The sequence below is a fragment of the Agrobacterium sp. 16-2014-1-2a genome, assembly GCF_053522705.1.
In genome coordinates this window covers 1-57,671 of sequence record NZ_JBNWBX010000005.1, presented here as the reverse complement: position 1 = coordinate 57,671, position 57,671 = coordinate 1, and the positions used below count along the sequence as shown (strand labels likewise).

At 58.5% G+C, this 57,671-nt stretch carries 48 protein-coding genes and 1 riboswitch (1 of these 49 running past the window's edge); of the genes, 18 read left to right on the top strand and 30 right to left on the bottom strand.

Annotated elements, in window-relative coordinates:
• The 5 genes from ACQZ45_RS16290 to ACQZ45_RS16270 form a co-directional block, all read left to right on the top strand.
• Positions 1-228, top strand: partial view of an SDR family oxidoreductase gene (locus ACQZ45_RS16290; RefSeq protein ID WP_003516784.1) — the final stretch only. The gene continues 555 nt to the left of window position 1, outside the view; only the last 228 of its 783 coding nucleotides appear in the window; the start codon falls outside the window, past its left edge; the stop codon is at positions 226-228.
• A gap of 42 nt (positions 229-270) precedes the next feature.
• Positions 271-2,190: a beta-N-acetylhexosaminidase gene (locus tag ACQZ45_RS16285; RefSeq protein ID WP_113291860.1), complete on the top strand. Its 1,920-nt coding sequence runs from the start codon at positions 271-273 to the stop codon at positions 2,188-2,190.
• A 12-nt stretch (positions 2,191-2,202) separates the two neighbouring features.
• A complete protein-coding gene (locus ACQZ45_RS16280) occupies positions 2,203-3,636 on the top strand; it encodes a M81 family metallopeptidase (RefSeq protein ID WP_113291861.1) in 1,434 nt (477 codons plus the stop codon).
• A 63-nt stretch (positions 3,637-3,699) separates the two neighbouring features.
• Positions 3,700-4,905, top strand: coding sequence for an MFS transporter (locus ACQZ45_RS16275; protein ID WP_003516790.1), 1,206 nt, complete (start codon positions 3,700-3,702; stop codon positions 4,903-4,905).
• Between the two features lie 79 nt (positions 4,906-4,984).
• A complete protein-coding gene (locus ACQZ45_RS16270) occupies positions 4,985-5,725 on the top strand; it encodes a copper homeostasis protein CutC (protein ID WP_003516792.1) in 741 nt (246 codons plus the stop codon).
• On the opposite strand, the gene ACQZ45_RS16265 is transcribed toward ACQZ45_RS16270, so the two are convergent.
• The 7 genes from ACQZ45_RS16265 to ACQZ45_RS16235 form a co-directional block, all read right to left on the bottom strand.
• Positions 5,691-6,842, bottom strand: coding sequence for a glycosyltransferase family protein (locus ACQZ45_RS16265; protein ID WP_003516793.1), 1,152 nt, complete (start codon positions 6,840-6,842; stop codon positions 5,691-5,693). The genes ACQZ45_RS16270 and ACQZ45_RS16265 overlap by 35 nt on opposite strands.
• Positions 6,839-8,086 (bottom strand): glycosyltransferase family 4 protein, encoded by a 1,248-nt coding sequence (locus ACQZ45_RS16260; protein ID WP_003516794.1) that lies wholly within the window; start codon positions 8,084-8,086, stop codon positions 6,839-6,841. Before ACQZ45_RS16260 ends, ACQZ45_RS16265 begins: the two co-directional genes overlap by 4 nt.
• A 43-nt stretch (positions 8,087-8,129) precedes the next feature.
• Positions 8,130-9,338 carry a glycosyltransferase family protein gene (locus ACQZ45_RS16255; RefSeq protein WP_003516795.1) on the bottom strand — a complete coding sequence of 403 codons (1,209 nt, stop codon included), beginning with the start codon at positions 9,336-9,338 and terminating at the stop codon, positions 8,130-8,132.
• 72 nt (positions 9,339-9,410) lie between these two features.
• A complete protein-coding gene (locus ACQZ45_RS16250; RefSeq protein ID WP_003516796.1) occupies positions 9,411-10,586 on the bottom strand; it encodes an ABC transporter permease in 1,176 nt (391 codons plus the stop codon).
• Positions 10,583-11,581 carry an ABC transporter permease gene (locus ACQZ45_RS16245; RefSeq protein WP_003516797.1) on the bottom strand — a complete coding sequence of 333 codons (999 nt, stop codon included), beginning with the start codon at positions 11,579-11,581 and terminating at the stop codon, positions 10,583-10,585. The genes ACQZ45_RS16250 and ACQZ45_RS16245 overlap by 4 nt, the downstream gene beginning before the upstream one ends.
• Before the next feature lies 1 nt (position 11,582).
• Positions 11,583-13,484 (bottom strand): ABC transporter substrate-binding protein, encoded by a 1,902-nt coding sequence (locus tag ACQZ45_RS16240; RefSeq protein ID WP_113291862.1) that lies wholly within the window; start codon positions 13,482-13,484, stop codon positions 11,583-11,585.
• Positions 13,481-15,373 carry an ABC transporter ATP-binding protein gene (locus ACQZ45_RS16235; protein WP_113291863.1) on the bottom strand — a complete coding sequence of 631 codons (1,893 nt, stop codon included), beginning with the start codon at positions 15,371-15,373 and terminating at the stop codon, positions 13,481-13,483. The genes ACQZ45_RS16240 and ACQZ45_RS16235 overlap by 4 nt, the downstream gene beginning before the upstream one ends.
• Before the next feature lie 213 nt (positions 15,374-15,586).
• Here ACQZ45_RS16235 and ACQZ45_RS16230 point away from each other — a divergent pair, with 213 nt between their 5' ends.
• Complete coding sequence (locus ACQZ45_RS16230; protein WP_162736205.1) at positions 15,587-16,549, top strand: glycosyltransferase; 963 nt, start codon at positions 15,587-15,589, stop codon at positions 16,547-16,549.
• Here ACQZ45_RS16230 and ACQZ45_RS16225 read toward each other — a convergent pair.
• Together ACQZ45_RS16225 and ACQZ45_RS16220 are read right to left on the bottom strand one after the other, a co-directional pair.
• A complete protein-coding gene (locus ACQZ45_RS16225) occupies positions 16,541-17,284 on the bottom strand; it encodes a polysaccharide deacetylase family protein (protein ID WP_113291864.1) in 744 nt (247 codons plus the stop codon). The two genes, ACQZ45_RS16230 and ACQZ45_RS16225, sit on opposite strands and share 9 nt — an antisense overlap.
• On the bottom strand, positions 17,281-18,378 hold the full coding sequence (locus ACQZ45_RS16220) for a glycosyltransferase family 4 protein (protein WP_113291865.1): 1,098 nt from the start codon (positions 18,376-18,378) through the stop codon (positions 17,281-17,283). Before ACQZ45_RS16220 ends, ACQZ45_RS16225 begins: the two co-directional genes overlap by 4 nt.
• A 127-nt stretch (positions 18,379-18,505) precedes the next feature.
• On the opposite strand from ACQZ45_RS16220, the gene ACQZ45_RS16215 reads away from it, so the two are divergent.
• Together ACQZ45_RS16215 and ACQZ45_RS16210 are read left to right on the top strand one after the other, a co-directional pair.
• On the top strand, positions 18,506-19,846 hold the full coding sequence (locus ACQZ45_RS16215; protein WP_162736206.1) for a nucleotide sugar dehydrogenase: 1,341 nt from the start codon (positions 18,506-18,508) through the stop codon (positions 19,844-19,846).
• Positions 19,847-19,925: 79 nt separating this feature from the next.
• Entirely contained in the window at positions 19,926-20,408 is a 483-nt protein-coding gene (locus ACQZ45_RS16210; RefSeq protein ID WP_003516804.1) for a class I SAM-dependent methyltransferase, read from the top strand.
• A 37-nt stretch (positions 20,409-20,445) separates the two neighbouring features.
• Here the strand turns inward: ACQZ45_RS16210 and ACQZ45_RS16205 are convergent, their stop codons facing one another.
• The 4 genes from ACQZ45_RS16205 to ACQZ45_RS16190 all read right to left on the bottom strand — a co-directional run bounded on the left by ACQZ45_RS16205 (position 20,446) and on the right by ACQZ45_RS16190 (position 26,615).
• Positions 20,446-22,140, bottom strand: a complete 1,695-nt coding sequence (locus ACQZ45_RS16205; protein ID WP_003516805.1) for an adenylate/guanylate cyclase domain-containing protein — start codon at positions 22,138-22,140, stop codon at positions 20,446-20,448.
• A gap of 209 nt (positions 22,141-22,349) precedes the next feature.
• On the bottom strand, positions 22,350-23,210 hold the full coding sequence (locus tag ACQZ45_RS16200) for an MBL fold metallo-hydrolase (protein WP_013636849.1): 861 nt from the start codon (positions 23,208-23,210) through the stop codon (positions 22,350-22,352).
• A gap of 188 nt (positions 23,211-23,398) precedes the next feature.
• On the bottom strand, positions 23,399-23,854 hold the full coding sequence (locus ACQZ45_RS16195; RefSeq protein ID WP_003516807.1) for a cyclic nucleotide-binding domain-containing protein: 456 nt from the start codon (positions 23,852-23,854) through the stop codon (positions 23,399-23,401).
• 43 nt (positions 23,855-23,897) lie between these two features.
• Positions 23,898-26,615, bottom strand: a complete 2,718-nt coding sequence (locus ACQZ45_RS16190) for an ABC transporter ATP-binding protein (RefSeq protein WP_003516808.1) — start codon at positions 26,613-26,615, stop codon at positions 23,898-23,900.
• Positions 26,616-26,961: 346 nt separating this feature from the next.
• Here ACQZ45_RS16190 and ACQZ45_RS16185 point away from each other — a divergent pair, with 346 nt between their 5' ends.
• On the top strand, positions 26,962-28,779 hold the full coding sequence (locus tag ACQZ45_RS16185; RefSeq protein ID WP_113291866.1) for a serine aminopeptidase domain-containing protein: 1,818 nt from the start codon (positions 26,962-26,964) through the stop codon (positions 28,777-28,779).
• Here ACQZ45_RS16185 and ACQZ45_RS16180 read toward each other — a convergent pair.
• Genes ACQZ45_RS16180 through ACQZ45_RS16160 form a run of 5 tightly spaced genes read right to left on the bottom strand, consistent with a single transcriptional unit; the run spans position 28,750 to position 34,538 of the window.
• Positions 28,750-31,206 (bottom strand): glycosyl hydrolase 2 galactose-binding domain-containing protein, encoded by a 2,457-nt coding sequence (locus ACQZ45_RS16180; protein ID WP_113291867.1) that lies wholly within the window; start codon positions 31,204-31,206, stop codon positions 28,750-28,752. The genes ACQZ45_RS16185 and ACQZ45_RS16180 overlap by 30 nt on opposite strands.
• Positions 31,203-32,186, bottom strand: a complete 984-nt coding sequence (locus ACQZ45_RS16175) for a DUF1839 family protein (RefSeq protein ID WP_003516813.1) — start codon at positions 32,184-32,186, stop codon at positions 31,203-31,205. The genes ACQZ45_RS16180 and ACQZ45_RS16175 overlap by 4 nt, the downstream gene beginning before the upstream one ends.
• Before the next feature lie 6 nt (positions 32,187-32,192).
• Positions 32,193-33,101, bottom strand: a complete 909-nt coding sequence (locus ACQZ45_RS16170; RefSeq protein ID WP_113291868.1) for an amino acid--[acyl-carrier-protein] ligase — start codon at positions 33,099-33,101, stop codon at positions 32,193-32,195.
• A gap of 4 nt (positions 33,102-33,105) precedes the next feature.
• On the bottom strand, positions 33,106-34,287 hold the full coding sequence (locus tag ACQZ45_RS16165; protein WP_113291869.1) for an acyl-CoA dehydrogenase family protein: 1,182 nt from the start codon (positions 34,285-34,287) through the stop codon (positions 33,106-33,108).
• Positions 34,287-34,538 carry an acyl carrier protein gene (locus tag ACQZ45_RS16160; protein WP_003492279.1) on the bottom strand — a complete coding sequence of 84 codons (252 nt, stop codon included), beginning with the start codon at positions 34,536-34,538 and terminating at the stop codon, positions 34,287-34,289. The genes ACQZ45_RS16165 and ACQZ45_RS16160 overlap by 1 nt, the downstream gene beginning before the upstream one ends.
• Positions 34,539-34,718: 180 nt before the next feature.
• Positions 34,719-34,830: riboswitch (TPP riboswitch) on the top strand.
• 94 nt (positions 34,831-34,924) lie between these two features.
• Here ACQZ45_RS16160 and thiC point away from each other — a divergent pair.
• From thiC to ACQZ45_RS16130, 6 genes are all read left to right on the top strand, one after another.
• Positions 34,925-36,748 (top strand): phosphomethylpyrimidine synthase ThiC, encoded by a 1,824-nt coding sequence (gene thiC / locus ACQZ45_RS16155; protein WP_003516819.1) that lies wholly within the window; start codon positions 34,925-34,927, stop codon positions 36,746-36,748.
• Position 36,749: 1 nt separating this feature from the next.
• Entirely contained in the window at positions 36,750-37,754 is a 1,005-nt protein-coding gene (gene thiO / locus ACQZ45_RS16150) for a glycine oxidase ThiO (protein ID WP_019566093.1), read from the top strand.
• Positions 37,723-37,920, top strand: coding sequence for a sulfur carrier protein ThiS (gene thiS / locus ACQZ45_RS16145; protein ID WP_003516823.1), 198 nt, complete (start codon positions 37,723-37,725; stop codon positions 37,918-37,920). Before thiO ends, thiS begins: the two co-directional genes overlap by 32 nt.
• Before the next feature lie 4 nt (positions 37,921-37,924).
• Complete coding sequence (locus tag ACQZ45_RS16140) at positions 37,925-38,698, top strand: thiazole synthase (protein WP_113291870.1); 774 nt, start codon at positions 37,925-37,927, stop codon at positions 38,696-38,698.
• Between the two features lie 61 nt (positions 38,699-38,759).
• The gene (locus ACQZ45_RS16135; RefSeq protein WP_113291871.1) at positions 38,760-39,764 is read left to right on the top strand and encodes a P1 family peptidase; all 1,005 of its coding nucleotides are present in this window, start codon (positions 38,760-38,762) and stop codon (positions 39,762-39,764) included.
• 3 nt (positions 39,765-39,767) lie between these two features.
• Entirely contained in the window at positions 39,768-40,166 is a 399-nt protein-coding gene (locus tag ACQZ45_RS16130; protein WP_113291872.1) for a winged helix-turn-helix domain-containing protein, read from the top strand.
• Here the strand turns inward: ACQZ45_RS16130 and modC are convergent.
• From modC to ACQZ45_RS16110, 4 genes are all read right to left on the bottom strand, one after another.
• Complete coding sequence (modC, locus tag ACQZ45_RS16125) at positions 40,135-41,211, bottom strand: molybdenum ABC transporter ATP-binding protein (RefSeq protein ID WP_113291873.1); 1,077 nt, start codon at positions 41,209-41,211, stop codon at positions 40,135-40,137. The genes ACQZ45_RS16130 and modC overlap by 32 nt on opposite strands.
• Positions 41,208-41,915, bottom strand: a complete 708-nt coding sequence (gene modB / locus ACQZ45_RS16120; protein WP_025594485.1) for a molybdate ABC transporter permease subunit — start codon at positions 41,913-41,915, stop codon at positions 41,208-41,210. Before modB ends, modC begins: the two co-directional genes overlap by 4 nt.
• 56 nt (positions 41,916-41,971) lie before the next feature.
• Entirely contained in the window at positions 41,972-42,763 is a 792-nt protein-coding gene (gene modA, locus ACQZ45_RS16115) for a molybdate ABC transporter substrate-binding protein (protein ID WP_113291874.1), read from the bottom strand.
• Positions 42,764-42,893: 130 nt separating this feature from the next.
• The gene (locus ACQZ45_RS16110; RefSeq protein ID WP_111799098.1) at positions 42,894-44,177 is read right to left on the bottom strand and encodes an NAD(P)/FAD-dependent oxidoreductase; all 1,284 of its coding nucleotides are present in this window, start codon (positions 44,175-44,177) and stop codon (positions 42,894-42,896) included.
• Positions 44,178-44,307: 130 nt separating this feature from the next.
• Here ACQZ45_RS16110 and ACQZ45_RS16105 point away from each other — a divergent pair, with 130 nt between their 5' ends.
• Together ACQZ45_RS16105 and ACQZ45_RS16100 are read left to right on the top strand one after the other, a co-directional pair.
• A complete protein-coding gene (locus ACQZ45_RS16105; RefSeq protein WP_448742379.1) occupies positions 44,308-45,219 on the top strand; it encodes a LysR family transcriptional regulator in 912 nt (303 codons plus the stop codon).
• Between the two features lie 116 nt (positions 45,220-45,335).
• On the top strand, positions 45,336-45,572 hold the full coding sequence (locus tag ACQZ45_RS16100; RefSeq protein WP_003516842.1) for an Lrp/AsnC ligand binding domain-containing protein: 237 nt from the start codon (positions 45,336-45,338) through the stop codon (positions 45,570-45,572).
• A gap of 308 nt (positions 45,573-45,880) precedes the next feature.
• Here the strand turns inward: ACQZ45_RS16100 and ACQZ45_RS16095 are convergent, their stop codons facing one another.
• From ACQZ45_RS16095 to epmA, 3 genes are all read right to left on the bottom strand, one after another.
• Complete coding sequence (locus ACQZ45_RS16095) at positions 45,881-46,069, bottom strand: hypothetical protein (protein WP_003516843.1); 189 nt, start codon at positions 46,067-46,069, stop codon at positions 45,881-45,883.
• A gap of 378 nt (positions 46,070-46,447) precedes the next feature.
• Complete coding sequence (locus ACQZ45_RS16090; protein WP_113291876.1) at positions 46,448-47,512, bottom strand: lysine-2,3-aminomutase-like protein; 1,065 nt, start codon at positions 47,510-47,512, stop codon at positions 46,448-46,450.
• Positions 47,509-48,573 (bottom strand): EF-P lysine aminoacylase EpmA, encoded by a 1,065-nt coding sequence (gene epmA / locus ACQZ45_RS16085; protein WP_113291877.1) that lies wholly within the window; start codon positions 48,571-48,573, stop codon positions 47,509-47,511. Before epmA ends, ACQZ45_RS16090 begins: the two co-directional genes overlap by 4 nt.
• 250 nt (positions 48,574-48,823) lie before the next feature.
• Between epmA and efp the strand changes: the two genes are divergently transcribed.
• On the top strand, positions 48,824-49,393 hold the full coding sequence (efp, locus tag ACQZ45_RS16080; protein ID WP_003516849.1) for an elongation factor P: 570 nt from the start codon (positions 48,824-48,826) through the stop codon (positions 49,391-49,393).
• Positions 49,394-49,504: 111 nt separating this feature from the next.
• Here efp and ACQZ45_RS16075 read toward each other — a convergent pair whose 3' ends face one another.
• The 5 genes from ACQZ45_RS16075 to ACQZ45_RS16055 form a co-directional block, all read right to left on the bottom strand.
• The gene (locus ACQZ45_RS16075) at positions 49,505-50,947 is read right to left on the bottom strand and encodes an efflux transporter outer membrane subunit (RefSeq protein WP_111782618.1); all 1,443 of its coding nucleotides are present in this window, start codon (positions 50,945-50,947) and stop codon (positions 49,505-49,507) included.
• A gap of 149 nt (positions 50,948-51,096) precedes the next feature.
• Entirely contained in the window at positions 51,097-54,186 is a 3,090-nt protein-coding gene (locus tag ACQZ45_RS16070) for an efflux RND transporter permease subunit (protein WP_112673212.1), read from the bottom strand.
• Positions 54,187-54,239: 53 nt separating this feature from the next.
• Positions 54,240-55,442 carry an efflux RND transporter periplasmic adaptor subunit gene (locus ACQZ45_RS16065; protein ID WP_025594474.1) on the bottom strand — a complete coding sequence of 401 codons (1,203 nt, stop codon included), beginning with the start codon at positions 55,440-55,442 and terminating at the stop codon, positions 54,240-54,242.
• A gap of 198 nt (positions 55,443-55,640) precedes the next feature.
• The gene (locus tag ACQZ45_RS16060; protein WP_013636828.1) at positions 55,641-56,300 is read right to left on the bottom strand and encodes a TetR family transcriptional regulator; all 660 of its coding nucleotides are present in this window, start codon (positions 56,298-56,300) and stop codon (positions 55,641-55,643) included.
• A gap of 2 nt (positions 56,301-56,302) precedes the next feature.
• Positions 56,303-57,253 (bottom strand): phosphoribosylaminoimidazolesuccinocarboxamide synthase, encoded by a 951-nt coding sequence (locus ACQZ45_RS16055; protein WP_448742378.1) that lies wholly within the window; start codon positions 57,251-57,253, stop codon positions 56,303-56,305.
• Positions 57,254-57,671: the final 418 nt, after the last annotated feature.

The following is a 57,671-nucleotide window of genomic DNA, read 5'->3' as shown; positions in this document are numbered from 1 at the left end:
CAGGCTTGGGAAGCGCGGGCGGCAGTCAATCCTCAGGTCTTCGAGGAAGCGAAGCACTGGTATCCGTTGCAGCGCATCGTGAGGCCTGAGGATGTCGCCAACGCAGTCGCTTTTCTAGCAGGGCCACAGGCAGCGGCCATCAGCGGCGTGTGCCTGCCGGTGGATTGCGGCCTGACGGCAGGGCAGGCGCCGCTCGCCCGCACTTTCTCACAATCCGAACACTACTGACCGAAGTCCTCTCGGGCTTGAAGCACAATAAAGGGGAGCATCATGGCGCTCGCACAATTTCGTCTCGAAAACTCATGGCATCCGCTCGAAGATTCCGCATCGGGTGGCTTCACCTTCACCCTGTTCAATCTTTCCAGCGAGGCGGTGAAGGATTTCCGGATCGTCTATACGTCGCTGACGCGGACCATCGACAAGCCCGTCTGCGGCAATGCCGTCTATCTGCGCCGCAATGCCAATTTCCATGAATTTGCGCCGCCAACGGGTTTCGTGCTCGAAGCCGGGAAATCGTGGCGTTTTACCGTTGACGGCCTGCTCAGGCCTGCCCGCCATCGCACAGACGGTGCGAAATCCGCCTATATCAGCCTTGCCGACGGCACACATCGCGCGGTTGATGTCGCTGACCTGATGCTTGACGGGCGCCATAGCGAGCCGGCGCCAGCCCTGCTTCCCGAAGGAAAGCTCGATCTGCCCTTCGCCATCCAGCCCTGGCCTGCAGAAATCGATGCCGCGCCGGGCGAAGACTTTCCCGTCGCACTCTTCCCGACGGAAGAGGCAGGCAAGGAAGAAGTGCTTGCGGTGGAAACTGTTTCGTCGCTGTTCCGCAGGCTTTTTGCCGTTGGTCACGTGCCTTTCAGCCTCGCGCCTGTTCATGAGGGCAAGCCGCTTCGTTTCAAGCAACATAGCGGTCTGGAAGCTGAGGGTTATCGCCTGTCTTTCTCTGATGACGCCGTCGTCGTGGAATATTCGGCCACTGCAGGTCTGCAATACGGCCTGACTGTGCTTGCGCAATTGCTGCACGGCGCGCGCACCGATACCAAATTCCGTTTCCCGGTTTCCGGCACCATCGCCGATGCGCCGCGTTACAGCTGGCGCGGTTGCCATCTGGATGTCTCGCGACAATTCTATCCGACCGGTGATGTCGTGCGGCTGATCGACATTCTTGCATGGCTGCGCATGAACCGGTTCCATTGGCACCTGACGGATGACGAGGCTTGGCGTCTCGAAATCAAGGCTTACCCGCTGCTGACGACAGTCGGCGCGACGCGCGGCCCGGATGCGCCGCTTCTGCCGCAGCTCGGCAATGGGGCTGAGCCGGTTTCCGGTTATTACACGCAGGATGATGTTCGCATGGTCGTCGCGCATGCGGCGGCACTGAACATCGAAATCGTGCCGGAGGTCGATATTCCCGGCCACAGCACGGCGGCTCTCGTTGCCTATCCGGAGCTGACGGATGGGCAGGAAGCGCCGGACAGCTATCGCTCCGTACAGGGCTATCCCAACAATGCGCTCAATCCCGCCATCGAGCCAACCTATGAATTCCTTGGCAAGATATTCGACGAGATGGTGGAGCTTTTCCCCTCGCGGCTGATCCATATCGGCGGCGACGAGGTAGCAGATGGCTCCTGGCTTGCCTCGCCGCTTGCCAAGTCGTTGATGGAAAAGGAAGGCCTCGACGGCACCTTCGGTATCCAGTCCTATTTCATGAAACGTATTCAGGGGATGCTGCATGAGCGCGGCCGCCAGCTTGCCGGCTGGGACGAAGTTTCGCACGGCGGCGGCGTCGATCCCTCGGGAACATTGCTGATGGCCTGGCAGAAGCCGGAAGTTGGCCTGGAGCTTGCAAAGCAGGGCTACGACGTGGTGATGACGCCGGGACAGGCCTATTATCTCGACATGGTGCAGGATGAAGCCTGGCAGGAGCCGGGCGCAAGCTGGGCCGGCACCGTTCCGCCGTCGCACACATATGCTTACGAGGCAGTCGGTGAGTTCCCCGAGGAATTGAAGGAGCGGATGAAGGGCGTTCAGGCCTGCATCTGGTCCGAGCATTTCCTCAATCGCGCCTATTTCAACCATCTGGTTTTCCCGAGACTGCCCGCCATTGCCGAGGCGGCGTGGACGCCGAAAGCGCAGAAGGACTGGCTGCGTTTCTCCGCCATCGTCCGCTTGAGCCCGGTCTATTGAGAGGAAGGCGAGATGCGTATTGCCGTTGGTGGAATTCATACCGAATGCAGCACCTATTCGCCGGTGCTGATGCGTCAGGAAGATTTTCGCGTCTTTCGCGGGACGGAGTTGCTGGAAGCCGAATATTTCAATTTCCTCGGCGAAGGCGGGGCGGAGGTGTTGCCGCTTCTGCATGCGCGGGCGGTGCCGGGTGGTCCCGTGTCGCGCACGGCCTATGATGCGTTCAAGCAGGAATTCTTGGAGCGTCTCAAGGCTTGCCTGCCGCTCGACGGGCTTTATCTCGCCATGCATGGCGCGATGAATGTCGAGGGAATGGACGATGCGGAAGGGGACTGGATTTCCAGCGCCCGCGCCGTAGTCGGACCGGATGTTATCATTTCCGCCAGCTACGACCTGCACGGCAATGTCAGCCAGTCGATCATCGACCAATTGGATATTTTCGCCGGCTACCGAACTGCGCCGCATATCGATGTGCGCGAGACGATGGTGCGGGCGTGGACGATGCTCATCAAGGCTCTGAAAACGGGCGAGAAGCCCGGTGTGGCATGGGCGAAAATCCCCGTTCTCCTGCCGGGTGAAAAAACCTCCACGGAAGATGAACCGGCCAAAAGCCTCTATGCCGTCTTGCCGGACTACGACGCGCGGCCCGGCATTTGGGATGCGAATTTCATGATCGGCTACGTCTGGGCCGATGAACCAAGGGCGACGGCCTGCGCTGTCGTGACCGGGACGGACAGGGAGGCCGCGCAGGCGGTCGCCTCGGAGATTGCGCAATCCTACTGGAATGCCCGACAGGATTTCCGTTTCGGTCCCGTGACCGAACCGCTCGAGGTCATCATGGATATTGCGGAAAAAACAACAACCGGGCCGATCATTCTGGCGGATTCCGGCGACAATCCGACCGGCGGCGGGGTGGGCGATCGCGCCGATGTTCTGGCGGCGTTGATTGCGCGCAATTGGCAGGGCGCGTTGATCGGCGGCATCACCGACAGGCCGGCGGTCGAGGCCTGTTTTGCGGCGGGCGAGGGCGCGGCGCTTTCCCTGAAGATCGGCGGCAGTCTCGATCCCGAAAGCCCTTCCATCACCGTCGAAGCCAAGGTCCTGAAACTGGACGATCCAGGTGCTTCCGATCAGCGGCAGGCGGTAGTCGTCATCGATGGCATTACCGTCATTCTGGCTGCAAGGCGCAGGCCCTATCACATGATCGCGGATTTCACCCGTCTGGGCTTCGATCCGAAGGCGGTAAGGCTGCTGGTCGTCAAGTCAGGTTATCTTTCGCCGGAGCTTGCGCCCATCGCCAATCCCAATCTCATGGCGTTGACGGAGGGGGTTATCAATCAGGATATCGAAAACCTCCCCAATCGCCGCCGGGATGGCGATTTTTACCCATGGAAACCGCATTTCAACTATATCCCGAAACCCATCCTTTCGGCCCGCTGGCGATGACAGCGGTTCGATAGCATTTCATTCAGCGATCCGGCGGTGCCGGATCATCTCAGGCGAACCTTCATGCCGTCGGCTCTTTCCATCGTTTTCAACAATCCGTCGATCCGCATCGGGGCGCTCGCCATCCTGTTCTTCGGATTTTCGAATGCCGCCACCGCCCCCTATCAGGCGGTGATCGGCATTCGCGAAATCGGGCTCAGCAACACCGTCTATTCCCTGCTGATGCTGTTTGCCGCCATCATCAATGTCAGCGCCAGCGTGCTGATGGGCATCGTTGCAGACCGGCTCGGCGAATATCGCAAACCCATGCTGCTGATCGCGCTTTTCGGCGTCAGCGGCTATCTGCTGGTTTATCTCGTTGGTAATGCCACCGCCTTCGTGACCGCGAAGCTGCTGCTCCTGCCGATTTTCGGGGCGATGAACTCTCTGATTTTCGCGCATGTGCGCGCCGATGCCCGCAATCTTTCGACGGGCGACATGATCGCCGTTAATTCGATCATGCGGGCCACCATCTCGCTGTCCTGGGTGCTGGTGCCTGGTATCGTCGGTATTTTTCTGGTGAATTCCGGCAATATGCTGCTGGCTTTCCTGTTCTCAGGCATCTGCGCGCTTATCTGCTTTCTGCTTGTGGCCTTTTGCCTGCCGCGCACGGCCACTCCGGCATCGGTGAACACGCAGGCACGCTTCGGTGTCCGCGCTTCACTTGCGGAAATCGGGGAGCGACGGGTGCTGCTGCGGATCATCGCCATCGCGCTCATCTGCTCGATGCTGCATCTCAATGATTCCATCCGCTCGCTCATCATAACGGGTCAGGCAAAGGGAACGGTCGCGGATATCGGTATCGTCGCGGGCATCGTTGCCGCGCTGGAAATCGTCTTCATTCTGCTGTGGGGCTGGATCGAAAAAAAGGTGCCGCAAACGCTGACCCTTGCGGCTGGAGCGGGGCTTTATGCCATCTACCTCATCCTGCAGGGTCTCGCGACGGCACCTTGGCATATCTATGCGCAGACCTTGATCAGCGCGCTCGGCGCAGCCGCCATCATCAGTATCCCGATCACCTATCTACAGGAACTGATTGCGGATCGGCCGGGGCTTGGAAGCTCGCTGATTGCCGTCAACATCTTCCTCGGCGCGGGTTTGGGTGCGCTGATTTTTGCCGTCGGCACGCTCGTCACGAGCTATTCAGGCACTTCAATCCTGGGAGCGGTTGTGGGTCTCGGCGGCGTTTACATGCTCTACGCGCTTGATGGGAAGGGCCGCCGCAGGTAGAGCGTCGGACCGAAAAGTGTGGGCGGTTTTCGGATAAGCCGGCGCGAAAACACGGCACATTCAAAAGAAAGAGGTTACGATGATTCTCGAGATTTGCGTGGACGACGTGGCCGGTCTGGAAGCGGCGGTCAGGGGTGGGGCCGACCGAATAGAACTTTGCGCGGCATTGTCCGGTGGCGGTGTGACGCCGTCTGCGGGTTTCATGCACCGGGCGGCGGCCTACGCCCTGCCTGTGAGCGTGATGATCAGGCCGCGCGCCGGGGATTTCGTGTTCACGCGCGACGAAGCCGATGTGATGAAACGCGATATCGATGCGGCGCGCGCGGCGGGGCTTTCCGGCGTGGTGCTCGGTGCCTCGCTTGGCGATGGCTCGCTTGATATTCCCCTGCTCGAAGAACTGCGCCGCCACGCCGACGGGCTCGATATGACGCTGCACCGGGCGATCGACGTTGTTCCCGACATGGATGAAGCCTTGGAGGCCGCTATCGCGCTGGGCTTCCCGAGAATTCTGACCTCCGGGGGCGCGCGTTCGGCGCTTGAGGGCATCGAGACCTTGGCCCGATTATCCGAGCTTGCCGCCGGGCGGATTGTCATCATGCCGGGGGCCGGGGTGCGTCCACCAGTCGTGCAGACGTTGCTGGACCGCTTTCCCATTACGGAGATCCACGCATCCTGTTCCGCCATTCCGTTTTACGATCCGGAAAGCCGGGTGGCGAAACTCGGTTTCACCGGCGCGGGGCGCAAGGGCACGGATGAGGAGGCCGTTCGAGAGTTAAAGGCGATCCTCACCGCTCATCAAAAAGGCGGCGTAAAGCTCTAGCCGTTCCTGCGGCGCCATCGAGATCGAGGTGGATCACGTCCGGTCCCGGCAGGGCCAATGCCGCCCTGATGGCATCGGCCATGGATTGCGCAGAGATATGCTTCTCTTCCAGCACCTGTGCCAGCCCCAGCCGCGCCAGCCGTTCGGCGCGGGCGCTCTGTTCCGTTTCGCCATCGGCCGCAAACGGGATCAGAAGCGAGCGGCATTTTGCCTGTAGAATATCGCAGACGGTGTTGTAACCGGCCTGCGAAACTGAAAGCCGCGCGCCGGCGAGCAGGCTTGCGAAATCCTTGCGGAAGCGGAAGATGGACACATTTTCGGGCGCCTGCGCCGAGATCGCATCGAAATCTGCCTGCGGCATGTTGGGGCCGGTTATGAGGCACCAGCTTTTGATCTCTTCCAGCAGAGGCGATGCCTCAAGTGCGGCCCGGATAAGGGCTGCACCAACGGCACCTCCGCCAGCGGAAACGACGATATCGAATTCTTCCGCCGGTTCCGGCGATGGCAGCGGCGCGACGAGGCCGGTATAGACAACGCGCTGGCTGATTTCGCCGGCAAGGGGAAAGGTCTCCTCCAGCCGGACGAAATCCGGATCTCCGTGGACCAGCACCGCGTCGAAATGTTTCTTCACCAGCGACACGGTTTCTTCGTCCCGGCCGGGTTTGGTTTTTTCCTGCAGAATATCGCGCAGCGACGTCATGACGAGCGGGCGTGGTTCACTGTCCTCGATCTCGTGCAGAAGCGGCAGCAATTCGAAACGCACCTGCCTGCGGCCGAAGGGGAAGGCCTCTATGATGACGATATCCGGCTTTGCGCCGTGATAAGCGCCGATCAGCATATCCGTTCGAAGCTTCTTGAAGTCGTCATCGACCGGTTTGCCGGAACTATCGACAAGGCCGGAAAAGCTGCCGTCGCTAACGGCGATCGGCGGTAATTCGACATGGCGGATGCCTTCGCCCGGAAAGCCGGGAACCGGGGTGCCACCTGTCACCAGAACGACATCGAAACCATCAGCCTGAAGGGCATTGGCAACGCGGCTGGCGCGGGCGATATGGCCGATGCCCAGAAGGTGCTGGACGTAGAAGAAAACGGAAGGGCGCTTTTCCGTATCGGTCATGGCGTTTTTTCCCACTCGGTTTCGAACAGCGTCGTCAACTCGGCAATGCTGGTGCGGTTGTCGAAGGCGGTTCGCACACGGTTTTCCGCCGCACTACCCAGACGCTCACGCAATTGTGGATCGGTAATCGCCGTGCGCAGAGCCTCGGCGAAGGCAACCGGATTTTCGGGCTCCGTCAGCAGGCCGTTTTCACCATCCACGAAGAATTCCGGAATGCCTGATATATTGGTGGAAATGCAGGTCAGCGCCTGGCTGGCGGCCTCGACCAGCACATTGGGAAGACCGTCGCGGTCACCATCGCTGGTGATGCGGCAGGCAAGGGCGAAGAGGTCGGCCTCGCGGTAATTCTCCAGCACCTGTTTCTGGTCCATGGCGCCGGTCCAGAAGATCCTGTCGGCGATGCCAAGCTCGTCGGCGAGTTTTTTCAACCCGGCAAGTTCGTCGCCGCCACCTATATGGGTGAAACGCCAATGGATGTCCTGTGGAAGCGAGGCCAAAGCCTGCAACAGAATATCGATGCCCTTTTTCTTGACGGCCCGTCCAACACTCAAAATCCTGACCGGATCATGAGCGTCCGATCCATCTCTTTGCGGACGCGGCGTGTCGAAATTCGGGAAGCGGGTGAGATCGAGACCGTGATAGCTCAAATGCACATTCTGCTTGACGCCGGAAAGGGTGCGAAGATGCTGAAAGCCGCTTGCGGTGCAGGTCACGGCCCAGCGGGCGCTTTCCAGCTTTGCGGCAAGGTCCCGGTCGCTGGAGGTCCAGATATCCTTGGCGTGGGCCGAAATCGTCCAGGGCGTGCCGGTGATAAGATGTGTATAGGCGGCGACCGAGGCGGGTGTGTGGATGAAGTGGACATGCAGCCACCCGGCATCTACAGGCCATTCGTGCGCCAGCACGGCCGCCTGCCCGAAACGGCGGAAGCGGTTGCGGCTTAGATCATGCGGCAGATCGCTGAAAAACCGACGCAGCGCCTTGGTGAAGCCTGGCTTTTTGCGGCATGCCCACAGGGCCTTCAGCACGCGGATGGGCTCGTCATGCAGATATTCCGGCAGGTAGGTCACGGGTGCGCGGATTTCATCGTGAACGGGGTGGCGTTTTTTATCCGTCGGGCGGCGCATGGACATGAGTTCCAGCGTAAGGCCAGCCTTTTCAAGCCCCAGAAGTTCCTGGGCAATGAAAGTCTCGGACAGGCGCGGATAGCCCTTGAGGAGCACCACGATTTTTTTTGTGTCGGTCACGTTGCGCGTGTCTCTTTTGAAGCGGTGGTTGTCGGGGAGCCGGTCACGCCGTCAGCGTTATTGGCACCTTGTCGCCCTCGGGCGGCAGCCATTCGGCTATCCGTTTCGAAATGTTTTCCAGACCATCGAGCTTCAGGTCCTGCGAATTGACGGAAGGCGGCGCGCGATTCGGCAGCGCTTTAAGAGCTGCCGCCATTTTCGCCGGATTCTCGGCATCCTCAGGTAAAAGCATGTCGAAAAGGCCGAGCTCCGACGCGCGGCTTGCGCGGATAAGCTGCTCCTCCCTCGGCACCGTGCGCGGCACGACGAGGGCAGGCTTGTCGAACGACAATATCTCGCAGACGGTGTTGTAGCCGCCCATCGACACGACGGCCTGAGCGCCGGCAACGAGGTCTTCCATGCGGTTGTCGAATTCGATGATCTCGATGTACGGAATATCGGCAACACTGCTCATGAATCGCTGGCGCTGGTCTGCCGGCATGTAGGGGCCGAGCACCACGAGCGCCTTGTGCGTCAGTTCGCTATCATGACGGTAGGCGTTGATGACGTCATCGATCAATTCGCTGCCGTCACCGCCGCCGCCAGTGGTGATGAGAAGATAGTCGCCCTCCGGCCGGTGCGCCACGGTTTCCGCCTGCGTTTTGGAGCGTTGCAGGAAGCCGACGAAATCCATCTTGTCGCGAACGGTCTGGGGAACGTCGAGCCCCGTCAAGGGGTCGTGGAAATCCGGTGGGCCATAAATCCAGACGTGGTCATAGAACTTGCCGATCTTGGTCATCACGTCATTGCGCTTCCACTCCGCTTCAAGCAGCTGCGGTGCGTCCATGACGTCACGGAGGCCGATGACAAGCTTGGTTCCCTGTCCCTTGAGATACGCAAGCGTTTCCTCCACCTCGCCACGAAGACCCATGGGCTCCTTGTCGACGATGAAGATATCCGGCTGGAAGCTTTCGGCAGTGTGATAGATGATGGAGCGGCGCATCTTCAGTGTTTCCTGAAGATCGATATGCCGGTCCATGGAGGTGTATTCGCCGTTGCGCAGCTTGATGACGCTCGGGATTTTCACGAAATCGACACGAGCGCGATAATCGAAGGCGCCGGCGATAGTTGCGCCCGAAATGATAAGCACGTTGAGGCCGCGATAATCCTCCACCAGCGCGTGAGCGATCGTGCGACAGCGCCGCAGATGTCCGAGGCCAAAAGAATCGTGGCTGTACATGAGGATGCGTGCGTCGTTCAGACGGGAGGTCATCGGCCACACCTCTTTTTGCCTTTCCCAAAAAAGGCGATGGCGGAAGAGCAGTTTATCAAGGAGTGTTCCATTTTATCTGAAGGGATCCGCAGCATCACGTAGTCCGTCACCGAAGAAATTAAAGGCCAGAATGACGAGAACAACCGGAATCGTCGGGATGAGAAGCCACGGATATAGCGCAATGACGCTGACGCTGCGCGCCTCCGTGAGCAGAATTCCCCAACTTGTGATCGGCGGCCTGAGGCCGAGACCAAGGAAGCTCAGCGCGGTTTCGCCGAGAATCATGCCCGGTATCGTCAGCGTCGCCGAGGCGATCAGATGTGACATGAAGCCGGGGATAAGGTGCCTGCCGATGATGCGCGGTGTGCCGGCGCCCATCAGTTGTGCAGCCAAAACATAGTCTTCCTCGCGCAATGCCAGCAATTTGGAGCGCACGGCGCGCGCCAGTCCCGTCCAGTCCAGCATGCCGAGAATGATGGTGATGCCGAGATAGACGAGGATCGGACTCCAGGTCACCGGCATGATTGCTGCGAGTGCGAGCCACAGCGGAATGCTCGGAATGGATTGCAGGACTTCGATGATACGCTGGACGATGAGATCGAAAGTGCCGCCGCGATAACCTGCAAGTCCGCCGATCACAATGCCGAGAACGAAGCTCATGGCGACACCGAGAAGGCCGATCGTCAGAGAGATGCGCGCGCCGTAGATGATTCGCGACAGCACGTCTCGTCCAAGCCGGTCGGTGCCGAGCAGGAACATTTCACCACCTTCGGCCGGACATACGAGGTGGGTTCTAGCCTCGATCATGCCCCAGAAATGATAGGTATCGCCCTTGCAGAAGAAACGCAGCGGCTGGATATCCGTCGGCACATCCCGGTAGACGCGCCGCAGATTGTCCATGTCGAGCGTCATTTCCCGACCATAGACGAAAGGCCCGACAAATTTTCCGTCATTGAAAAGGTGAATGGCCTGGGGTGGGGCGTAGATATGCTCGATATTGCGGGTGTGAAGATTGTAAGGCGCGAGGAACTCGCTGATCAGGATCGAAAGATAAAGCACCACCAGAAAGGCGCCGGACCAGACGGCGATCTTGTGCTGGCGGAACTGCCACCACATGAGCCGCAGCTGCGACGCCTTGCTGAAGGCCGCCATTCCGGACGTATTGGGTTCGATGAGCGACGGGTCGAACGGCGCCGTCGAAACGTAGTGGGGCAGCGCTTCGCCGGATGTCGGGATGGATGAAGTCATTTGACGTTACCACCTCCGAAGCGGATTCTCGGGTCAAGTATGGCAAGGGCGATATCCGACACAAGAACGCCGATCACCGTGAGGAAAGCAAGGAACATCAGGAAGGAGCCGGCCAGGTACATGTCCTGGCTTTGCAGCGCCCGGATGAGCATCGGACCGGTTGTTTCGAGTGACAGCACGACGGCGGTGATTTCCGCGCCTGATATGATGGCGGGCAGGATCGAGCCGATGTCCGAGATGAAGAAATTCAGCGCCATGCGCAGCGGATATTTGATCAGCACTTTGAAAGGGTGAAGCCCCTTGGCGCGGGCGGTTACGACATATTGTTTCTGCAACTCGTCCAAGAGGTTGGCGCGCAGGCGGCGGATCATGCCGGCCGTGCCCGCCGTTCCGATGATGAGGACGGGTATCCAGATATGTTCGAGAATCGATTTGAACTTTGGCCAGCTCATCGCCTGGTTCAGATATTCCCGATCCATCAGATGGCCGATGGAGATACCGAACCAGATATTGGCGAAATACATCAGGATCAGCGCCAGCATGAAGTTGGGGATGGCGATGCCAAGCAGACCGAGGAAGGTCAGGCCGTAGTCGCCCCAGCTATATTTGTGCGTGGCGGAGTAGATGCCGATCGGGAAGGCAAGAATCCAGGTGACGATGATGGTGACGAAGGACACCAGAACCGTCAACCACAGACGGTCTCCCACAACCTCGTTTACCGGGAGCTGATATTCGAAAGAATAACCGAAATCGCCAACCAGCATGCCGGTTGCCCAGCGGAAGTAACGGATCGGCGCCGGCTGGTCGAAGCCATAGCGGACGCGCAACTCCTCGATTTCGGCAAGGTTTGCGGTCTCGCCCATGGCGCGCAGTTCGGCGACGTAGCTTTCGAAATAATCGCCCGGCGGCAATTCGATGATGGTGAAGACCAGCATCGAGATCAGGATCAGCGTTGGGATCATGACGAGGATGCGCTTGAGAATATACCGCAGCATATCAGGCGTCTCCGTCATACCAGAAGGCATCCGGCATGTAGATGCCGAGATACGATGTGGGTTCAAAGCCGAAAAGCGCCTTTTCCGGCACGTTTCGCATGCGTTTGACATGGACGACGGGTTGCAGCGCGCCGTTGACGATGCCGATGGAAAATACCTGCTGCGTGTAGATACCAAGCATTTCCAGCCAGATTGCCTCGCGCTCTTCCTCGGTGACGCTTCGGCGCCATTTTTTCAGGAGATCGAGCAGATGCGCTGCTTCCGGCAGGTCAGGCTCCTTGCCCTCGCGCCCGCCGGACAGATAGTGGATGCCCCAGACCGGCCATTGCAACTGGTCGTCGCCGGTGGGCGCAAGGCCCGAAGGCAACATGTCGGGGGTCGGCACGCCATTGTCCATGCCCATCCACACCGACATCAGCACCTCGCCGCCCATGGCACGCTTGCGGAAGACATCGCGCTGGGTCGGGCGGACCGAAACCGCAATGCCGATATGCCGCCAGTGGTCCGTGACCAGTTCCATCACGTCCGTTTCGAGCGTGCTTTCGCCTGTGGTCTCGACGATGATATAGGCTGGACGGCCGTCCGGCAGAAGCCGGTAGCCGGCGCTGTCGCGCTTATCGAGACCTGCTTCGTCAAGCAACCTGTTGGCCATCGCCCGGTCGAAGGCACTCCAGGCCTCGGCAAATTCCGGTCGGTAAAGCGGGCTTTCCGGCAAGACGGTGTCGGCGCTTTCCTTGGCCAGCCCGTAAAAGCAGACCATGTTGATTTCGTGCCGGTTTATAGCGAGCGACATTGCGCGGCGCACGCGCACGTCCTGGAAACAGCTCCGCCATACAGGATCGGCGCAGTTCAGATTGGGCAGAAGCGCAATGCGCGACCCTTGAGAGCGTTTGTAGAGGTTCACCTTCAGAGGAAAGCGCTTTTCGGCATCCTTCAGGAAGGTGTAGTCGGCGAAATCGAGGCCGAAATATTGCAGATCGCTGTCACCCGACGCCGTCTTGGCCGAGATGATGTCGGAGGAGGTGACGTTCAGCAGGAACCGGTCGAGATAGGGCAGTTGAAGGCCGTTTTCGTCGACACGGTGATAATAGGGATTGCGTTCGAAAACGAACTGTTCGGCCGGTGGCGAAGTCGTATTGCGCCAGGCGTCCAGCGTCGGCAGAGCGGGATTTTCCGGACGGACCTGCCGCGACATCTTGATATGCAGCCCGCTCCAGTCATCCGCCTTGTTCTTCTTGATGAGCTTGGCGAGGTTTTCCGCGGTCTGATATTTGACGTGGAACTGCTTCATGTAGGCGGCGGGCAGGAAAAGCCGCGCGGGCGATGCTGCTGCGAGCTTTGCCAGAAAATCGGGGTTCGGGCCTTCCCAGGTATAGCGCACCGTCAGCCGGTCGATGACTTCGATCTGGGGGGGATTGTTGTTGACCAGCAGTTCGATTGGCGGGCCGCCCTTGTGAATTTCCTTGTTGAGAGCAACATCCTCCCAGAAATACCGGAAATCCTCGGAGGTTAAATCGCTGCCGTCGGACCATTTGTGGCCTTCGCGTAGCTTGAAGGTGAAGATGCGTTCGTCCTGAACGTCGTAGCTTTCCAGAATGTCGGGATGAAGCTCGAATTTTTCGTCGTAACCGACAAGGCGGGCATAGTTGCTGATGGGCATAAGCCGGATGTCGCGCTGGCCGCCGATCAGCATGCGCACGGAACCACCGTGTTTTCCGGGCTCCCGGCCAAGCGCCTTCATATCGATGACGCGCGGGTTTTTCGGCAAGCGCTTGGCAATATCAGGCAGCTCACCTTTTTCCCGCTTTTCCTTGAAGTAGGCGGGGTCGGTATAGGCAGCGCGCGCATAGGTCGGCAAAAAGACGGAGGCCATCAAGGCAAGGGTGGTGCGGCGCGTAATCACGAGCGAAGCTCCCTGATGTCGGCATTGCCATTTGCGAGAACGAAATGGCCATCGCCAAGATCGGCAGAGATCATTTCGCCGTCACCCTCGTCGCGGAATTGCTTGCCCCAGTCGAACTTGCCCGTCGCGCTGATCTTGCCGATGGTACGGAAATCGAGCGGACGGTCGAGATCGGGAAAAGGCACGGCCGCCAGCAACGATTTTGTATAGGGGTGAACCGGAGAGCGCATCATGATTTCCCGCGGCGCCAGCTCGACGATGCGGCCCTCGCACATCACCGCCACGCGGTCCGCCATGTAATCCACAACTGCCAGATTGTGCGAGATGAAGAGGTAAGTAAGTCCGAGGTCCTTCTGCAAATCCTTGAGCAGGTTGAGGATTTGCGCCTGCACCGAGACATCTAGGGCAGAAACGGGTTCGTCGCAGATCAGCAGTTCGGGACCCAACGCCAGGGCTCTGGCAATGCCGATACGCTGCCTCTGGCCGCCTGAGAAACTGTGCGGATAACGGTTCAGCGCGCTTTCTCCAAGGCCGATGGCCTTGACGAGATTACGGACTTTTTCCGCGCGGTATTTCGCATCGCCCCGTCCATGGATTTCAAGCGGCTCGCTCAAAATATTGCGCACGGTCATGCGCGGTGAAAGCGATGAGATCGGGTCCTGGAAGACCATCTGTATCTTCGACCGCAATTCCTTTAGATCGCCGTCCCTTGCATTGAGGACGTCGATATCGCCCTGCGGCCGGTGAAAGGTCACGGAGCCTTCATCCGGGCGAACGGCGCGCATGAGGATTTTGCTGACGGTTGTCTTGCCGCTGCCGCTTTCGCCGACGAGGCCAAGACATTCTCCTCGGCGGATTTCAAAACTGACGCTGTTCACCGCCTTGGTGGCATTGGCATCGCGGCGGCTGAACCAGCTGGACTTCCGGGTCGTGAAGGTCTTGCTGATATTCTCCACGGTCAAGAGCGGGCCGGGGGTCTTGTTCACTGCGGCGGTCTTCTTGCCGACAAGGCTTTCGTGGTCGACGGTGATCTCACGAAGCGCCTTCAGCCTCTCACCCGGCTTCATGTCGAAATGCGGCACGGCGGCCATCAGGCCCTTGAGATAGGGGTGGCTCGGTGCCTTGAAAATATCGTCGACCGTTCCGGCTTCCATGATCTCGCCCTGATAGATCACGGCAACCTCGTCGGCGATGTTTGCCACCACGCCGAGATCGTGGGTGATGAGCAGCATGCTCATGTTCAGTCGGCTCTGGAGATCGCGCAGTAGTTTGAGGATTTGCGCCTGTATGGTTACATCAAGAGCCGTCGTCGGTTCGTCGGCGATCAGAAGGGCGGGGCGACAGATCAGTGCCATGGCGATCATGGCGCGCTGGCGCATGCCGCCCGACAATTCGAAGGGATACATGTTCACGACCTTCTTCGGGTTGGAAAACCCTACAAGGTCGAGCGTCTCATGCATTTTTTCCGCGCGCTCGGCCGGCGACAGGATGCTGTGGATTCTCAGCGCTTCGTCAATCTGGTTGCCGATCGTATGCAGCGGCGAAAAAGACGTCATGGGTTCCTGAAAAATCAGCCCGATGCGATTTCCGCGTATGGCGCGGATGTCCCGGCCATCCTTCGGCAGTTGCAGCAGATCGACGGGGCCGGCTGCGGCATTTGCGGGATCGGTAAACAGCACGCGGCCGTTCACGCGCGCCGTCTTGGGGTGGATGCCCATGATCGTCTGGCCGATGACGGATTTTCCGGAGCCGGATTCTCCGACAAGCGCGGTCACTTTTCCCGGAAGAATGCGAAGGCTGGCACCCCTCACGGCGTCAATCGTGCCACCCATAAGAGAAAACGAGACCCGCAGATTTTCAATACGGAGCAAATCTGCGCCTGCGCTCATGCTAAAGGGTTCCTTGCCGTCTCTCTTTATCGTTGTCTTGTGACAATTTGCTCAGGAGGGCTTAAAGGCACGTTATCGTAGGGTTTGTTGTCTGTCTATGCCTCTGAAACATCGAATTGTTTAGCAAATTCAAAGCCGGCTTCCAAATTGCAATGGCTTGCCTGATGGCTTGTGTTTGGCGATATGTTAACGAACGTTCCCGGGTGAGGATCCATGTCCGACAAGAAATATTACGATGCCCAGCTGGATAGAGCCCGGCAGTTGCAAAACCAAGGACAATATGCGGAAGCGCATGCGCTTCTCTTATCGCTGGTTGCAGTAAAGGACGGGCACCTGATGGGTGAGCGGACAGTGCTCGGTCTGCCGCGCAGGCTGCATGCGGCACGGCTGCGTCTTGCCAAGGCTGAAGGCGATGTGGTCGCGAGGATCGGCTATCAATATACGCTGGTTCCGCCGCCGCAGGTGCTTGCGAAATATGCGCATTTTTCCCCGGAGGAACACCGCGCTATCAATCTGAAAAGCAGGGAGGACGTGCCGAGGCGCATCCACCAGATTTGGATCGGAGACAAGGCCCCGCCCGTATCGGTCAAGGCCTGGGCCGCCCATGCCGCCTCGCATGGTTACGAATATCGCCTCTGGCGGGAGGCCGATCTTGAGCGGGAAGGCGTGTTTTCGAATGACGTCTTCAGGACGATGCTGGAAGACGGCGATTATCCCGGCGCTGTCGATGTGGCCCGCTATGTCGTGCTGGAGCGTTTTGGTGGCATCTATCTTGATTGCGACTGGTATCCGGCGCGGGATGATGCGAGTTTCGATGCTTTCCTGCCACTGGTAGGGCTGACGGCGTTCGATGAAGAAACGCCGCGCGATACCGGGCAGGGCAGCATGCTTCTTGCCAACTCTTTCATTGCGACACCTGCTGGCCATCCGGTCTTCCGCAGGATGCTGGAGGCGTTTCCGAGGATTCTTGAGGAAATGCCGCGTGCGCCAGCCTGGTGGTCGACGGGTCCGCTGATCTTTACCGTCATCGCTCGGGCTGGGAGCATCAGCCTTGCGCCGGCGGGGTTTGTTGCCGCTTCTCTTGCCGATCGCGCCGCGTTGCAGGAGGTTGAAGCTGTCAGGCGCGAACTTGCCACCAAGACGCGTGGTTTGCTGATTGCCTGGAAGTCATGGTGATATCTGGTTGACGAGTTCTGCCGAGGAGCGCCAGCGCGCGGCAGGATGTTTGCCTGTAATTTCGAACAGCCGTTTCAGAAAACGCCAGACGTTGTCATCATGCACGAGATGATGGGTGAGGATGCCGGTCGTGCCGCCGTGCTCCGCAGTCTGCAGGATGCGGGCGGCGGTCTCGGCGAAAAGGATCTCGTGTTCGCGCCCACCGCGGCTGCCGTGCCAGTCAATCACGTCGACATGGGTGTTCAGGCAAGGTGGCACGGCGTCTTTCTCCGGGCCGAAAACCGAAAGCGCTCGATATCCGAGGTCCGCCAGTCCCTGCACCACATTGGCATCTATGCGGTTCCACGGCGGAACGAGCATAGGCACGAAACGCCTGCCATGCAGATCGTGCAGTTTTTCCAGCCCGGATTGCAACTCGTCGAGAACGATGGACAGATCACGGTGTGATCCGAGTTCCTGTTTCTTTTCTTTCTCGGTGGCATAGTTCGTATGGGACCAGCCATGCACGGCGACATGGGCAATGTCAGTCGTATCCAGGTGCTGCGCGAGCTTGTCCGTCGTCATCTCGGGGATAACCGCAAGCGTGACCGGCGCGGAAAAGCTGCTGCAAAGATCGAGCAGCGTGTCGAGCGCCGGTGTCGGTTCCACCGCATCGTCGTCCCTGAGCCAGAGATCGGCCGTTATGCCGCGTCGTCCACATTCATCCAGTGCCGCTACGAGTGTTTCCAGACTCATGATGTTCGTGCCTTTGCTCGCAACAGGATATCGTTCAGTTCTCTTGCGGCGTTTTCCAGAGATCGTTCATTTTTTACGAACTGGCGGGCTGCCCTTGCCAATTCCTCCCGCCGCTTGTCATCGCCGAGCAGAGTTTCGATTGCTCCAGCATAGGCGGCTGTATCATTTTCCGGTGTCAGTAATCCGGTGGTTCCGGATTTTACCACTTCGGGGACGCCGGCCACCGCTTCGGCGATAACCGGCAGGCCCGCAGCCTGTGCCTCGAGATAGGCGAGACCGTAGGCTTCGCCATGCCCCGGCCAGACGTAAACCGATGCTTTTGAAAGAAGTTCTGCGATTTCGTTTGCGTTTTTTTCTCCGTGCCAGACAAGACGGCGATCGGGGAAAGAGCTGAACATGGCTTGTACGGCAGCGCGTTCCGGCCCGTCGCCGATGATATCCAATGTCCAGTTCAAGTCCTGAGGCAACAGCGCAAGCGCTTCGCGAAGCGCGCGATAGCTGTCGAACTTGTCGCCCGCCCGCATCATGGCGACGGTGATGAGTTTTCCCGGTGTGGGGCGCGGAGCAATTTCAAGAAAATTACTCGCATCGATAAAGGGCGCCAACATCGCCGAGCGGAGTGCGGGAGAGGCGCGGACAAGCCCGTCGCGATCACGCGCGGTGAAGCAGATATTGATGGCGGCAGCGTTCAATGCGGCCAGTAACTCGTCCTGAACCGCCTGCCAGCCCATGCCATTGCGCTTGGGGGAATAGGAGGCCTCGGCGGTGACGTAGGCAATACCGAAACGTCTGCTTATTTCCGGCCCGAGCAAGTCCGGGGCCTTGTAATAGGGGTGATAACAAAACCACAGATCCGGCGCGCCTTCCCGCTGCCAGCGCTCCGTCATGGTCTCGATTTCGTGCGTCGCCACATCGGCAAGCAAGGACCTCGCCGGATCGTCAGCCTGTTTGAGAAAGCTGCGCAGCTCGGAAGCGACGGAAACATCGTGGCCGCCCATCGCCATCGCCTTCATCAGCAGGCGGGCCATCAGCCGGTCTCCGGAGGGAACGGGATGGTTGGGCGATTTGAGCGGTGAATAAAAAGCGATCCTCATCCGGATGGTTGTGCGTCGCCCATGGCTCCGGCGTCAACCGGAATTTGAGAGGGCCGAGCCTTGACAGCCTGACCATTCTTGCCCAACTGAAAGGCATCTTTTGCACATGCGCGGAGCGTGACACGCTTTGACTTCCCCAGTCGTTTCCCAGAACCTGCTTTCCAGCATCGAAAACAAGAGCGCCAAAGCGGCGGTGATCGGCCTTGGCTATGTCGGTCTGCCGCTAGCCATCACGATCGCCAAGGCCGGTTTCAAGGTCGTCGGTTTCGATATCGATCCCGGTAAAATGGTCGCGATCGATGCCGGCCGCAGCTATATCGAGGCGGTTTCGGACGAGGTGCTGGCAAGCGTCAGGCGCGATGATGGCTTCATCGCAACGTCTGATTTTTCCAGACTGGCTGAATGCGATGTGATTGCCATTTGCGTGCCGACGCCCCTGACGAAATATCGCGAGCCGGACCTCTCCTATGTCGAAAAGACCTGCCGGGACATTGCCGCGCATCTGCGCAGGGGGCAGCTTGTGGTGCTGGAATCGACCACCTATCCCGGCACGACCGACGGAGTTGTGAAGACCATTCTGGAAGCTACCGGACTTGTCTCCGGCGTCGACTTCTTCATCGGTTTTTCGCCCGAGCGGGAAGATCCCGGCAATCGCGACTTCGAGACCTCGACCATTCCAAAGGTCGTTGCAGGCGATGGCGAGGCTGCCGGGAAACTGATGGCGGCATTCTACGGCTCAGTGGTCAAGAAGATCGTTCCAGTCTCGACAAACGCCACGGCCGAGGCGGTGAAAATCACCGAAAACGTCTTCCGTGCTGTCAATATCGCGCTCGTCAATGAACTCAAGGTCGTCTACGAGGCCATGGGCATCGACATCTGGGAAGTGATCGACGCGGCGAAAACCAAGCCGTTCGGTTTCATGCCGTTTTATCCCGGCCCGGGTCTTGGTGGCCACTGCATACCGATCGATCCTTTCTATCTCACCTGGAAATCGCGGGAGTACGAGTTGCCGACGAGGTTCATCGAGCTCGCCGGCGAGATCAACACCGGCATGCCGCGTCATGTCATCGGACGGGTTGCGGAAGCCCTCGACCTCCGTTCCGGCAAGGCGCTCAGCCGCTCCAAGGTGCTGGTGGTCGGTCTCGCCTACAAGAAGAATGTGCCCGATATTCGTGAAAGTCCTTCGCTGAAACTCATAGAACTTATTCAGGAGCGCGGCGGCGAAGCGGCCTATTATGATCCGCACGTGGCAGAAATCCCGAAAACCCGGGAATATAGCCACCTGATGGGCATGAAATCCGTGGCTTGGGACAAGCAGACCGTCAGCGCCTTTGACGCTGTTCTGGTCGCGACCGATCACGACAATGTGGACTATGCCGCTCTTTGCGAATGGTCGCCGCTGATTATCGATACGCGAAACGTCTTCGCACGTCGGGATATCGCCGCAAAACACATCATCAAGGCCTGATCGGCTTCTCCCGGACATTTCCAGCAAAATCGCCATAAGCTTTTACTGAAAATGCCCGGAATTCATGAACGGACGGACTATGAGCAGATTGGACAGTTTCATTCGCCGGTTGACCGCGCAGCGCGATATCCTCAACCACGTCAAGGCCGATCTCGATCTGCCTGACGAAGGCGCGATCATGGAAATAGGCCTTGGAAACGGGCGCACGTTCAATCATTTGCGCGAACTGTTTCCGCAACGCCGTATCGTTGCCTTCGACAGGGCCATGGGCGCGCACGCCTCGTCTGTTCCGGCGCAGGAAGATCTCGTCATCGGTGAAATATCGGAAACCGCTCCCGCCTTCATCGGTGTGGAGGCGGCCATGGTGCATGCCGATATCGGCACGGGCTACCCGGAAAAGGATGCCATTACCCTGACATGGCTGCCGGACCTTGCCGCGGGCATGCTGGCAAAAGGCGGCGTTGCGGTCAGCGGTCTGCCTCTGGATCATCCCATGCTGAAGCCTCTGCCGGTGCCGGAAAGCGTGCCGACCGACCGTTATTTTCTCTATCGCAAGATTTGAGGCCGGATGGCCCGTCAGAGAGAGCGCCGGGGTTGCCTTATAGGTAGCGCTCGCTCTCTTCTTTCGAGAGCAGGAAAACTTTCATTTGCGAGTTTCTCCCGCGAATGGCGATTTTTTCGCTTCGCAAATCGGCAATCTCCTGTCCCGCCTGAATGATGGCGGGTTCGGAAACGACAATGGCGGCGCCGAATTCCTTGGCCTTGGATTCCAGCCTGCTCGCCACATTCACGGTGTCGCCGATGGCGGTCAGGGTTTTCGCTGCGCCATAGCCCATGACGCCGACGATCGTCGGGCCGGCGTGGATCCCTACTACCACTTCCAGCCGGACAGCAAATTGTTTTTCCAGTCCCTCATTCAGGATTGAAAGCTCCCGCAATATGATAGCGGCGGCCTTCATGGCGTTGCGGCAGGCATTTTCTGCATCGTCGCCAAGTCCGAAAAGAGCCATGGCGCCATCACCGATGAATTTGTCGAGATGTCCTCCGGCCTGTTCTACGGCCTGCCCGACGATGGTGAAGTAGCGGTTTAGAAGAAACACGACGTCATATGGCAGTTTCGCCTCGGAAAGCGCGGTGAAATTGCGGATATCACAAAAGAGGATGGCGATCTCCTCTTCCTTGCCCGGCCGGGCCGGTTGCGCATCCGCTGGCAGGTCACTCTGTTGGGGCGGCGATACCAGAAGCGCTATTCCAATATCCTGGGTGGGCCGCAACTGGCAGCCGAGCCGCACATCTGAATCGGCATGGATGCGCCTCAAAGTGGTTTGTTCGATATCTCCAGGAGGCGGAAGCGGGCCTTTGCTTTCGACAATCCTGACCCGGCAGGTCGAACAGCGTCCTTTGCCGCCGCATACGGAATAATGCGGTACGCCCGCGAGTCTGCTGGCCTCCAGAATGCTGAGCCCGGCAGGGACGCGCGCTTGCGCGCCATGCTCATAACGGATTTCGATAGCCGTCGATCTCTGTCGCCAGCTGCGCACGCCGCGCAAGACGAACACCAGCATGACCGCGCCGACAAAAATCGCTTCCGTTGCGTCGGTAACGAAACGGATACGCGTCTCCATCTCCCGTTGTAACGGTATGTCGTCTCTTTGAACGGTGGTATCTGCAAGCCCGGGAGGAAGTGAGTATTTTCTGTCCACCTCCTCCAGCCAGCGGCCGGCATCGCTGAAGCCCAGAAGCGCCAACAAAGGCAGCATCACCGCCACAGTCATGAATATCCCGGCAATTTTGGGATACCAGTCCCGGTAACGCAACCAGAAAAACAGGCCGATACACCCGTGGGTCCAGATCACGATCAATGCGAGGCTTTGCCACGCGCCGGCCATGGGGTTGTTGATCCAGAGCCGGCGAACGACCGAGTAATATCCCACGTCGATGTTGTAGATCATGTGCGACACGCGAATATTGACGGCGTGGCTGATGATCAAAAACGGGATCGACAGGCCAAGTATGGCTTGCAGCGCTTCGCGAAGGGGCATGCGCAATGTTCGGCGCTGATAAAGCGAGCGCAGGACAAGACAGACGTGCACCACAACCGACCCATAAAACAGCAGGCTGCTGACGGGATTGAGCCAGATCAGGCTGAACCATTTTCGCGCCCGCTCGGCGGTATCGATGGAGATGAGAGCGAGCGAATGGTTGAAAAGATGGGAAAATACAAAGGCAAAAATTATGAGGCCGGACAAGATCCGGGCGCGTCTCAAATTGGTCTCCGAAAAGAAACGGATCATGCAAATCCCATCATGCGGTCATTTGGCGCAGAATCATCATTAAGTGTGCTCTGGTGTCTTTAATGCAGGGTATCTCGTGGCAATATCGTGGAGCAATGGGCCGGCGATGGTCAATTGTGCGTGTTCGAACGTCTGTTCGCCGCATGATACAAATCAGGCTTCAAAAAAGCGTCAAACGCAGGCCAGCAACACGAGATTTGTGACCGCGATCAGAGGTCGATGATCTGGCCGTCCATTGTCGCGAATGCACCGCTGAACTGGGCTTTTGCCTGTTTTTCGATATCGTCCAGCTCATCGTCGCTGCGGCTTGGGGCGTGGTGGATGAAGCCGACATTTTTTGCGCCTGCCAGTTTGGCAAGGCGGATCGCCTCCTGCCAGGACGAATGGCCATAACCGCGATAAAGGGCCATCTCCTCATCGGTAAACATGGCGTCGTAGAGGAAGAGATCGACGTCCTTGATCAGATCAAGCACGTTCTTGTCGATATTGCCCGGTTCATGTTCGGTATCTGTGATGATGGCGAATGACTTTCCCGCCCAGTCCAGGCGATACCCGATGGCGTTGCCCGGATGATTGAGCATTCCAGTTCGGATCGAGAGGCCCGGATGAACATCCAGGACGTCGCCCGGCATAAAGTCACGGGTTGCCATTTTTGCGCAACAGACTTCCAGCGGTACGGGGAACCATGGCGGGCTCATGAAGTCCTTGAGCATTTCCCGCGTTGTCATGGTGCCGGCAAGATGACCCGACCAGATGGCGACATCGTTGGAGCTATTGTAGAACGGCTTGAAATAGGGAAAGCCGACGATGTGGTCGTAATGGCAGTGAGAAAAGAACAGGTTGACGTCGGTAATACCTTCCGCCCGCAACGCCAGACCAGCAGGGTGTAACCCCGAACCCGCGTCGAACAAAAGAACATGATCTCCGCATCGTACCTCGATGCAGATGGTATTCCCGCCATATTTTCGGAAGTTTTCACCTGAAACAGGAAGCGTTCCCCGCGCACCCCAGATCTTTACCCGAAAATCTTTATTACCTTCCCGACTTACTATGTCGGAATCGAACGCCATGACACACCCCGATTACAACGGAATCTTGCACGCTTCCTCCCATGAAGCCCGTTGTCTCTACAGATTATTGTATCCGCTCTCTTTTGGCGGACGCCCTTACCCTTATTCAGTCAGCATTTCATTTATATTGCAATGGTGCGACATTTATTTTTCCAACATCGCCATCCACGGTAGCAGGAAATTGCGGCTCATGTTCTCGCGTTTGCACGCGCTTTGCTAAGCTCCGTCGTCGTCTGGGTGAGACGTTCGGCAAGAACGCGCATGACCTTGATGGTAATGTCAGGGAAATCGGACATGAGCTTGAAGAACTGTTCCTTGCCGATACGCAGGGCTTCCACGTTGGTGGAGGCGCGCACGGTTGCGGTTCTGACGCTGTCGCAGAGAATGGCGATTTCACCGACGATCGCATTGCCGGTCATTTCGGCCACTTTTAACGTGCCCGACGGAGAATCGACCAGAACATCCACTTTGCCGGTCAAAAGGACGTAGGCCGCATCGCCGACATCTCCCTGCCGGAACAGCATGTCGCCGGTGTGATAGGACACGCGGTCGGATGCGAATGCGAGAAGTTTGAGCTTCGACGGTTCCATTTCCGAAAAAAACGGGACGCGTTTCAGCATTTGAATTTCGTCTTTGAAAAGCATTGCCTTACCCTGTTCTTGTTCCACCTCGGTCACTTTCTTGGATTTATGTTGCGACCATATCCTTGAATGTACCGTTTTCCTGCGCAAGAGTCTCGTAACTTCCATCAGCGCTGATAAGGCCCTGATGGACGACGATGACCCGGTCGAACATGCGCGAGAGCGTCGCATTCGACAGAACCCACACGATCGCCGGGTTATTATTGTTCTGTTTCAGGAATGTGATGACCCGTTCGACAATTTCCTCCTGTTGCCGCGGATCGAGGCCGGGAAGGGGGCGATTGAAGACGTAATAGTCGGACTTGCGGATCAGCGCCCTTGCGAGATTGAGCTTCTGCCGCTGGAGTGGCCCGAGCCGCTTGCCGCCGGCGCCGAGGTTGAAATCCAGACCCACCGCAAGCACACGCTCATAGACGCCCTGCTTGCGCATGACCTCGGCCACGATGTGGGTGATGCGCCGTGATGCGTCGGTATAACGATGGCTGACCTTGCCGAAGAGAATATTGTCCAGAAGGCTGGTGGCACTCATGTATTTCGTCGGATCGTAGATTTCGATCACGTTCTTCAGGCTGTCCGGCAGGTTTTCATGGAACATGTGCCGGACTTCAACGATCCGGTTCATGATTTCCGGTGACAGAAGGCCGAAACGCTGCCGGGGCTCAATGTAGAAGAAGCTCAGCCGCAGCATCGCGCGTCTTTCGCTTTCATTGGCCTCGTCGAAACTCCGGCTCTGAAGACGCTGCAGCATTTGCTGATAGACCGGAACATCGTCGGGCGTCATGAATGTCAGCTGCTGGAAGAAGGGGTGGTCACCCGGCAGGTCGGCGAAGATTTCCACGATGTTTTCGGCAATCGTATACCCCATTTCGAACAGGGTTTTGACGAGGCCGGTTTCGCGCATCAGCGAACGGAAATATTCGCTTTCGATGACGGTCCTGATCGACTGTGATGAGTCGCGCATGGTACCGAATAACAGGTTCTCGCCCACGGTAGCCTCGCTGTTGTAGCTCTCCAGCTCAAACGGAGCGATGAGGCCGCTCAGGTTCTCCTTTTCCAGTTCGGCGCGCAGGACATGTCGCAGTTCCACAATGCGGGCCGCAAGATGCAGGTCGGTCAAAGGGTCGATCGTCGAGCGCAACGCGAATTCCAGAATATCCTGTGAAAGTTCCACGCTGTCGAGCACAGCCAGAACGGCCTGGATGAGGTTTTCCGGCTTGCCGTCACCGGCCGGGCTTGAAGCGTAGTCGATCCATTCGCTGTTGATGTCGATCGTCGGATTGCCCGCAAGCTTGGCTTCGCGGATCTCCCATTTGCGGTGTTCCAGCGCTGCACCTTCGTATTGCTTTTCGACAAGCGGTGCGTGCTTGAGACCGTAAAGCAGATTGTCCTTCAGGCTGGCGTGGAAAAAATAGCTGTCCGAGGACACATAGGAGATGCGCCGGCCCGTCAGCGATTCAGGCAATTCCAATATGTCGACGTCGTTGATGCTCACCTTGCCGGAAGTCGGCCAGAGCGTGCGGCCGATAGCATCCGCGAGCGCCTCTGCTCCCGATCCACCGACGATGGCGATCACCTCGCCTGCCTCGATCTTCAACGATGCCTGTTCCAGAAGCCGGCTGCCGCTATCGTCTTCCAGCGTGAGATTGCTGACGACGATCGGTGCGGCAATTGCCGCGACTGCTCCCGGTGACAGTTTTTGCACCTTGTCATCGATCATGTTCGACGCATCGAACTGCTCGAAGACCTGCTCGTATTTTACCTGAACATCCTGACGCGCCTGATCCCAGTCGATCAGCTCCTTCAGCGGTCCTGGCAGTTCCTTATAAGCGTTGATGACGGCAACCAGCTGCCCGACATCGAGGCTGCCCTTGAGCGTGAGATAACCGCCCAGTGCATAAAAGAAGAAAGGGGTGAGCTGCGCGAGGAAGTTATTGATGAATTTGACCAGAAACTTCCACTGGTAGAGATCGTAGCGGATCCTGAAGATGTCGCCGAGCCGGTGCGAGGCATCGGCACGCTCGAAATTGGAGGTGTCATAGGCGTGGATGGTGCCGATGCCGTCGACCATTTCGCCGATGCGCCCGGCAAGCTGGCGTGCGCTCAGCTGCCGCTGGCGCCCGAGTTCGATGAGGCGACGGCGCATTTTGGGGATGATGCCGACCTGGATGGCGGCCATGAAAGCCGCAATCAGACCCAGCCAGAAATTCTGCACGAGAATGAAGAAGAGTGCCGAGAGCGCCTGACCGCCGAGAAGCGCCGGCTGCACAAAGGCGTCGCCGGTAAATCCGCCCAGCGGCTCGACCTCGTCCTTCACCATGCTGGAGATTTCAGCACCCTTGACCCGCTTGAAATGCGTGGGCGGGAATCGCAGGATCCGATCGATAAGTTCGAAACGGATACGCCTGAGAAGCCGCTCCCCGAGGCGGCCCTTGAAGGTGTTGATATAATATTTGAAAAGCCCGTTGATGACGACAAGCGCAAGGAAGGTGAGGCTGAGCGCCATCAGCATCGACATGCGGTTGAGTTCGAGCCCGGGGAAGAGCGTCACGGTGCCCCAATAGGGAATATCGACCGTGAGATGCATGAAAAGCTGTGTCGCGTTTGCCCCTTCGAAGCCGTCTCCCTGAATGGGCCCGTTGACGATCTGTTTGGGCAGATCGAAGGCGAGGAAATAGGGGATCATGGACAGGGCGACGATCAGCAGAATGAAAAGCTGCTGCCGCTTCGTATGCGACCAGATATAACGCGTAAGGCTTTGTTCCATATAAAACTTCTATGACCTGTCGGGCAGGGCCCGGCGTGTTGGTTTGCGCGGTGTCAAGACGGTCAGGCTGCCGGGTGGCGGGATCCCCTCCTGCAAATAGGTATGTGACTCGCTATTTATCAGTATATTCAAGCGGTTTCGAGCAAAATAGCGCCCGTGCCGAGGCTGGCCCACGATCCCCGATATTTGTTTTTGTAACGTGCATTCCACATTCGATATTGAGACGACTACATTTTTAGACTTCCCTAATGTTATTGGTTTTACTGTAGAACAGGACGTTAGGACGCTCCGGTATAGTTATCCCGCAAATGGTTGAGCCGACAAAGGCGTAGTGATTGCAAGGTCGATGGCGATAGATATTTCAGAGCGTGCAAGCGGTGAACCGTCCCCTGACATGTTGTCGCTCTCGGGCATTGCATCCGATGGGTCGATCGCGCATCCGGTTTCTTTTCAAGGATGCACGGGTGTTTTTCACCCGGCGCGCAAAGAGGTCAAACAGGATCATGCGGTTCTTTTCGTCAGCCCCTGGGGCATGGAGGAACTGTGCACTCGCAAGTTTCAGCGGGTTGTGGCTGAACGGCTGGCGGCGGCCGGCGTCGCCAGCCTGCGATTCGACTATCATGGCGCCGGGGATGCGCTCGATCCGGAGGATGTCGACCGTGCGGCGGATTGGCTTTCCGACACGCGAGCGGCGCTCGATTATCTAAAACGTCTTTCCGGCTGTTCCAGGGTGGTCGTCATCGCTCAGGGTCTCGGCTGTCTGATCGCCATACAGGCGCTCGCCGATGCGGCGGCCGTCGGTTCCATGGCGCTTCTCGCGCCCGTCGTCTCCGGACGGAGCTATCTTCGCGAACTGGCGATGTGGTCGTCCATGATTGACGATGGCCTTGGTCTTCGTCCCGGGCAGCGCATGGCGGAGGCGGGGGCAATTGCAGGCATGGCCATGCCGGTGGGTGTTGCTGATGCTATCAAGAAGGTCAATCTTGCAAAGCTGGATACCGCTCCTGGGCGCAGCATTCTGGTGCTGACGAGACCGGGCCGGGCGAGCGACAGCGATTTTGCCAAACAACTCGCCGCGATTGGTGCCGAGGTGGGGGAGGCGGAATTTGAGGGATATGACGATCTCGTATCCAGTCCTACACTCTCGAAAATACCCGGCGATGTGGTGAAGCGGCTTCGGGATTGGGTCCTGTCCAAGACCCAGACCACGGATGCGGCGGATCCGCAGGAGGACTTCATCGTCAACACTCCGCAGCGCGGTCGCGGTTTTCTGGAACAGCCGGTGCAATTTGGCGAAGCCGGTCGGCTTTTCGGTGTTTTTTGCGAGCCTGACGATCGGCCGGCGGTCTCCTCGGTCCTTCTGCTGGGCGCGGCCTACGACCGGCATGCGGGTTGGGGCAGGCTTTCCGTGCAAACGGCCCGTTTGCTCGCACGGGAGGGTATCGCTTCGCTGCGGTTCGACGCGGCCAATATTGCCGACAGCCCCCCGGTCAAAAACGCGCCCGATCAGGTTCTTTACGATGCGGCGCAGAATGACGACGTGGCCGCTGCGCTCGATTTTCTCAGTCGGCGTGGCAAAGGACCCGTCGTTGCTGCTGGGCGCTGCAGTGGCGCCTACCTCGCCTTCAATGGCGCGCTTGCCGATGACCGGATCAGCGGGGTGGTTGCGGTTAATCCGGTTGTGTTCCACTGGCGGAAAGGCCGCTCGGTCGATGAAGCGCTGCACAAACCGCCACGGTCCTTTGGGGAATACAGCCAGCGTTTTCGCCAGGGCGCTACGTTCAAGCGTCTCGTCAGCGGCGATGTTGATGTGGTGAGCGCCGGTCGCAATATCGCCAAGGCGACGCTCAAGAAGCTTTCGATAAAAACGGCAAGGCTTTCCCGCCGGGGGAGCGAGGAAGGGCGTGCCGTCTACGGTGCTTTCGACAAGCTCAAGACAAGGGATGTGTCCATTAGCCTGCTTTACAGCGACAATGACGACGGGCTTGAGCATTTCCGGTATTATTTCAACGCCGATGGCAGGGGCCTCTCGGCCTACCGGAATGTGTCGCTGACGATTATTCCTGACGCCGACCATAATCTTTCAACGCCTGAGGCCAGAAAAGCCTACATCGATGCGGTGAAGCTGATGGCTCTAAAAGGAAAATCGCCGGCTGGAGCCTAGCGAGACGACATCGCCGGAAGGGGGCGTTTCGGATGTTACTGTCTCCGGCAGGAGGTTGATTTTTCTGGTTTCACCGGGTGCGAGATGGAACCAGCTTTCCGAGGCGCGGTAATCTTGCGCCGTGATATGGACGGATTGCGCCAGCCGGTCCGTGCCGATCTCGAGCGACCAGATGCCGTTCGCCTCGCTCACCCCCACCTGAAGGTTGGCGGCGTGCAGTGCTTTTTTCCGACCGAGAGGAAAATGGAATGCGTCGGCGATGACAGATCCGGTCGCGACATCGCGGAGCCGGGCTACCGTCACATCATGGGAGGGCGGGCCGAAACGATAGGCATAGGTCGTATCGAAAAAGGCGCCGAACAATTCGGTTGCGGCGATGGTCTGGCTCTGTCGCGGCGAGAGCGTGAGCGGCCGTTTGGCATGGACGACGGGTTGCGTGCCATCGCGCAGGCAGGTCAGTTCCAGCATGGCGTTAAGGTTGTCGCCGGTTTCGTTGATGACATGAATGTCCAGCCCGTTGGTACCTTCATCGGAAAGGCTGACCTGGATGGGACGAAACGCTCTTTTCAGCGCATGCCAGACGGATTTTGGTCTGCCGGTGGCATCGATGATACCCCAGCCAGCGCCGGGAACGAGATCCTGCAAGGTCCACACCAGGGCGCCCCGGCAAGAGGACGCGTCGCGACGCCATTCGGCGAAGGTTGCTTCCATGACCTCGGCAGTGACGGCACGAGACATGTCGAGATAGAGGCCGCCATCCTCCCGACGCAGCACGTCCGGCTCAACGTCGTAAAGCAGTTTCAGATAATGGTCGCGAATATCCTCGAAATCCCAGGAAGCGCCGCGATCGCGTGGCGTGCGCGCCTTCCAGCGCGGATCATGCACCGCCAGTGCGGGAAGATGTCTGTCCAGCGTTTCCTGTTCGGGAATATTGGCGAAGGCCAGGCACTCAGCGGCAAAGCGGAGATTGGCCCGGCGGGCATCTTCCAGCGGACGGCAATAGGCGCCCACACCGTAATAATGACCAACCCCGACATTGGGGAAGAAGGGCAAGGCGCCGCCTGAAGGGGAATTCGCCACATAGGCCGCGTCTGGCCGTTTTTCGGCCAGGACGTTGGGCAAAATTGTCTCGGTGAGCGTTCCCTTCCATATCTGTTCCGGCAGACCGAGCATCGCGCCCTGCTGGTACATTTCGCTACCACCGCAAAAAACGATCAGCGAAGGGGAAAGGGCGGTCGCCTCGAGGAACTGCGAGATTTCCGTAACGATATGCTGGCTGAGCGCCTCATCCTTTGCTGGATAATCAAAATTGGCAAGCATGGCGTCCTGCCAAACCATGATGCCGAGTTCATCGCACAGCGTGAAGAACTCCGGCGTTTCATAGGCCATCGTGCCGCCGATGCGGATCATGTTCATACCGGCTTCGGCAGCTTTTCGAAGCCAAGGCTCATAGTCCGGTCTTGTTCCCGGCAGGCGCACGATGTCGGCGGTCGTCCAGACTGCGCCCCGGCAGAAAACGGGGTGCCCGTTTATCTGGATGCCGAAACCGTTTCCGTCTTCGCCGTAATCCACCTCCACGCGCCTGAAGCCGGTGCGCCCGAGCCTGTGTTGCTTACCATCCAGTTCCAGAACGACTTCATGAAGCGCCGGTCTGCCGTGGGTATGCGGCCACCAAGTCTCGACATCGGGTATCCGGAGTTCGCCCAAGAATTCGCCGTTTTCACCTCTGGAAAGATCGGTGCTGTAACCGGCGCAGGTGAGCCGTGCGGATGGAATGTCGTGGTTCGCCTCCAGGGCGATGTTGACCGTTCCCGTCCCGGTTTCGTCGAGCGAGGACCGGACTGTGCAAAGCACGCCTGCCTGTCTTCTAAGGCTGATGGGTCGCCATGGGCCGGCGGCATGGATTTCCGGGCACCAGCCTGGCATATATCCGAGCGCCGTGGTGCGGATCAGCCGCAGACCTTGGGTGTTCATCATCTGCGGACGCCAGCGGGCGCGGGGACCGGTTTTTTCGAGCCTTGGCGAAAGTGCCCGGAAGCAGATCGAAAGTTCGTCCGCGCCCGTCAGTTCAACCGGCACTTCCAGCCTTTCGAACATGCTCTGGCTGGCGGCGATCAGTTCGCCGTTGAGGAAGATTTCTGCAATCGTCGACAGGCCGTCGAAGCGCAGGATCGCCCGCTCCCGCACATCGGAAATCATCGTCAGACGGTACCAGGCATCCCTGTCGTTCAATGGTGTCGGATTGAAACGGTCGAATTTCCCGGCCAGTTCCAGAGCTTGCGCCACTGTTCCGGGAACGGATACGTGAAAGCTTTCAAGAGTTGCGGGAATTTCCGAGGGCGTTTCGCAGGCATTGGCGGACGTCAGTGTCAGCGTCCAGCCTTCACTCAGCAATTTTTCGCTTTCGCGCGGAAGATAAGTCCTCACGCGGCCTCGCTGGTGTTCGACAATTTCGCCGCAAGGGCTTCCATCACACCATCCCATGCTTCCGCAGCCGGATCGAGCACCGAGGCGAGCGCGTCGAATTTACGGCGTGTGACGGCGCGAGCGAGCTGGAACTGCACGGTCTTGGCGACCTCGGATATGCGCAGCGCGTGGTCTCGCGCTTCAGCAAATTCGCTCTTGTCCAGCCATTCGAGGTGGCTCGCCGCCAGTTCGAAATTGGCGCCGAGCTGGCGCAGCGTATTGAAGGCATATTTGTGGAAAAAGCCAAACGGACGGTCTGCCACCTTCTCGACCTGAGCCGGAAACACGGCTGCAAAAGACCTGACCGGATTGTCGGATGGTCGCCGTGAAAAATGAAACTTCAGCAGCCGTTCGGCCGTTTTGCGGATATGCGCCGGCGAAGGGTTGCTGTCTGCAAATTTCGCAAATTCCGTATAGGGCAGGAAGGGCGGCTCGCTCTCTCTCAGATGATGCTGGAACAGGCCGTCGAAATCTTCGCCCGACAGGTGGAAAAAGCCGGCATTATGAAAATAATCGAGTTCCCGGTTTGCAAGGTCCAGCCGGTTGATGGCGATGGTGGTCTTGCCATGTTCCTTCCGGTAACCCACCCCGTGGGTATCGGGCATATAGAAGCTGTCCATCTCGATCAGGCAGATGCGACCGCGCTCCAGCTGCGCTTCGATATGGTTTTCTACCCGGTCGAAGATCGCAAGTTCGGTGGCTCGAACGCCATAAAGTGCTTCCAGATCTTCCAGCGGCACCTTGAAGAAGGTGAACTGGTCGCCTTCGAAATCCTGCGTCAGGGTGAAGCCGAACATGGCCTCAGGCGGCAACCCTTTCGAGGCCAGCACCTCGATCCACAAATCGATGTAGCAATTGGTCTCCGGCCACATTCTTTCCGACGAATGAAGCGAGTGCTGCACATAGTTTTTGGGATCGAGACCGGGGAAAATCTGCCGCATGAATGGTTAGCCCCAGAGTGTTTTCAAGGCCTTTTCGGGCCATGTTTTTACATCCAGTCCGTGATGCGCAAAAAGTGCCAGCGCAATGCGCTCAAGGCCGAAACCGACGCAGGCGGTGTGAGCCACATCACCATTGTCGAGGTTCAATCCCCATTTCTGGCCAAAGGCGTCCTGATGGTAATTGAAGCTCATGCAGGCCGTCGGGTTGGTGGCGGATGTGACGGGGATCAACAGTTCGAATTTCAGGTTCTGGTCGCGCTGGTTGTTGGCGAGCATTTTGCCGGCGCGGCCGAAGAAGGGATCGTTGGCCACGTCGATGGTCACTTCAAGGCCCACGGCTTCCATCATCGCCACGCCGCGATCCATCCATGTCTGGCGGAATTCGGTCACATCACTCTCCGTGCCCATGCGCACATATTCCCGCATGCGGAAAAGCTGCTGACGTGCCGGGTCCTTCGAGGGTTCATGGCGGAAACAATAGGACTGGATGTCGTAGAGACCGCCGCCGGAAGGCAATGCGCCGCGCTTGGCGATGGTCGGATAAAGAGGGTAGCAAGCGGCCGGCGTCAGCACGATATCGGTTGCTTTCTGGTCCTTTGTCCAGTCGCCGCCCTCATCCATGGATTTGAGAAGGCTGACATGGTCAAGTTCGCAACCGCAGAAGGAATGCACCGTGCCCGCAAGCTGCGGGAAGCTTTTCATGTAACCGCTCTTTTCGAAATAGGCGCGGTTGATGCCGGGCGGGAAGCGGATCGCCTCTGCACTGTCCGGGCCGCCGGTGCGGTCGATCAGGCGTTCGAATGCGGCAATGACGTCCTCGAACTGGCCGCTGCGTCCGTAAAGACCATCGACACCCGTTTCAATCAGCAGGCCTTCTTCGAACAGTAGATCGAGAAACGATGTTTGCATATCCATGGTCTTATCCCAAGAGGCTGGTGTCCTGCTTGTGAACCAGCAGGAGATTGGCGGAATTGCCGAGAATACGGTCGTTGGAAATCATCAGGCGCGCGGAATGCGCGTCGCGAAGGTGTCGGCCAAGGCTGTAGGGCGTACCGTTCTTGTAACCCATGATGCCGCAGACCAGCATCGCTTGGTCGATGATCTCTAGAATGGTTTCCGAAGAACAGATCTTCACATTGTTCATGGCAACCGCGAACGCCATGGACATCAGCTTGTCCGGGTCGCTCTTGGTGTCTTCGTAAGCCTTTACGCCCGCAATGACGTTGGATTTGACCACCTGCAATTTCGTGGAAATTTCGGCAATGTGGATAGCGCCTGGCGGTGTGACACCGGGCGACTTGCGTGCAGCCGTCCTGACGAAGGATTGCGCGCGCAGCACCGCATCCGACGCGATGCCATACCAAACGGCGCTCCACAGAAGATGCGAGCTTGCAAGCATGGATTGCGCAGCGATTTCCGCAAATGGTTTTGGGAATATCTGCACCGCCGGTGCCTCGCCGCGGAACAGGAAACTGTCCGAACAGGTGCCGCGCATGCCGAGTGTGTCCCAGACATGGGTCTTCTCGAGCCTGTACTGATCTTTCAGGAAGACGGTCATCACCTGATCGGCCGGGGCGGCATCCTTGTGGGCGCGCGAGGTGATGAGGATGGCATCCGCATTGCTGCCGTAGGAAATGACGGTGGCGTCCTTCTCCAGCCGGCAAATGTCTCCTTCGACCTCGATAGCGCAGATGGAATTGCGCAGATTGCCGCCGATTCCGCCTTCGGTCGTGGCCGAGGCGAGCAGAAGCTGTTCGCTTGCAATGCGGCTCATGAAGCCCGCATGCCATGGGCTTGTCTCGCCGTGTTCCACAAGGCTCGATGCCTTGATGTGGTGCATGGCGAAAATCATCGCGGTTGCCGAACAGGCCTGGCCAAGCCGGGCGCAGATATCGGCGATTTGCTGTATGGATGCGCCTTCGCCACCAAGAGAGGACGGGACCTGAATGCCGAGAAGGCGCTCTTGTCTCAGCGCCTTGACGGCTTCCTCCGGGAAGCGACCGGTGACGTCCACCTCGTCCGCGTGTTTGGCGGCAATTGCTGCGACGCGGCTTGCGCGCGCGGACAGCGTTTCATCCTGCGGCGCAACGGTCACATTCATCAGGCTGCCTCTTTACCATCCAGAATGAGCTTAACGGTGTCTTCAATGGCCTTGATGCTGGCAAAGGACTTGCGGTTCAAGAGGTTGTCGGGGAATTCGATATCGAAAGCTTCCTCGATACCCAGCATCAATTGCACCGATGCAAAGGAAGAAAGACCCGCCGCATAAAGATCTGCTTCGTTTTCAATCGTATCGACGGGGGTAGGAAGCTGGCCGAATTTTGCCAGTATTTCACGAATAGTCGCATTCATTCCGACTTATCTCCCATGAATTTAACATCAGGATGGTTTGTGCTTATCGTTAATTTGAAAACGATAATATTCGCCTAAACCGTTAGGTTAATTACCACTAACGGCGCTTTTGTTGTTCGTCCACCTTTGCCAGCCATCAGCAGCACCCTTGACAAATGTCGGGCGGTGTTTTCTCTTGTGTCCATTCACCAGGGGTGTCCCGTCAAGGGGCTGAGATTCTGCTTTTATGCGCAGTGACCCGTTGAACCTGATCCAGTTCATACTGGCGTAGGGACGGTGCAAAGACCGAAGGTCGGATTGCGTGTAACTTGCGCTGCCGACGCGTCGGTATTTTCCATCATTCCGGCTCGAACTGGGTCTCCACTGTCAAACTTTGGAGCCTCATGATGAATATCGTTGCCAAGAATATCCCGCTTGTCGTCACAACCGGGCCGCATCCCGCCTCCACGAAAATCCACAAAACCGGAATTTTGCATCCGCATATTCGCGTGCCCATGCGCGAAATCGCCGTCCACCCGACGGCGGGCGAACCGCCGGTCACGGTCTATGATTCCTCAGGCCCCTATACCGATCCATTGCATAACGTTCTGATCGAAAAGGGTCTGCCACGCCTGCGTCACGACTGGGTTGTAGCGCGCGGCGATGTCGCGGCTTACGACGGTCGGCACGTCAAACCGGAGGATAACGGCTTTGCCACCGGCGAGCGGCTGACGCCGGAATTCGCCGTGCGCCACCAGCCGCTGAGGGCCACGGAAGGAAAAGCCGTAACGCAGCTTGCCTATGCGCGGGCAGGCATCATCACGCCGGAAATGGAGTTCATCGCCATCCGCGAAAATCTGGGGCGCGAAGCGGCGAAGGAGAAGCTGGCTCGTGATGGCGAGAGTTTTGGCGCGCAGATACCCGATTATGTGACGCCGGAGTTCGTCCGTCAGGAAGTCGCATCGGGTCGCGCCATCATCCCTGCCAACATCAATCACCCCGAGCTTGAGCCGATGATCATCGGCCGTAATTTTCTGGTCAAGATCAACGCCAATATCGGCAATTCCGCCGTCACTTCCTCCATGGCCGAAGAGGTGGAGAAGATGGTCTGGGCGATCCGCTGGGGTGCCGATACCGTCATGGACCTTTCGACCGGGCGCAACATCCACAATATCCGCGAATGGATCATCCGCAATTCGCCGGTACCGATCGGCACAGTGCCGCTTTATCAGGCGCTGGAGAAGGTCAACGGCATTGCCGAGGACCTGAATTGGGAAGTGTTCCGCGACACGTTGATCGAACAGGCGGAGCAAGGCGTGGATTATTTCACCATCCATGCCGGTGTTCGGCTGCATTACATTCCGCTTACCGTCAACCGTGTCACCGGTATCGTCTCACGCGGCGGGTCGATTATGGCCAAGTGGTGTCTGCATCATCACAAGGAAAGCTTCCTCTATGAGCATTTCGACGAGATCTGCGACATCTGCCGTGCCTATGATGTTTCCTTCTCGCTGGGTGACGGGTTGCGGCCCGGTTCGATTGCCGACGCCAACGACGCCGCGCAATTTGCCGAGCTGGAGACGCTCGGTGAGTTGACACAGATCGCATGGGCGAAGGATTGCCAGGTCATGATTGAGGGCCCCGGCCATGTGCCGATGCACAAGATCAAGGAGAACATGGACAAGCAGTTGAAGACATGCGGTGAGGCGCCCTTTTATACGCTTGGGCCGCTAACGACCGATATCGCCCCCGGTTACGACCACATCACTTCCGGCATCGGGGCAGCGATGATCGGCTGGTTTGGCACGGCGATGCTCTGCTATGTCACGCCGAAGGAACATCTGGGTCTGCCTGATCGTAACGACGTGAAGGTCGGTGTCATCACCTACAAGATCGCGGCTCACGCTGCCGATCTCGCCAAGGGTCATCCGGCAGCACAGGTGCGGGACGATGCGCTGTCGCGTGCAAGGTTCGAGTTCCGTTGGGAAGACCAGTTCAACCTGTCGCTGGATCCGGACACGGCGCGCTCCTTCCATGACGAGACCCTGCCGAAGGAGGCGCACAAGGTCGCACATTTCTGCTCGATGTGCGGGCCGAAATTCTGCTCGATGCGGATTTCCCACGACATCCGCGCCGAGGCGCAGAAGGAAGGGCTGGAGGCCATGGCCGCGCGCTTCAAGGAAGGTGGCGAGCTTTACATGCCGCTCGCGACCCCGGCAGACGGCCAGTAGCATGCGTGTCCTTGTCAAGGGAACGGGGGTCGCCGGTCTGACGGCGGCCTTCGAACTGGCGCGGCGCGGTGCAACCGTGGAGGTTTCGGAGCGCAATGCTGAAGCCTCGCGCGGCGCATCCTTTTACGCGGGCGGAATGCTGGCGCCCTGGTGCGAGCGTGAAAGTGCGGACGAGGCGGTACTAATGCTCGGCCAGGCGGCTCTCGACTGGTGGGATGAGGCGACCCCCGGCCTTGTCATCAGACACGGCACGCTGGTCGTCGCGCCCGCCCGCGACAAAGCCGAGCTTTCGCGTTTCGCATCCAGAACCGCAGGGTACCGATGGGTGGATGAGGGTGAAATCGCCGCTCTGGAGCCTGACCTTGCCGGGCGGTTCCGCTCCGGGCTTTATTTCCCGGGCGAGGGGCATCTCGATCCGCGCCTTGCGCTCAAATCGCTGCATACGCGGCTTTGCGGCTTGGGCGTGCGGTTTCATATGGGTATTCCGGTGGATGAGCAGCCGTTCGATCGGGTGGTGGATTGCACGGGCGCTGCGGCGGTGGGCGAGATTGCCAATCTTCGCGGCGTGCGGGGAGAAATGCTCTATCTCGCCACGTCAGAGGTTTCCCTGTCGCGCGCCGTCCGGCTCTTACATCCGCGCATTCCGCTTTACATTGTGCCGCGTGAGCCGGGTCGCTTCATGGTGGGGGCGACGATGATCGAGACAGAGGATGCCGGAGCCATTTCAGCGCGCTCGATGATGGAGTTTCTGAACGCCGCCTATGCCGTACATCCGGCCTTCGGCGAAGCGGAAATCATCGAGACCGGAACGGGCGTGCGCCCCGCCTATCCCGACAATCTGCCGAAAGTTACGCAGGACGGCCGGACCGTCTTCATCAACGGCGCCCACCGGCATGGCTTCCTGCTGTCGCCGGCTATGGCGCGGCAGGCGGCTGAAATCGTCTGCCAAGATATCTCTGGAAAGGAACAGGATCATGAAACTTCTGGTGAATGGCGACGAGCTTGATCTCGCCACCGAGACGCTGGCCGGGTTACTCACCAGCCTCGATTATGAAGGCGAGTGGCTGGCGACGGCGGTCAATGGCGATCTGGTGCATTCGGAAGAGCGCGCTGATTATCGATTGAAGGCGTTCGACCGTGTCGAAATCCTCTCGCCGATGCAGGGAGGTTGAGGCCATGCTGACGCTTTATGGCCGTGAGGTCTCGTCGCGCCTCCTGCTCGGCACGGCGCGTTATCCGTCTCCCGCCGTGCTTGCCGATGCAGTGCGGGCCAGCAACACGGATATTCTGACGATTTCGCTGCGTCGGGAAACGGCAGGCGGCAAGAAGGGTGGCCAGTTTTTTGAGCTGATCCGCGAGCTGGATCGTTACATTCTGCCCAATACGGCTGGCTGCCATACCGTGAAGGAAGCGGTGCTGACGGCGAAGATGGCGCGTGAGGTTTTTCACACCAACTGGATCAAGTTGGAGGTCATCGGCCATCACGACACTTTGCAGCCCGATGTGTTTGCGCTCGTCGAAGCGGCGAAAATTCTCTGCGACGATGGTTTCGAAGTCTTTCCGTATACGACTGATGATCTTGTCGTGGCGGAAAAGCTCCTGGATGCGGGTTGCAAGGTGCTGATGCCCTGGTGTGCGCCGATCGGCAGCGCCATGGGGCCGCTTAATCTGATGGCGCTGAAATCCATGCGGGCGCGTTTTCCCGATGTGCCGCTGATCGTCGATGCCGGTATCGGCCGGCCGTCACATGCGGTGACGGTGATGGAGCTTGGTTACGATGCCGTTCTGCTCAACACGGCGGTCGCGGGGGCGGGTGACCCGGTCGGCATGGCGGAAGCTTTCGCCCGCGCCATTGAGTCAGGGCATCAGGCTTTTGTGGCGGGGCCGCTGGAGCCGAGAGATATGGCCATTCCCTCGACACCGGTGATTGGCACGGCGGTATTTTCCTGATTCACCTTTTGCGTTGACAGTGCCCCGTGGCGGCGGGATACCGGGAGAAAAGGGGAACGGCATGGCGGCACGCAATAATCTTCTGACGGATATCAATGGGATTTTGGTCGGCAATGTCACCGATCTTGCACTCGGCTCCGGCGTCACCGCAATCGTTTTCGAAAAACCCGTAATCGCCTCCGGTTCGGTTCTTGGCGGGGCGCCCGGTGGTCGTGATACCGGCCTGCTCGACCCGGCGATGACGGTGGAAACCGTGGATGCCTTCGTACTTTCAGGCGGTTCGGCCTTCGGGCTGGATGCGGCGGGTGGTGTTCAGGCCGGTCTGCGCGAGATCGGCCGTGGCCTGCAAGTCGGTTCCACCCGTGTTCCCATTGTGCCGCAGGCGATCCTCATGGATCTGCTGAATGGTGGCAACAAGGAGTGGGGGCTGCATTCGCCCTATCGCGAGATGGGCTATGCGGCTTTCAGGTCGGCGCGTGCGGAGCCCTTCGGGCTTGGAACAGTCGGCGCGGGAACGGGGGCGACCACCGCCACCTTCAAGGGCGGTCTTGGTTCGGCAAGCGCTGTCAGTTCCGGCGGTTACAAGGTGGCGGCCATCGTCGCCGTCAATGCGCTTGGCTCGGCAACCGTTGGCACCAGCCGCCATTTCTGGTCTGTGCCTTTTGAAGAGCAGGGCGAGTTCGGCGACTGCGGTTTTCCTGATCGTTTCGAACCGGATCATACCGCGCTTCGTCTCAAGGGCGTCAACCTCACCGCGACGACCATCGGCGCCGTGGTCACCGATGCCGTCCTTACCAAAGCGCAGGCGCACCGCCTTTCCATCATGGCGCATGACGGGCTGGCGCGCGCCGTGCTGCCCGCCCATCTGCCGAGCGACGGCGACACCATGTTTTCGGCTGCGACCGGTGAGAAGCCGCTTGAGGGCGGCGCTCATTTCGCGGAACTCTGCCATCTCGCTACCATCGTTATGGCGCGCGCAGTGGCGCGCGGTGTTTACGAGGCGACGGCTCTGCCGCAGCACGGTGCGCAGAAAGCCTATCACGATCTTCATGGCCGGGGTTTCTAGCCGATGAGCAATATACATCAGCCACTGAAGCCCGTTCTCCGCATCGATTTTCCGCCCGGAGATCGTCTCGGCCACGGTAAGATCGAGTTGATGGAGCTGATTGTCGAGACCGGCTCGATATCGGCCGCCGGGCGAGCGATGGACATGTCCTATCGCCGTGCATGGCTGCTTGTGGATGCGCTGAACCATATGTTCAAACAGCCGGTGATCGAATCCCAGCGGGGCGGCAAGCAGGGGGGTGGGGCCGCGCTGACCGCATTCGGTGCCGAATTGCTTGAACGGTATCGCAGCATGGAAAAGCGGATGAATGAGGCCCTGCGCAAGGATATCGACTGGCTTGAGGCCAACCGCAATCCGGATGCCGCCATCACTAATACGGATCGAGAGCCGCCGACTTTATGATCGCGTGTACCGGTTTCCCGGGTTCCAGCTGGAGACGTTCGCGCGACAGATCGGTGATACGCGACTGGATAATATCGCCGCCGCAATCCACCTGAACGGTTACCATGCCATCTTCGCTGGCGGAGATACCGGCAATATGGCCTTCGAGGATGTTAAGGGCGCTCAGGCCTTCGGGCTTTGCCGTGGCAAGCATGACGTCACGCGCCGGTATCAGCACGCGTGCCGGGGTGCGGGGTGTTCCTCTTTTTGCTGGAACCTGCAGGAGCGACGAGCAGAGCCTTACGGCAGCAAGCCCGTGCCTTTCATCGAAGCTTTCGATGTGTCCCGAAAGGATGCTGCCCGCTTCTCGTCGCTCAAGATGTGCGCTGAAATCCGACCGTGACAGCACGTCGGCCGCTTTTCCCTGTGCCTCCACCTTGCCGTCCTTCATAACAACTATGCGGTCGGCAAGGCGGGCGACTTCCTGGATGGAGTGGCTGACATAGACGATCGGGATTTTCGTCTCGTCGCGCAGCCGTTCCAGATAAGGGATGATCTCGGCCTTTCGTTCCTCGTCCAGTGAGGCGAGAGGTTCGTCCATCAACAGTAGTCTGGGCGATGACAGGAGTGCGCGGCCGATGGCGACCCGCTGTTTTTCACCGCCGGAAAGCTTGTTCGGACGACGCTGGAGAAGATGGCCGATGCCAAGCATGTCGATAATGCGGTTTTCATTCGCCCGCTCAGATTTTTCCGTAGCGAACCATTTGCCGTAGTTCAGGTTCTGGGCAACGCTGAGATGAGGAAACAGCCGCGCGTCCTGAAAAACATAACCAAAATGGCGCCTGTGCGCCGGCAGGAACAGGCGCTTTCCGCTATCGGCCAGCACTTCGCCATCGAGCGATACCTGACCACTATCTGGCCGCAGCAGACCTGCGATGATGCGGATCATCGACGTTTTACCGGAGCCGGAGCGTCCGAAAAGCGCTGTAACGCCGCCATCAGAGGTGAATGACGCGTTGAGTTCGAAGGAGCCGAGGCGGTGGCGGGTGGAGACAGAAAGCGTCATTCCATGCTCACCCGTTTGCCGATGATGCGGGCCAGAAACTCCGAGACGAGCAAGGCCGACATGGAAATCACGACGGAAACGATGGTCAGCCGCAATGCGCCTGCATCGCCGCCCGGAACCTGCGTGAAAGTGTAGATGGCAGCGGACAGCGTCTGGGTTTCGCCGGGAATATTGGAAACGAAGGTGATGGTCGCGCCAAATTCGCCCATGGCCTTGGCGAAAGCGAGGATCATGCCCGCGATGATGCCGGGCAGGATCAGGGGAAGCGTGACGGTGAGGAACACCCATAGGGGGCTTGCACCCAGGGTTCCGGCCGCCTCTTCCAGCTTGCTGTCCACCGCTTCGATGGAGAGGCGGATGGAGCGCACCATCAGCGGAAACGCCATGACGGCGCATGCGAGCGCCGCTCCCGTCCAGCGAAAGGAAAAGACGATGCCGAACCAGCTGTCGAGAAACTGGCCGATGGCGCCTCTGCGGCCGAAGAGGACGAGCAGCAGAAAACCGGTGACGACGGGCGGCAGAATGAGCGGCAGGTGGACAATGCCATTGAGCAGCGACTTGCCCCAGAAGCGCCCGCGCGCCAGCGCGACGGCAACCGCAATGCCGAAGGGCAGGCTGGCGAACATGGCGATGGAGGACACCCACAGGCTGAGCCTGATCGCCGTCCATTCTTCAGGGCTTAGTGTCCACCAATGCAAAGCCATATCCTACAATCGTCATCTCTCGCGGTCCCATACGGGATCGGGCCGCGAGACGCAGTTTATTTCAAAACGGTAAAGCCTTGCTTTTCGAAGAAGGGCGTAGTCTTGGCGGACTTCAGGAAATCGAGATAGGATTTTGCCGCCGGAGATTTTGCTTCCGAGAGAATGGCGACGGGGTAGATGATCGGCGGATGGCTGTCTTCCGGGAAGGTGCCGACGATCTTCACGCCCGGATCGGCGGCCGCATCGGTCTGGTAGACGATGCCATAGGGCGCTTCGCCGCGCGACACGAGCAGCAGCGCTGCGCGCACGCTTTCCGCGCCGGCGACTTTCTTTTCCACGGATGACCAGACGCCGAGCTTTTCCAGCGCAGCCTTGCCGTATTTACCCGCCGGAACGGAATCGACCGCGCCCATGGCCAGTCGGCCATCGCCCACCAGTCCGGCGAGATCGAAGTCCTTTTTGATATCGACCGGCTTGGCCTTGTCGGCCGGGGCGACGAGAACGATGCGGTTGCCAAGAAGATTGGAGCGGCTTTCGACGTTGATCAGCTTCTTTTCGGCAACATAATCCATCCAGGCGAGGTCGGCGGAAATGAAGATATCCGCCGGTGCACCCTGCTCGATCTGTTTGGCGAGTGCGGAGCTTGCGGCGTAGGACACGGTCGCTTCATTGCCGCTTTCCTTCGCCCATTCAGCATTGATCGCATCAAGTGCGTTTTTCATGCTCGCGGCAGCAAACACCGTGACTTTTTCGGCGGCATGGGCGGGAACCACCGCAAAGGACGCTGCCACCCAGAAGGATGTTGCTGCGGCGATGGTTTTGAAGAAGGTGCGTCGTAAGAGTCTCATGGTGTGTTCCCCCGGCTCGAGATATACTGATGAATATATCGATAGGCCTATAGGGCAATCATTATATTTTCAAGAATATATCGATGCCGTTTGAAAAAGCCGCCACGACCGGCGGCTTTCGGCCTGTTGATCAGAAGCGTTCACCGGCGAAATGAGCGATCTGTGCGCCCGCCTCGTAATAGGCTTCCTTCACTGCCCGGAAGGCCTGCGCTTTTGGTTCGGTCACGGGAAGAGGCAGGTCGTTTTCGGCGATATCACCGAGAATATGTTGCGCAATCACCTTGCCGAAGGCAGTACCGGGTGCGATGCCGCGGCCATTATAACCGGAAAAACCGACGACATTTTCCGCGAATTTATGGAAACGAGGCACGGCATTGTCCGTCATGCCGATCTGGCCGTACCATTCGCATTCGAATTCCGTCTCTCCCAGTTGCGGGAAAAGCCGCTTCAGCGATCGTTTGGCCCATGCCCGGTGAATGGCGGCACCCGTGCTGCGCAAGGCGCCGACGCTGCCGAAGACCAGCCGACCCGCTTTGTCCATGCGGAACGAGGAGAGGATTTCCTTTGTATCCCAGCAACCTTCTCGGTTCGGCAGGATACTCTTTTGCAGATTGTCGCTAAGCGGTCTGGTCGCGAAGTTGAAGTAGGGCAGGTAGGTCTGTTCGTCGCGGACGATCTGCCACGGCCCGGTACTGTATGCTTCGGTGGCGACCACGATCCAGTTGGCGGTCACCGATCCCTGCGGTGTTTTTACCACCCATTTTCCACCACTACGTTCGGTCGCTACGACGGGGCTGGCGGTGTGCAGCCGTGCTCCTGCCTTTTGCGCGGTGGCAGCCAGACCACGAACATAGGCAAGCGGCTGAAGCGTGCCGGCGCGCGTATCGAAAAGTGCGCCGGAATAGGCGGTGCTGCCGGTGTGTCTTGCCGTTTCATCGGCATCGAGAAGGCGGACGGGAGCGCCTCTGGCTGCCCATTGTTCGCAGCGCTCGCGAATTTCGGCGAGCCCTTTTTCACCGACGGCGCAATGCAATGTGCCATTCTTTTCGATCTCGCAGGGAATCGCGTGTTTTTCCACCAATTCGCGCACCAGCAACGGCGCATCACCCAGAAGGCTGAGAAGCCGTTCCCCGTAGGTTTCGCCCAGCACGCCGGGCAACTCCCTCGGCATGACCCACATGCCGCCGTTGATGAGACCGACATTGCGGCCGGCGCCGCCGAAGCCGATTTCCCTGGCTTCGAGAAGAACGACATCCATGCCCTTTTCAGCAAGATGAAGGGCGGCGGATTGTCCGGTGAAGCCGCCACCGACAATCACCACATCGGCAACCGCCTCGCCTTGCAGAGCAGGCGTTGCGGGCGGCTGCGGCGCGGTCTTTTCCCAGAGGCCGTGCGAGCGGGGATCATTATACATCGTTCCACCATTTTCCGGGCGAGTTCATTTGTTTTCCGTATGAGTGACAAGCCCTTGTTTATGAGACTTTACAAGCGGCCTTACCTGTTGAATATCGACATATCGTCAAGAGTTCATTCCGTGAGGGAATATGGTTCTACCGCCTCGGCGCTTCTTACCCTCGCTTTCACTTCTTGCGGCCTTTGAAGCCGCCTCGCGCACCGGCAGCGTGACCGCGGCTGCGAGAGAACTCGGGCTTACTCAAGGTGCGGTCAGCCGGCAGATCCTCGCGCTTGAGGAGCAACTTGGCGTGGCGCTGTTTCTGCGCGAGCGGCAGACAATCCGGCTCACCCGGGCGGGGGAGGGTTATGCGCGGGAAATCCGGGAGGCCCTGCGGCGAATATCGACCGCGTCGCTCAATCTGCGCGCCAATCCGGATGGCGGCACGCTCAATCTCAGTGTTTTGCCAAGCTTTGGTACGCGCTGGCTGGTGCCGCTTCTTCCCGATTTCATTGCCCGACATCCGGGCGTTTCGGTCAATCTTCTTACGCGTTCGTCGCTGTTCGATTTCCGTACCGATACAGTCGATGCGGCGATTCATTTCGGTTTGCCGCATTGGCCGGGTACCGAACTCATTTTTCTGATGCATGAAACAGTCATTCCGGTGTGCAGTCCCGCTTTCAGGGAGCGCTACGGGCTTTCACAGCCGGGCGATCTGCTGCATGTGCCGCTGCTGCACATGACGACCCGGCCGGATGCCTGGGAACAATGGTTTCGCAGCCATGATGTGGTTTTCGACAATGTGCATGGCATGCTTTTCGATCAGTTCACGACGATTGCCGAGGCGGCGAGCGCCGGGGTCGGGGCATCGCTCATTCCGTCCTTCATGATCGAGGAGGAGTTGCGAAGTGGCCGGCTTGTCGCGGCGGTTACCGGCGAGGTGGAGAGCGAAGAGGCCTATTATCTCGCCTGCATGCCCGATCGCGCCGGTTACGCTCCGCTTGAAAGTTTTCGAAGCTGGATCGTTTCTCAGGCCGCGATCGGGGCTGGTAGCAGCGGATGAGACTTTTCTGCCTAAACCGGCAGGCGGTCTTGCAAGACCGGCGCGGCTAAGCCAATAGTGCGCCATGACGCATGGCAAAGAGCCACGCACCACAAGTTCCAATACGGGAGATGTCCGTGAAGCCCATTTTTGTCCAGCTTCAATGCGAGCCCGGCAAGACCTATGATGTCGCCGATGCCATCTACAAAACGGAGCTGGTTTCCGAGCTTTATTCCACCAGCGGCGAATATGATCTGATGCTGAAGATCTATCTTCCGCAGGAAGAGGATATCGGCAAGTTCATCAACCAGAACATCGTCAATATTCCAGGCATCGTCCGCTCGTTGACGACGCTGACCTTTACCGCGTTCTGACGCGCGTCTGGGGGCGAGAGAGTCTTTTCAGCCCTGGGATCTGGGCTGGCTGGATTCCTGCGACAAGCACAGAAATGAGGAGAGGTGGGAGCCCTAGGAGCGCGTGGCTTTTGCACTCCAATCCGGATTTGAAAAAGCTATTTCACCTTAGTGCAGGGCGTATTGATACACCCCGTCGTGATTTATGACAGACCAGTGGACGAATTGTCAGGCAATAGAAAAGCGCGCCATCGACCCGGTATTCGGGATCCGATATTGGGCGCGCTTTGGTTTTGAAAGGTCCGTGAGCGGGTGATGGGTTTCCCGCATCAGGCCGCGGCCAGGTTCCGGCTGCGCACGAGATTGCGAATTGCAATCCGCACATCGTCGGCGCTGTCGAACTTCTGTTCGTCCAGGTCATGGACGTGGAACTTCACCGCGATGAACTTCAGCCGGTCGTTGTCCGGTATGACGATGCCGACGGGTTCGCCAGCGAATTCAATAACTTGCTTTTGCATAGGTATACTCCCGCTGTGGCTCATTAACACAGCATGTTGTCGAACTGATTTTCAGAAAATTGAGACCGTCAGGTCACATTCGACAGCAGCGGGAACACGTGGATTTAAATCCAGCATTCCAGGACTCAAGACCAAGGATTGCGTTGATGCGAATATATTTTGACATGACACACTCCCTGTATTGGTGTTGATCCGGAATCAGGAGACTCGCTCTCCAGTTCCACACTGATAATCCAGACCACCATTAAAATCAATGCTGATTGTTATAGGTAGAATATTTTTCTTTATGATGACAGGAGGGGGGCGGAAATGTGAAATTTTTGTTTTCGTTCGACGCCGCTTTGAAAAGCCCGGCACGGCGGGCTTTTTATGCTTTTTTTAATCGTCGCCGGATGCAGGCGGCGGGTAAATATGATCGTTTCCGTTGAAGTCAGAGACGGAGTAGCAGCCATCGCGGGTTTTTTCGGCCGCATTCGGGCCGATCGTGGCCTTGCCGTGACCGCCCGGAATGTCGAGAACGTAGGTCGGCTGGCAAAGACCGGAGACATGCCCGCGCAAGGCGGAAACGATTCGCTGACCTTCTTCTATCGTCAGCCGGAAATGGCTGGTGCCGGGCGCTAGGTCGGGGTGGTGCAGGTAGTAAGGCTTGATACGGTTCTCGACAAAGGCGCGCATCAGTTCGGCGAGAATTGCCGAATCATCGTTGATGCCCTTCAAAAGTACGGTCTGGCTGACCATGGCGATGCCGGCATCGATCAGGCGCGCGCAAGCACTTCTGGCTGCTTGCCCAAGTTCGCGTGCGTGGTTGGCGTGCAGGGCCACATAGGTGGTTTTGCCGCTGGCCTTCAATGCCTCGATCAGCGGCCCGTCGATTCGTTCGGGATCGACGACCGGTACACGGGTGTGGAAGCGAACGATCTTGACGTGCGGTACGTCTTTCAGCCGCGTCATCAGGTCGGACAATCGCCGCGCCGAGAGCACCAGCGGATCGCCGCCGGTGAGGATGACCTCCCAGATGGCCGGGTTGGCTTTTATATAGTCGAATGCGGCGTCCAGCTCTTCCGGGCTCATCATGCCGTTGCCCTGCGGCCCGACCATTTCGCGGCGGAAACAGAAACGGCAATAGACGGGGCAGACATGCACCGCCTTCAAGAGCACCCGGTCCGGATAACGGTGGACGATGCCATGGACGGGACTATGTGCACCGTCGCCGATCGGATCGTCCCGTTCTTCGGGAAGGTGGACGAGTTCGGCTAGGTCCGGCACGAATTGCCGCGCGATGGGGTCCTGCGGATCGCCGCTGTCCATCAGATCGGCCATTGTCGCTGTGATGGCTAACGCGTAACGCTGCGTCACCGCGCGCACGTCCTCGAGCGCCTCGGTCTTGATCAACCCCGCCTCAACAAGTGCTTCGGGTGTCTTGATGGTTTCAAGCCTTGTCATCGTCCGTATTCCGCGACGGGTGCCCACATGACCAGATCGATTCGGGGCGCGCCGGTTGCCAGCATCACCAGTCGGTCGAAACCGAGTGCTATGCCGCTTGCCGGCGGCATGATCGCCAGCGCCGCCAGAAAATCCTCGTCCAAAGGATAGGTCTCGCCGTAAACCCGCTGCTTCTCAACCATCTCCATTTCGAAACGCCGTCTCTGCTCAGTAGCGTCGGTCAATTCGCCAAAGGCATTGGCAAGTTCCACGCCACACGCATAAAGCTCGAACCGTTCCGCCACCCGCGCATCCCCAGGCGATTTGCGGGCAAGCGCAGCCTCGCTTGTGGGGTATTCATCGAGAATGGTGGCGCGGCCGAAGCCCAGTTCTGGTTCCACCCGCTCCACGATAACGCGGCTGAACATATCCGCCCAGGTGTCGTCCTTAGCCACACGAATTCCGGCATTGGTGAGGCTCGCGGCAAGGTGCTGGCTATCCGTCTCGCCGTTTCGGTCAATCGTCGCCAGAAGATCAATTCCCGCATAGCGATCGAAGGCTTCCGCGACGCTCAGACGTTCCGGTTCGAGGAACGGATCGACGCTGCGGCCACGATAGGTGAAATTGTTTGTTTTGGCGGTTTCTGCCGCCAGCGCCAGAAGATTGGCGCTGTCCTTCATCAGGATCTCGTAGGTTTCTCCGACCCTATACCATTCCAGCATCGTGAATTCTGGGTGGTGCAGGGGGCCTCTTTCCCGGTTTCGATAAACATGGGCGAAACAGAAAATGCGTTCTTCACCGGCCGCGAGCAATTTCTTGCAGGCGAATTCGGGCGAGGTGTGGAGATAGAGCGGAGCGGCGTCGCCGGCTGGCGTCAGTCCCTGGGTGGCGAAGGCATGCAGATGTGCCTCGTTGCCGGGAGAAATCTGCAATGTGGCGGTGTCGACCTCTAGAAAGTCCGCGCGCGCGAAATAGCTGCGAAATTCCGACTGGATCGCGTTGCGTCCAAGCAGAAAGGCGCGGCGGTCGGCATGGACGTCGGGCGTCCACCAGGGCGACATTGTCTCGTTGCTTGAGCCCATCTCTTTTTTCTTTTCCGTCTTACCTGCTGGCCTTGTTACGGATAAACGGCCCGCAAAACGCCTGATCGCATCATTTAAAGCAATTCCGGGCGGAAAACCGCTAGGCACTCTTCCGCGAATTGCTGTAGAAGGCTGGCAATTCGCGCGGATTTAAGGTAGTTGCGCCCCAGAAAAAAGACAAAACGTCTGCCGGGCCGGTGCTATCGCGCAGTCCTTTACGACGCATTTCATCGAGTTACAAGGAAGTCATATGGTCAAGGTTATCGCCTCATCCGTCCGCAAGGGCAATGTTCTCGACGTGGACGGCAAGCTCTACGTTGTTCTCACCGCGCAGAACTTTCACCCGGGGAAGGGCACGCCGGTCACGCAGGTTGACATGCGCCGCATCGTTGACGGCGTGAAGGTTTCCGAGCGCTGGCGCACGACCGAACAGGTCGAGCGCGCTTTCGTCGAAGACCTGAACTTCCAGTTCCTTTATGAAGACGGCGAAGGCTTTCACTTCATGAACCCGGCAAACTACGATCAGGTCGTTGTCGATGTCGAGACAATGGGCGACCAGAAGGCCTATCTGCAGGAAGGCATGACCTGCGTTCTTTCCATTCACGAAGGCAATCCGCTGGCTGTCGAACTGCCGCGCCACGTCACGCTGGAAATCGTCGAAACGGAACCGGTTGTGAAGGGCCAGACGGCTTCTTCTTCCTACAAGCCGGCAATTCTTTCCAACGGCATCCGCACCATGGTGCCGCCGCACATCGACGCCGGTATCCGCGTGGTCATCGCGACGGAAGACAATTCCTACGTCGAGCGCGCCAAGAACTGAGCCTGACGGCAGGTTAAACAAAAAGCACCGGGCGACCGGTGCTTTTTTATGTCTGGAATACAAAAAAGCCCGCGTCTCGACGCGGGCTTTTCATTTGCCTTGAGGCGTTTCTTACATGCCCTTTGCAGCGGCCACGGTTGGGCCGGCGGACTTCTTCGGGACAGGCTGGCCAACGGCATAACCGCCGCCGAGAGCCACGTTGAGCGAGACATAATCCTGCGCGGTCGTCTGGATCGCCGTTGCAAGGTTTGCCTGCGCATCGGAGACCGACCGCTGGGCATCCAGAACGTCGAGCAGAGACGACGCACCATCACGATAGCTGGCTGTCGAGAGCTGCAGCGCTTCCTGGTAGGATGAGACAGTCTTTCTCAGCGCGTCGACGGTACGCTGGTCGCGATTGATGGCGGCCAGGGCGTTTTCGACTTCTTCAACCGCGTTGAGAACGGTTGCCTTCCAGACGAGATATTGCTCGCGTGCTTGAGAGTTCGCGATGTCGACATTGGCGCGCAGTCTGCCACCATCGAGGATCGGGAGAGTGAGGCTCGGACCGAAGGACCAGCTATTGGCCGTTCCCCTGCCGCCGCCACTCAGGAAATTGTAGCTCGGGGTGATCGCGCCACCAAGCTCGATGCTTGGATAAAGCTGTGCCTCGGTTACACCGATCGTGGCGACCGCAGCGGCGAGATTGCGTTCAGCGACGCGGATGTCCGGACGGTTGCGGATCAGGTCGGCCGGGATGCCGGTGCGGGGAACTGCGCGCGCAACAGGCTGGCGTGCGCCCTTCTGCAGCTCGGTGATGAGCGACGAGGCCGGCATGCCGAGCAGGGTCGCGATGCGGTGGGCTGACTTGCGGAAGCTGGTTTCGAGGCCGGGTATCTGCGACAGCGTTGAATTGACCAGACCTTCGGACTGGACGACATCGAGGCGCGAGGCCGCACCCGCTTCGAGCTGCAGCTTCGTCAGATCGAGCGTTTCGCGGCGTGAACTCAGGTTCTGGCGGGCAATCGCCAGGCGCTCCTGATAATAGCGCACGTCGATATAGGCCGCGGCGACTGAGGAAATCAGCGTCAGGCGCTGAACGTCGACGGTGGAGTACGCGGCGTCAAGCGAAGCATCGGCGCTTTCCGTTGCCCGGCGATAGCGACCGAAAAGGTCGAGGAACCAGGAAACGCTAAGGCTGCCGTTGGACACGTTGGTGACGGGAACGTCACGGTAGCTGCCCTTGGTCTCGCTGGTCGTGTGGCTGCCACTGCCAGTCAGGCTCGGCAGGCCGCCGGCGCCGTCCACGATCACCTGGGCCTGCGCCTGATTGATGCGCTCGATTGCCTGCATCACGGTGAGGTTCTGCGCAAGGCCGGTGGAGACGTAACCGTTCAGGCGGTTGTCGTTAAAGGCCGTCCACCATGCAACGCTGCTGATGTCGCCATTACTGGTTTTTCCGGCTTCCGCGAACTTTCCCGGCAATTGAATTTCCGGCGTCTTGTGGTCGGGTCCGACAACGCAGCCCGAAAGCAGTAGCATTGTCAGGGGAATAGTAGCGCGAATAGACAGCATATAATTTTCCCAATTCTCTGGTTGGCTTACCAAGCGCGGCTTGCTGACAAATGGGCTGCGCGGTCGATATGCCCTAGAAACGTGCGTTTGCCAAATCGGCCATATTTCTAGCAGCGTATTAACGGTTGGCACAGCCCATTTTTGTTTTGTTAACGCCTTGAAAGGCGACGAATGATGACGAAAAAGGACGGAACGAAGAAAATTCCGAGCAGTGTTGCAGAAAGCATACCACCCAGCACCCCGATACCGATTGCATTTTGCGCAGCGGAACCCGCTCCGGTTGCGATCGCGAGAGGCACGACGCCGAGGATGAAGGCGAGCGACGTCATGATGATCGGGCGCAGGCGCAGCTTCGCCGCCTCCAGTGCCGCCTCCACCAGACTTAACCCGTGCTCCTGCCTCTCCTTGGCGAATTCAACGATCAGGATCGCGTTTTTCGCGGCAAGGCCGATGGTCGTCAGCAGGCCCACCTTGAAGTAGACGTCGTTCGTCTGGCCGAAGAAATGGGCCGCAGTCAAAGCGCCGAGTACACCCACCGGGACAGCCAGAATGACCGAGAACGGGATCGACCAGCTTTCATAAAGGGCAGCCAGGCAAAGGAACACGATGAGAACCGACAGCGCGTACAGCATGGGCGCCTGCGAGCCGGAAAGGCGTTCCTGATAGGAGATTCCCTGCCATGCCACGGTGTAACCGCCTGGCATGCTTGCCGTCAGACGTTCCATCTCGTCCATGGCTTCGCCGGAAGCAATGCCCGCGCCGGCGGTGCCTTCAAGCGAGATCGCGCCCGTACCGTTGTAGCGTGCCAGTGACGGCGGCGCGTTGATCCACTTCACCTCGCTGAAGGAGGAGAAAGGTACCATTTCGCCGCTGGTGTTGCGGGCATACCAGAACTTCAGGTCGTCCGGCTGCATGCGATAGGGTGCATCGCCCTGAACATAGACCGGCTTGAGCTCACCGTTCAGGGTGAAGTCGTTGACATCCCGGCCGGCAAAGATCGTCGACAGCATCAGGTTCACGGAGGAAAGATCGACGCCCATGGCCCCCATCTTTTCCTGATCGAGAATGATCTTCATCTGCGTTTCGTTGTCCTGACTGTCGCTTCGCAGAGAGCTGATCTTTGGATTGCTTGTTGCAAGCGCAATCAGGTCCTTGGAGGTTGCGGTCAGAGCGTCGGTGCCGTTGCGGCCGCTATCCACGAGATACATGGAGAAACCGCTCGACGTGCCCATGCCCTGAATTGCCGGCGGCAAAAGCGGGAATACCTGTGCATCGCGGAAGCCGAAGAACGTACCCATTGCCCGCTGCACAATGGCGGCGGCGTGTTGATCGGGTGCGGTTCGCTCGGAAAAGTCCTTGAGCTTGGTGAAGACTATCGCGTTGTTCTGACCCGAACCGCTGAAGCTGAATCCAAGCACGCCGAAAACCGATTCGACATTGGCTGCTTCTTTTTCACGGAAGTAGCTTTCGACCTGTTTTACCACCTCGTTGGTGCGTTCGATGTTCGAACCGGTCGGTGTCTGGATGATCGTCAGCAGCACGCCCTGATCTTCCTGTGGGAGGAAGGAGCTTGGCAGTTTGGTGAAGAACCAGGCGCAGCCGCCGACGACGATCAGGAAAAGAATCGTCACGCGCAGTGGCCGTTTCAGCAGATAGCCGATCGACGAAACATAGCCGTCCGTCGTCTTGCCGAAGCCGCGGTTGAACCAGGCACCCGGTCCACGCTGCTTTTTGGTATGGTCGATGGGCTTCAGCATTGTTGCGCACAGCGCCGGCGTCAGAACGATGGCGACCACCGCCGAAAGCAGCATGGCCGAAACGATCGTGATCGAGAACTGGCGATAGATGATACCAGTCGATCCGCCAAAGAAGGCCATGGGAATAAACACGGCGGTCAGGACGAGCGCGATGCCGATGATGGCGCCGGTTATCTCGCCCATCGATTTTTCCGTCGCCTCGACCGGCGACAGGCCCTCTTCCGACATGATGCGCTCGACGTTTTCAACAACGACGATGGCGTCATCCACGAGAAGGCCGATCGCCAGAACCATGGCGAACATGGTCAGCGTGTTGATAGAATATCCGGTGACTGCGAGGATGCCGAACGTGCCGAGGAGCACGACGGGCACGGCGATCATCGGAATGAAGGTGGCGCGCAGGTTTTGCAGGAAGACCAGCAGCACGACGAAGACGAGAATGATCGCCTCGATCAGCGTATGCACCACTTTCTCGATCGACAGCTTCACGAAGGGTGTCGTGTCGTAGGGATATTCGATCGAGACGCCTGCAGGCAGCGAGCCCTCAACGGCGGTAAGCGCGGACTTGACACGTGCTGCAGTGTCGAGCGCGTTGGCGCCCGTGGCGAGGTTGACCGCGAAACCGGCGGAAGGACGGCCGTTGGAGCGGGAATCACCGCCATAGGTTTCCTGGCCGATTTCGATGCGGGCCACGTCGCTCAGGCGAACGGTTGCGCCGTCCTTCTCAACCTTCAAGATGACCGATTCGAAATCGGCGACGGTGGTGAGCTGGCTCTGTGCCGTCACCGTCACATTGAGCTGTTGGCCCTGGACGGCGGGAACGGCACCGAGGGAGCCGACCGAAACCTGGGTGTTCTGGCTTTCGATGGCGCCGGTGACGTCAGCCGTGGTCAGCTGGTATTTGTTGAGCTTGAACGGGTCGAGCCAGATGCGCATCGCATATTCGGAACCGAAGACGTTGATGCTGCCCACGCCTTCAAGGCGCTTGATCTGGTCTTCAACGCGCGAGGAGAACACGTCGCCGAGATCGGCGGAATTGCGCTTGCCGTCCGTCGAGATCAGCGCACCCACCATCAGAATGCTCGATGTGGAGCGGCTGACCTGAATACCGCGCTGCTGCACGGTGTCGGGCAATTGCGACTGCACGAGCTGCAGCTTGTTCTGCACCTGAACCTGCGCGATGTCAGGCAGGATGCTGTTGCCGAAGGTCAGCGTCACTTCGGCGCTGCCGGTCGAGGAAGACGAGGTCATATAGGTGAGGTCGTCGAGGCCGGTCATGCCGTCCTCAATGATGGTCGTCACCGATTTTTCGACCGTCTCCGCGCTAGCGCCGTTATAGGTTGCGCTGACGCGGACCGTCGTCGGGGCAATATCGGGATATTGCGAGATGGAGAGCGTCACAATTGCCAGAGCGCCGCCCAGCATGATGACGATGGCGATAACCCATGCAAAAACGGGGCGCCTGATAAAGAAATGGGCCATGGCAGTCCTGCCTTACCTTTTACGAGCTTCGACCGAGGGTTTCGTGCTCATGTTTATTTCGAGGGGGCGGCGGCAGGCGGAGCTTGCTGCGGCAGAACGACGATACCGCGATCGTCGATGGTCACTTCCACGGGCGCGACCGTCGCGCCGTCGGCAATCCACTGGAAGCCGTCAACGATGAGTTTGTCGCCATCCTTGACATTTTCCGTCACCAGCCAGGCATTGCCCGACTGCTGGCTGGACGGGAAGGTGCGCGTTTCCACCTTGTTTTCCGCGGTGACAAATTTTGCGGTCAGTTCGCCATTGGCGTTCCGGCTCGCTGCGCGCTGCGGGATGCGGAAACCCGTTTCCTTACCGATGGTCAGCGTTGCGCGAACATAGGTGCCGGGAAGCAGAAGATCGTCTGGGTTATCGAAGAGAGCACGGATGGAGAAGGTGCCCGTGGTTTCGCTCACCGCCATGTCCGACATGTCGATCTTGCCGTCATGCTTGTATTCGGTGCCGTCTTCCAGCGTCAGGTGAATGCCGGTTTCCTTGGTATCGCCGCCGAGCTGGCCCGACGAGATCGCCTTTTTCAGACGCAGAAGATTGATGCTGGATTCCATCAGATCGATGTAGATCGGATCGATGCGGCGCAGCGTCGTCAAAGCCGTCGTCTGGTTTGCCGTCACCACGTTGCCGATGCTGAAAGCGGTAGCGCTGGTGATGCCATCGAAAGGCGCGCGGACCTTGGTGAGATCGAGATTGATCTCAGCCGTTTCCAGCGCAGCCTTGGCCTGGGCCACGTCGGCTTCGGCCTGAAGCAGCGTCACCTTGGCGTTTTCATATTCGATCTGCGTTGCGCCGCTGTTGACCAGCCGCTCGTAGCGGGCAAGGTTCGCCTGGGCGCTCGGAACGCTTGCTTCGGCTTTCGCTACGCTTGCCTTGGCCTGTGCCACTTCTGCCAGATAGGTGTTGTCTTCAATCTGGTAGAGAATGTCACCCTGCTTGACCTCGCTGCCTTCCTTGAAGGGAATGTCGCGGATGATGCCAGTGACGCGCGGGCGGATTTCCGCCGTCTGGAACGCGCTTGCGCGGCCGGGAAGAACGGTGGTCAGGGGATATTCGCTCGTCTTCATCACAATGATGCTGACCGGAGACGGGGGACGCGCGGCGCCCTGGCCGGCGGTCTGGCTGCTTTCGCCGCCATCGCTGCATCCCGCGAGAACTGCGGTCATGCACAGAGAAGCAAATAGGGGTAAAATACGTCGGCTCATTGTTCTTCCCTGCGTATCGGTCGCATTCAACTATAAGCGCAGTGTCGCTCGGCGGATGCTGGTCCGGGTGCAGGGACGATGGGTGAAGGCCCTATGGGGACCTTCTTCGTTCAATCTGCTCGGACCGCCATTCGCATAGAAGCGCAGGCTTTCACGCTTCGCAAGCAATTGCGAGAAGGTGACGTAAGTTGAGAATCGTCACTTAGCAAGCGGATTGCGCAATCCTGCCTCGATTAAATCAACCAGTTGATCGCAACGTGTTGCTAAATTGCCGATATCTTCCCGTGCGATGAGGACGGGATGGATGACGCTCGCGAGTGCGTGGAGAACGGTTTCCGCCAGAGGCGGGATGTCGGCGGGGGCGTAAATTCCCTTATCTACGCCATCGCGAATAATGTCGGCCACCAGGTTTGCTATGACGGATTTGTAGTAGTCACCGCACTTCATGTCCTGCTTGGCCGTCATCAGGATCATTTCGAATATATAGGGATTGTCGTTGAGGTTCTGATGGTGTTGTTCCATCAGGGTGCGGGCGAGATGGCGCAGCCTGGAAACTGGTGCATGACTTTTATCGAGCGGGTGGATTTCCCGCTCGAATGCACCGATCTGCTCAAACCCGATGGCATCGACGAGCGCATTCTTCGAATTGAAGTTCTTGAAGACGTTCGCGGGCGACATGCCTAGTGCTGCGGCGATATCGGCAATTGCCACTGCATTGAACCCGCGCTCGCGAAAAAGTTCTTCGGCTTTGGCAAGAATGTCCCGCCGCGTCTCTTCGGCGGAACGGCGAGGCCGGCGCTTGACAGGAACGTCGTTCTTCCTGTCACCCTTTCTCGCCTGTTCGATCGTTTTGCTCAAGGTCAGACTCCGGGGAAAAATTGCTCCAGGTTCCGGCGTACTCTTGCCAGCGGCGTCTCACCGCTATCGTCGGGAACGAAGCTTTGTCCGGTGATGCGTTCGTATGCATCAATATATAACCTTGACGTCTGCAATACGAGTTCCTGCGGAATTTCCGGAACGTCGTCCTTATAGGGATCGCAGCGTTCGGCAACCCAGGCTCTCACGAAATCCTTATCGAAGCTTGCCGGCCGTGCGCCGTTGCGGAAACTCTCTTCATAGGTTTCAGCCATCCAGTAGCGGCTGCTGTCAGGCGTGTGGATTTCGTCGGCCAGAATGATCGTGCCGTTTTCATCGGTGCCGAATTCGTATTTCGTATCGACGAGTATGAGGCCCTGCTTTGCGGCAATCTCCTGTCCGCGTTTGAACAGTGCGAGCGCGTAACGGGAAAGCGTGTTCCATTGCTCCTGCGTCAGAAGTTTCTTCTCCACGATCTCGGCCGGCGTCAACGGCTCGTCGTGACCACCATCGAAGGCCTTGCTCGTCGGCGTGATCACCGGCTCGGGCAAGATCTGGTTGTCCTTCATCCCGTCCGGCAGGCTCATGCCGTACATCTGTCTCTGGCCCTTCTTATAAAGGGTCAGGATCGATGTGCCGGTGGTGCCGGCCAGATAACCGCGAACCACCACTTCGACCGGCAATATTTCAAGCCTCTTGCCGATGACGACATTCGGATCGGGATAGCTGACCACGTGGTTGGGGCAGATATCCTTCGTCTGCTCGAACCAGTAGCGTGCCGTCTGGGTCAATACCTGCCCCTTATAAGGAACACAGGTGAGGATGCGGTCGAATGCGCTGAGGCGATCGGTTGATATGATAATGCGGTTGCCGTCGGGCAGATCGTAATTTTCACGCACCTTGCCACGGTAGTAATTCGGCAGCTCGGGAATGACGGCTTCATCGAGAATGCGCACGGGCTCTCCAATTCTTAAGGCTATAAGGGGCGTCGGACGCCCCAGTCTGGCTGAAACTCTTATCCGTTCCTATTGCATGTTTCCCGAAACAGAACCAGTCGGCACATACAGGAGGCTCCTCTTGCCCTCCCTGGCGGTCCGCCTTGAAACTATCTTTTATTTTCATAGGTTTAGCAAAAATGTCAGTTTTTTGACGATAGGTGTGTTGACTTGTTTGTGGGTGATCTCTTATAAGTCCGCTCACTGAACGAGGGCGGCGGCGCTGCTGGCGACGAAGTCTTTCGTTCTAAAGAAATCAGGTTGATGAGCTGACTGCTTATTGTTTTCCAAGGGCTTTTGCTTTTGGGGTTTGATTTTGTGACTGCAATGAGCGGTCTGTTTTTTGACAATTGAATATGAGAAGAAAGAGAAACGTGGG

Bases quoted from the DNA above. Each gene is read 5' to 3' on its own strand.
- ACQZ45_RS16090 (WP_113291876.1), bottom strand. From the start codon at position 47,512: ATGACAAGGCTTGAAACCATCAAGACACCCGAAGCACTTGTTGAGGCG.
- ACQZ45_RS16095 (WP_003516843.1), bottom strand. From the start codon at position 46,069: ATGCAAAAGCAAGTTATTGAATTCGCTGGCGAACCCGTCGGCATCGTC.
- ACQZ45_RS16255 (WP_003516795.1), bottom strand. From the start codon at position 9,338: ATGACCTCCCGTCTGAACGACGCACGCATCCTCATGTACAGCCACGAT.
- ACQZ45_RS16285 (WP_113291860.1), top strand. From the start codon at position 271: ATGGCGCTCGCACAATTTCGTCTCGAAAACTCATGGCATCCGCTCGAA.
- ACQZ45_RS16270 (WP_003516792.1), top strand. From the start codon at position 4,985: ATGATTCTCGAGATTTGCGTGGACGACGTGGCCGGTCTGGAAGCGGCG.
- ACQZ45_RS16265 (WP_003516793.1), bottom strand. From the start codon at position 6,842: ATGACCGATACGGAAAAGCGCCCTTCCGTTTTCTTCTACGTCCAGCAC.
- ACQZ45_RS16280 (WP_113291861.1), top strand. From the start codon at position 2,203: ATGCGTATTGCCGTTGGTGGAATTCATACCGAATGCAGCACCTATTCG.
- ACQZ45_RS16235 (WP_113291863.1), bottom strand. From the start codon at position 15,373: ATGAGCGCAGGCGCAGATTTGCTCCGTATTGAAAATCTGCGGGTCTCG.
- thiO (WP_019566093.1), top strand. From the start codon at position 36,750: ATGCGTGTCCTTGTCAAGGGAACGGGGGTCGCCGGTCTGACGGCGGCC.
- ACQZ45_RS16185 (WP_113291866.1), top strand. From the start codon at position 26,962: ATGGCGATAGATATTTCAGAGCGTGCAAGCGGTGAACCGTCCCCTGAC.
- ACQZ45_RS16175 (WP_003516813.1), bottom strand. From the start codon at position 32,186: ATGCGGCAGATTTTCCCCGGTCTCGATCCCAAAAACTATGTGCAGCAC.
- ACQZ45_RS16105 (WP_448742379.1), top strand. From the start codon at position 44,308: ATGGTTCTACCGCCTCGGCGCTTCTTACCCTCGCTTTCACTTCTTGCG.
- ACQZ45_RS16135 (WP_113291871.1), top strand. From the start codon at position 38,760: ATGGCGGCACGCAATAATCTTCTGACGGATATCAATGGGATTTTGGTC.
- ACQZ45_RS16245 (WP_003516797.1), bottom strand. From the start codon at position 11,581: ATGCTGCGGTATATTCTCAAGCGCATCCTCGTCATGATCCCAACGCTG.
- ACQZ45_RS16210 (WP_003516804.1), top strand. From the start codon at position 19,926: ATGAGCAGATTGGACAGTTTCATTCGCCGGTTGACCGCGCAGCGCGAT.
- thiS (WP_003516823.1), top strand. From the start codon at position 37,723: ATGAAACTTCTGGTGAATGGCGACGAGCTTGATCTCGCCACCGAGACG.
- ACQZ45_RS16230 (WP_162736205.1), top strand. From the start codon at position 15,587: ATGTCCGACAAGAAATATTACGATGCCCAGCTGGATAGAGCCCGGCAG.
- ACQZ45_RS16205 (WP_003516805.1), bottom strand. From the start codon at position 22,140: ATGATCCGTTTCTTTTCGGAGACCAATTTGAGACGCGCCCGGATCTTG.
- ACQZ45_RS16110 (WP_111799098.1), bottom strand. From the start codon at position 44,177: ATGTATAATGATCCCCGCTCGCACGGCCTCTGGGAAAAGACCGCGCCG.
- ACQZ45_RS16160 (WP_003492279.1), bottom strand. From the start codon at position 34,538: ATGAATGCGACTATTCGTGAAATACTGGCAAAATTCGGCCAGCTTCCT.
- ACQZ45_RS16140 (WP_113291870.1), top strand. From the start codon at position 37,925: ATGCTGACGCTTTATGGCCGTGAGGTCTCGTCGCGCCTCCTGCTCGGC.
- ACQZ45_RS16275 (WP_003516790.1), top strand. From the start codon at position 3,700: ATGCCGTCGGCTCTTTCCATCGTTTTCAACAATCCGTCGATCCGCATC.
- ACQZ45_RS16070 (WP_112673212.1), bottom strand. From the start codon at position 54,186: ATGGCCCATTTCTTTATCAGGCGCCCCGTTTTTGCATGGGTTATCGCC.
- ACQZ45_RS16170 (WP_113291868.1), bottom strand. From the start codon at position 33,101: ATGGATATGCAAACATCGTTTCTCGATCTACTGTTCGAAGAAGGCCTG.
- ACQZ45_RS16065 (WP_025594474.1), bottom strand. From the start codon at position 55,442: ATGAGCCGACGTATTTTACCCCTATTTGCTTCTCTGTGCATGACCGCA.
- modB (WP_025594485.1), bottom strand. From the start codon at position 41,915: ATGGCTTTGCATTGGTGGACACTAAGCCCTGAAGAATGGACGGCGATC.
- ACQZ45_RS16075 (WP_111782618.1), bottom strand. From the start codon at position 50,947: ATGCTGTCTATTCGCGCTACTATTCCCCTGACAATGCTACTGCTTTCG.
- ACQZ45_RS16195 (WP_003516807.1), bottom strand. From the start codon at position 23,854: ATGCTTTTCAAAGACGAAATTCAAATGCTGAAACGCGTCCCGTTTTTT.
- ACQZ45_RS16190 (WP_003516808.1), bottom strand. From the start codon at position 26,615: ATGGAACAAAGCCTTACGCGTTATATCTGGTCGCATACGAAGCGGCAG.
- modA (WP_113291874.1), bottom strand. From the start codon at position 42,763: ATGAGACTCTTACGACGCACCTTCTTCAAAACCATCGCCGCAGCAACA.
- epmA (WP_113291877.1), bottom strand. From the start codon at position 48,573: ATGGGCTCAAGCAACGAGACAATGTCGCCCTGGTGGACGCCCGACGTC.
- ACQZ45_RS16220 (WP_113291865.1), bottom strand. From the start codon at position 18,378: ATGAGGATCGCTTTTTATTCACCGCTCAAATCGCCCAACCATCCCGTT.
- ACQZ45_RS16225 (WP_113291864.1), bottom strand. From the start codon at position 17,284: ATGAGTCTGGAAACACTCGTAGCGGCACTGGATGAATGTGGACGACGC.
- efp (WP_003516849.1), top strand. From the start codon at position 48,824: ATGGTCAAGGTTATCGCCTCATCCGTCCGCAAGGGCAATGTTCTCGAC.
- ACQZ45_RS16250 (WP_003516796.1), bottom strand. From the start codon at position 10,586: ATGACTTCATCCATCCCGACATCCGGCGAAGCGCTGCCCCACTACGTT.
- ACQZ45_RS16200 (WP_013636849.1), bottom strand. From the start codon at position 23,210: ATGGCGTTCGATTCCGACATAGTAAGTCGGGAAGGTAATAAAGATTTT.
- ACQZ45_RS16165 (WP_113291869.1), bottom strand. From the start codon at position 34,287: ATGAATGTGACCGTTGCGCCGCAGGATGAAACGCTGTCCGCGCGCGCA.
- thiC (WP_003516819.1), top strand. From the start codon at position 34,925: ATGAATATCGTTGCCAAGAATATCCCGCTTGTCGTCACAACCGGGCCG.
- modC (WP_113291873.1), bottom strand. From the start codon at position 41,211: ATGACGCTTTCTGTCTCCACCCGCCACCGCCTCGGCTCCTTCGAACTC.
- ACQZ45_RS16130 (WP_113291872.1), top strand. From the start codon at position 39,768: ATGAGCAATATACATCAGCCACTGAAGCCCGTTCTCCGCATCGATTTT.